Here is a 51,481-nt window from a genome sequence, read left to right on the forward strand (position 1 = left end):
CAAAGTCAGGCGTGTAGAACATGCCGTCAGCCAGGCGCAGCTTGATGCCCTCGAACTTGTGCCACTGGATCTCACCGACGGCCTCTAGCTGGCGCAACCGCTCCGCGTAGGCGGCCTCGGTCTTGTTCATCTGGCCGACCTTGAGCCGGCCAAGCGCCAACATGGCCTTGCCCTGCCCCGCCATCAGCGCGGGCTGCGGCGGCGGACCTGGGCTTTGGCCTTCGTGCTCTTGGGCAGCGGAGGAAGGCGGTCCTGCACTTCAATCAGAACCCCATTGATCGCGGCCAGCTGGCTGGTGAGCGAACTGATCTGCGAGCCGGCAGCGGAATCGACATCCTCGCCGTGCGCTTTGACCGCGGCGAGCTCGCTGCGCACAGCCTCACCTTCCACCTCGAGGGCGCGCAGGCGCTGTGCAAGCCGCTGGGTGAGAGTCGGCCACAGGGTGACGCCGAGTACTTTGATGGTTCGGGACATGGTGATCTCCAAGGATCAGGGGCGCTTGGCGCCGTTGATGGCCGTCTCGACGGCCCGGTATCGGTCTACGGTTTCGTCTCGCTCGGACTGGGCGAGCTCGCAGGCCCGTACAATTCCTGCCGCACCGAGCCGGCGTAGTCGGTCTTGTTCTGCAGCCGCTGCGGCAGCGGCGGCACCATCGGCCAGGCGGCTGGTTTCGCAACTGGCCCAGTGGCCCCGCAGCCGGCCAAGCTCACCATCGCGGCCAGCAACAGCAGCCGCGATGCGCTCTTGATAGTCAGCATTGATCTTTTCCTCTCGCTCGTCGGCGGTATCTCCCGCCAGCTGGACGCCTGCTACCTGCTCGCGATCGACAGACCGCGCCACCTGCTCCCCAGCCAAGGCCACCCGTCCGTCGGCCACCTCGGCCGTGGCCGCACTGAGAGCCGCGCGATCGCCGCGCCAGGACCAGCCTGCAGCGAACGACAGCACACAGCACGCGACCCATGCGATCAGCAGCCCAACGACCAAGTAGCCCCGGCTCATGGGGCAAGCTCGGCAACGCACTTGGCATGTCGTTCCAGCTGCCGATCCCACACGCCCCAACACACCTTGTTGGGCTTGCCGTTGATCAGCGTCGAGCAGTCGTAGCCGCTGGCACGCTTCCACAGCAGAAGGGCGTCACAGGCGGCGCGGTAGTTGCCCACTTGCAGCTGGCGACGCATAGACGATGACTGCCAGTTGCCTGTCCCGTACTGGTACGTGAAGTCCAGATAGAGGTCGTACTCACTCTGCGTGAGGTAGACGCCAGGGAGCGAGGCGCGGAATCGCTTCTCCTCGCCGGCGATGTGCGCCTGAGCGGTATGCAGGGCGCGATCCGGGGTGATTCGATCACCGAGCCGCACCGGCGTCCCGTCGGCGTGGAAGGTCGATCCGAAGCCGACCGTGGGGCGGTCGTTCTTGGTGGGGATGACGGCCGTATCGGTATAGCCCTCCCTGGATACGATCGCGACCAAGCCGGCAGCGCTCAGGACCAGAAGCGCCACGAGCGACCGACCTGGTGCGCCACCGGGCCGGCTCATGCCTTGGTCGCCTTGGTCGCCTTGGCAGCCTGCCGCCACTCGCGGACCCAGCGCCAAACCAGATGGGTGATCTGGCCGACCAGGTACACGACAGTCAGGATCACGACCAGACGGTCGAGGTTGACGCCGCCGGCGACGGCCCCGGCCACCGCGATCGGCGGCGTGACCTTTGCTGCAGCACTCGCCGCGGTGCTGATGATTTCGTCCCGCATGGTTGCCCCGTGGATTGTCCGGTTCGGCATATCGCCCCTCCCGGTTTGGTCAATAGGTGCCCGCCCCGCTGCCGGCTTGGCGCGAGGGTTAATCCGGTCTGGGAAGCGGGCAAAGAAAAAGCCCGCCATTGGCGGGCCGGTATTCAGCAGAGCGGTGCTCAGGCCAGCGAGACAGGCTGCAAAGTCAGGCCGTGCAGTTTGTACATTGCCACCATCGCATCACGTGCATCCTGCAGCTTGATCTGATCGGGGTGACATTTCGTCGCCCTGAATCTTATCGACAATCGCGTCTGATGAGATCTTGATTTCCTGTGACAGTAAGCATTTCTGATTTTGTACAGCCGATCGCACTCTGTCATCAGTTCGTCGGGCAAACCCTTCTGAACACATGTTTTTCGATCATCCCCCCAACATCCTGGAGAAGACTGCGCAATGTCGGCGGCAGTCTGCTCAAAGAACGCGCACGCAAGAATGAGCGCTGCTAGATACCTTCCGTAGATGAATGATACTCGCGCCTCTTCAAGCAAGGCCATGTTCTCCATTTCAGCCCAGACCATGCCATCAATGATGACGTGATCAGACAGCCATATGTGCCGCTCCACCTTACCCTTAGCCTGACGTTCGTCAGCGCGCCGGACCGCTTCGAGCACATCATTTTCCGTCCACGCAGCACCGTGTCCCATTGGCCTTGCCCCTATGCGCTGTCAAATCTGCGCCGAATATCTCACGCAAGGGTAGGACGAGAAAGCCCCGGCTTGGCCGGGGCTTGCGTCTGGATAGTGGCAAGAATGCCCCGGTTTCCGATGACCCTTCAAGTCATCGCTATGCAGCGCGCGAAAGCGCCTGACTGAGCTGTCGCGCAGCTTCGTTCTCTGCGGCTCGCATCTGGATGAGCATCCATTCGTACACTGGCTGCCAGAACCTGCTGTATGCCGAGCAATCGGCCCCGATGGCTGTTGCGCGCTTCCGGCCGCTCAATTGCTCCAGGCCACTGCCGTCGCATGCTTCGCACTCCACGACGCCGGCGCCCTCCGGTGCAGCCTGTGTGCGCAATCCCTCGCATCGCTTGCAGCAGCCGGCAGCGGCCATTTCACCGATCACCGCCACCGCCAGTCCGCCAAGCTGCTCCATGGTGCTGATGGGCCAACACAGCGCGCGCGTGGCCTCCAGCTTTGCCTCAGCGCGCGCAAATTCCCGGCGCTGCATGTCCGTAACCGTATTGCCCGCCCAGCCCATACAGGTTTTGGCGATGCCGTATTCCGTCCGCGCCAGGCTCAGCACCTGCTGGTGTCGGTTGTATTCCGGAGCCACCAGCGCGATGACGGCCTTTCGCAGATGGTCGATCCGACGGGCTGCACTCTCTGGCCACCACAGGGCCTCCAGCAGCTCACGACCGAGGCCGGCGGGCACCATTCCCAGCGCCGCGGCAATATCCTGCGTGGTCAGGTCCGGCGTGCCGCCACGGCCGGTGTCGAACTTCACGGTTGTCGGCCCCATCCTGCTGGACAGCAGCTCACGTACATTCCCCATGGCCTTTCCCCTTGTGCTCTCGTCGATTGATTTCACGGCGCAGCGCGCGTGCCCGGCGCAGTGCCTGCTCTGCCTCGCGGCGTACGGCTGGGGCGGTCCACGCCCTCGTCCATCGCATCGCGGCTATGTCTTGCTGGATGCTGCTCAGCAGCGCCAGCGCCTTGTCGTCGTAGCGGGTCAGGTCCATCCGTCCAGCCTCTTCCCAGTGCGTCGCACCGGTCGCGACGCGCCTACCTATTCACGCTGTTCCAAGAAGCAGGCAGGTACTCAACACGTCCGCCGCGCTTCCGATACTCCTCATATGTCTCGAACACCGGCGTGGCTGTTGGTGCCGCCCGTACAGGCTTGGGGATCATTGCGGCCCGCAGCCCGACCGTCGCGCCGCGCGCAGCCCTTGCCCTCTCCACGCGACGGCGGTTCTTTGCCTTGGTGCGCTCTGCCCTCTGCGATTCGGTCAGCCGGGGCCGAGTCATCGCCGCGCCACTCCTGCGGAACCTCGCGTCTTCACGCTCGCCAGTCCTGAGCAGGTAGCCCCGCGCGACCAGGTAGCGCAGCGTGCTGTTGATCCCATCCTTCGCTTTGTCCGTGTCCATGCCATCAGCTGCCAACTTCTCGTACAGCCCCGCATAGCTCAGCCCTTCTGTCGGGGCCTGCTCGAACGCCGCGCGAACGCGATCGGCGCATGTCTTCTTGCTCTCACTCACGCAGCTGCCCTCAGCTCGATGATGTAGGTCTGTTGTTCAATCAGTTCGTCGTCGCTGCCATACGTCTCGTGGAAGGTGCGCGAGCCGTCCATCAGGCTGGGCCCCCACGTCTCCCGCATCTCGGCGAAGGTCTTGCCCTGCATCGGATGGCGGCGGTGGTGCCACACGCACAGGGCGTACCCGAAGGCATGCCCGCGGCGCTTGTTCCCGCTCTTGGCGTGGTTGTAGTCGCAGCCGTAGAACACCTGGCTGCCCGACAGCAGGCGCATGGCGGCCAGCACCATGCAGGCCATGCACGGCCCCACCTTGGCGGCCTCAATGCGTGCCCCCTCTGCGGCTGTCGGCGGCGGCGCCTTGGACCACATCAGCGCGCGCCTCCCTTCTGGTCCTTGTCCGCCAACCGCCAGCCGTGCTGCCAGGCCAGTGCCTTGTCGTCCAGCGGCTGCACCTTGCGCGGTTCCAGCTCGTCCTGGGTGTGCACCCACACCATGTGCGGGTTCGTGCTCAGCCCTTCACCGTTCAATCGGGCCGAGTAACCGGCATTGATCTGGGCCGCGTAGGTGCTGCGGGTGCTGAAGGCGGTGAAATCCATCACGCCCGTGCCAGCTCGTGGTCGCGCGGGACCGTGAACCCTGCAGCGCGCGCGTGCCCGCCACCGCCGTACAGCTTGGCGACCTCGCTCACGTCCACGCCCTGATCGGTCGAGCGCAGGCTGAAGACCCGGCCGCCATCCTTGTCGTAGTAGCAGGCCGCGAACGGCTTGCCCTTCGCCATCAGATGGCCGGCGTCGCTGGCCAGGGTATACGGCAGGCTCGCCACCGGCACGTCGTAGTGCCCAATCACCATCTGGCGCTTCGCCACCTTCACCAGCTCGGCCACGTCCTTGTGGTGCTTGCGCTCGATCGCCACGCCCTGGGCGCGGAGGGTCTCCGCCGGCGTTTCCATCAGCAGGTCCCACACGTCGAACTCGTAGGGGTAGCTGAAGACCGCCGCCTGGATCTCGCGCGTGCCCGGCAGCGCGAAGCGCCACAGGTCCCGGTCTTCCACGTGGTCGATCAGCTCAGGCCGCGGCGCGCCGGGGTGGAAGAAGTCCCACGCGATGCCCGCGCCGCTGCGATCCATGTCGAACAGCGCGTAGATCATCGCCTTGCGGATGCCCTCGCACTTGTCCTGCTCAACCCACCCTTGGAAGTGGCGCCAGGTCGGGTCGGCATCGACGCCGAAGCCTTCAATGCGAACAACGGTCAGCTGGTCGTCAGCGGTCAAGGGATTGGCTGGCATATCCGCCTCGGCGCTCTTGTGGTGGTCCAGCACCAAGATCGACCGGGCGACCAGTTGCAGGTCCAGCATCACGCGCGGCGGATAGCAGAAGTCCACCAGCACGAGGTCGCGCCCTTCGGCCGGCGGCGGCGGTTCACCATGGACGGCGGCGTGGAAGTCGCATTCCATCGCCTGGCGGACGGCCCATGCCGCGGTGAACCCGTCTGCGCAGTTGGCGTGGTAGATAACCAGTGGTTTCATCGGGCTGTTGCTCCTTTGGATTTGCGGGTGCGGCGGCGGGCCGCGCGTTGTGCGTTGCGGGCGATGGCTTCAAGCCGTTCCGCCTCCGCGATGTAGTGGTCGTGCCGGTCCTGCCTCACCGAGGCACTGAACTGGTATTGCTTCAGCGCTTCGTCCGCAGACTCGCGGTAGAGCCTTGCCAGCTTCTTCCCGGCCAGGCGCGGGTCGTGCTCGAAGATGTCCAGCTGGTTGTTGTCCGAGCGCATCAGGCGGCCTCGGCAGCGCCGGCCATGTTCAGCTCGCGGGCGATCTCGGCCATGTGCTGCTGCACCTGCTCACGGCTGGCCGGGACCTGCACGCGGACCTCGTGCTCAATCTCGGCCACCGGCGCCTCCGGCAGTGCCCCGCCTCGCATCACGTGCTCGCGGGCTTGGTCGTACGCTTCCCGCAACAGGCGGTCGGCCATGTCCGAGCTCGCCAGCCGGTAGCGATGGCCATCGAGGTACTGCCAGACCAGCCGGGTGAAGCCGTCCCGCTTGCCAGCATCGGCACGCACCGCAGCGAAGGCCGGCACGCCCAGGCAACGCAGGCGAAATTCAGGGAGCGTCGGCGGCCAGGGATCCGCGCAGGTGATGCAGCCACCGATGCCAGCGGCCAGCTGCTCGCCGGTCAGCCCAGCCAAGCCCTTGGCCCAAGTCAGCGCCGCGCCCGTATTGGGGTTGTCGCCATAGCCAGCCGTCCACTTCGGGCCGTAGATCTCAGCCATGCGGACCCAGAGGGTGCGGGTCACCGTCGATGACAGGGCCGCGCTCGGCATCGGCGCGCTCGCCGTCGAGGGCAAGGCGCATGACGCGTTCGGCAGGAGATTCGCGACGGATTGCATGGGTGCCTCCAGTGGGACGGTTGGTGGTGGTCAGCTCGCGTTCGAGCCAGGCAGCTTCGAAGCCCTGCCAGCTGCGGTTGCAGCATTTGCGGAGGCAGTCATCAACGGTGAAGCCCAAGGCCTCGGCCAGATGCAGCTCGCGGCCGAAGCTGGCGAGCACGGTCGGGGTTACCGGGGCGCGGCGCTGGCGGCGAAGCTGCAGCCAGTCGGCCAGGACCTGGGGGGACGGCGGGGTTGGCCAGGTCGAGAAATCCAGATCTGCCGAGTGGGCGGTCGGCGCGCTTGCGCGCTTCTTTCTGCTCTTAGGTTCTCTTCCTGGTTCTATTCCTGGTTCCTGTGCACGTCGTTCACCACCCCCGTGAACGTCATTCACTACCCCGTGCACCTCGTTCACTACCGGGTGGTGAACGTCATTCACCACCAGATACGGATCGTGCTCGGGAACCTTCGGCTCAGCCTGGATGCCAAAGTGGAAGTTCAGCCGGTACTGATTCGGCAGCCGACGGTTGTCTTTTGCGCGCGGCAGGACGCTGATGTAACCGGCCTCGGCGAGCTTGCTGATCTGGTCGATCACCGAACGGCGGGTCAGGCCGCAATCGTCTGCCAGCGTGTCGTGGCTCGGCCTGCACTGCCCGGTGTCCTTGTTGTGGCGCTCGGCCAACATCAGCAGCACCAGCTTCTGTGTGCTGGTGACGCGCTGGCGAGCAGCCCATGCGAACGCTTCAAAGCTCATGTCAGACCGCCAGCACGAAGTTCTGGCCGAGGGCTACCGGCCACCAGGTGCATGCGCTGCGGCCACTTACCTCGCACGGCTTCTTCGGGCCGCGCCACACCAGCCCGGCTTCTTCCAGCTCGGGGAGACGGCGGGCCAGCATGTAGCGATCAAGCACCGTCCGCTGGGCCAGCTCGTTACTGGTGAGCCCAGGCGCTTGCTTGACCGCGGTAAGGGCAACAGCCTGCTGATCGAGTTGCACACCGCTCGCAACAATGTGGCGAGCAGCCTCGTGGCTGGTGCCTGGGTCGCATGCACGGGCCGGATGATTCATCGCGCTGCCCTCCCCTTTGCGGCAGCGCGGGCGATGTTGCGGATCAGGCGGTACGCCATCGTGATAATCGAACGTGCCTCACGGATCATGAGTTGCGCTTCATCGCTATCAATGCGGCGGTCGGCCATGGCCTTCACGGCGGTGCCAGCGAGGCGCCCCATGTAACTGTTGATCTCCAGCAGCTTTGTCTGGACTGCCCCAACCTCATCCGCCCAGCCACCTTCGGGCGCGGGCGGAACCACTTCCACCGCCAGATCAAAGCGTCCGGCGAATGCTTGCAACCAGTCCAGCGCGCGTTCCTTGCTCGCGGTCTGCTCTTGCATCCACTCAGTCAGCAGCTCGGCAATCTCGATGGTTACCGATTCGCCCTCTAGGCCGCGCAACTTCGCACGGAGCGTCTCCGGGTGCATCGATTTGCCGCGGCGCTGCGCGAGATACGCGGCAGCCGCCTGTACGCCGCCGGGCGTTTCGCGCACGGAGTTGTAGAGGACGTCGATCCAGTTGAGGGCGGAAGTACGGCAGGTCATGGTTCACCTTGGGATGACGGGTATTTCAAGGTTTCGGGCCGGGCCCGGCTGGCGCACGATCAGCGCCATGGATGAATTCAGTTCAAGGACGAAGGCCAAGGACGGCCAGTCAGGCGGCATGGACGCCGAGATCGATACGGTCTGCGTCGGGATCATCGGGCCGGGTGTCGAGGGGCGCAGGCACCTGCCCGAACAGCTGCAGAATCTGCGGGAGGGCTGGGACGCCCTGCTCGTCCGGCCAGGCCTGGACCTGGGCAATGGGAAGCTTCAGCACCTTGGCCAGATGTCCGTCATTGCCCAGCCCCAACTTCTCGCGCAGCGCGCGCTTGGTGATTGGGGCAACCAGCACCGCGGGTGCGACCAGAGCAGGCCCGGTCGCCGCGGCGACGCCGAAAAGATCGGGCCGCAGGTCGCTGGTGGTGACCGCGTTGTCAGTCGCGGTGGCAATGCGAACGGCGAGCTGGGCGCTAACCTGCTTGTGGCCTCGCGCGATCATGTACAGCGTGGCAGCACTGCACTTGGCTGCCGCGGCCGTGCTGGCCAGAATCGGGCAGCCCAGCTTTGCGGTGCCCCCCTTCGAAATGGCGTAGTCGGTAAGGTTCATGCCGCTTACATTACCGTTTTGGTTATGCCTCTGCAATACCGTTACGGTCATTTCCTGAAACGGTAATGGATAGGACCATTGCGGCCATGGATGCCAGCACCCTCAGAACGATCAACATGCGCGACCGCGTCACTGCGGCCGGTGGTCCAGCCGAGTGGGCTCGCCAGTTCGGCGGTTCGCGTTGGCAGCAGCCCCAAGTCAGCCAGTGGATATCGGAATCCAACCCGAAAGGGATAGGTCATCGCCTTGCGCGTGACTTGGAAGCCGCTATGGGCATTCCCAGCGGCACGTTAGATCGACCCGCCGGCGAATCTCACGCCTTGGGACTTGATGTCCCTACTCTCCGCTCTGCAATACGCTTGCTGCAGTTGGTATCGGAGATCCGCGGTGGCGGCCCCGTGCCAACCATCGATGCAGAGGCCTTGGCAGTCGCCTACGAAACGATCGTGGCGCAGGCTCGGTCGCTGGATGACAGCAACGTACTGGATTTCATGCGTGCGTTTGTTGAACGGTTGGAGCAAAAAGGGGGTAAGGATGGCGTTACGAGAGGACCAGTTGCAGGAACTGGCAAAGCGACTGGCTAAAGCGATGGATGGAGGTGGCGATCAACGGCCAGCCTCACCCCGGCTTCGATTGGTTACGAAACCCATGCGTCAGGCCATGGACAGCATCACGAGGGACTCGCACTACCGAATGATCCGGCACTACCGGCATCACTGGGGACCGTCGATGCAGCTATTGATTGACCAGGCGTGTTTTGGATTGGCTGGAATGGAAGAGCTCAGCGACGATCAACTGGTGTCACTGCACCGAGACCTGGAACGCGCCCTAGATTGCATCCGGGACGGCGTCACCTTCGAAGATGCCGGCCTCCTCCGGGCCAGGTACGGATAGGGCCCAGTCCAGGTAAAGACCCCGCCCCGCGGGGTCTTTTTTTGCCCCCGCGCCGAGCACTGAGACGCGCCGCCCCGATTGATTACCGTTTTGGTATTGACCGGCTATAACCGTTTCGGTAATGTACTTCCGTCGCCCCAGTAACAGCCCATCCGGGCCGGGGCACGGAGACTTCCATGCCGCACCTCATCGTCAGCGCCCGCGCACAAGCCGTCGTGGAAGCGCGCCCACGTAGCAAATCCGTCGCCATCAGGATTGGCGAGGCACTGATCTCGCTGGACGCTGGCGAGGCTGCCAAGCTCGGCGAAGACCTGATGGCAGCAGCTGCCCCGAGCTGCCTGGAAAGCATTTCCGGCCCGGTCACTGTGACCCCTGACCACGCCAACGAAGCCGTGGTGATCGCCGTCGCTGGCCGCACCCTACTGGAAATCTCCCCAAGCGCTTGGGCTTTGCTGGCGATGCAAGGCTCCAGCGCCGCGCTCGAACTGCGCGCCAACCACATCCGCACCGGCATGCGCATCGGCCCCCTGCAGCTCGGCAGCGCCCACCTGGTCGAGGCGCAGGCATGAGCGCCTCCCCTGCGATCCAGCAACTTCGCAGCAACCTCGCATGGTGGATTCGCCTGGAGCGAGGCGCATCACGCCGGGCGCGTCATTTCGAGCGCCGCGCGAACAACCCAGCAAACCCGAACCGCGCCGCCTCGGCACGCGTGGCAGCTGGCTACCAGATCGATGCCGCAAAGGACCGGCGCCGTATCGAGGAGCTGCGCAACACCCTGGCTCGACTCGAAGGCGGTGCCGCATGAGCGCCGTCATCCTCCAGTTCCCCACCAGCACCGCAGCGCGCGCCAACGGCGCCGGACTGGCCGTGGCGATCGCCGCCAAGCGCATGGGCTACCGCCCCCACCACATCGCCCGCGCCGCTGCCCTCGCCCGCCGCGAGGTGCTGGACGGCCACAAGAGCGCGGCTCGCGCCGTCGCCGACATGACGCGCGACCTGTCCTATGGCGTTCGCAACCACACCCCGGGTGCCGCATGAGCGGGATCGACTTCGCCTTCGGCCTGATAGTCGGCTTCGTCGCCGGTGCCCTCGTGGCCACCGCCTGGCTGCAGCGCCGCCAGGAAGAGCACTTCGCCGCGCTGATGGAGCAGATCCGATGCACGGGCTGATTCGCCACTGGCGTGCCGGCGGCCTGGTGCTGCTCGGCGCCCTGCTCGCGACCATCGCCTTCGCCATGGCCTCGCACGGCATGCAGGACACCGGCGTCTACCTGCTCATGGGCGCCCTGCTCTGCGCCACCCAGGTGCCCGACGCGTGGAGGCGCGGCCGCGATGGCTGATCCGACCGTGGCCTCCACCGTGCGCGAGATGCGCCGTGCAGGCGCCGCAGGTGAGCCGGTGCCGGCCGATAACGCAGCTGCATGGGCGAAGGTCTTCATGGAGCAGCTGTATGGGATGCAGAAGCCGGTCCGCTACGAGTGCCGGCGGCGCGGCAGCAGAGAGCCCTGGGAAGAGGCCGAGCCCGAGGACGTGACCAACCCGCGGCGCCGGAATCTGACCATCCGCGCGCTCTACCTGCACCCGCCGGTCGTAAAGCAGCAGCACCGCTGGCCGCCCGGAAGTACCGGTGACGGCAGGTGCCTGGACTGCGACGAAGCCGAGTGGCTCGCAGGGCCGGACTGCCGACCACACGCTCCGCTCCGCGACCACCGCTCATCCATGCCCTTCCGCATCACCTGGCTGATCGAACCGCTCGAAAAGCTCCAGTACCTGACCAAGTTCCTCAGCCCGCTCGAACGGACCAAGTGGCGCAACGAAACCACCTACCTCATTGACCGCATCAAAGACCACGAGAAGGGAAGCCAGTCATGACCACTGACAAACACCGCGCCGAAAGACCTCAGCGCGGTATTCGGAGACTCGTCCGGGCGGTAAGCATGCCTCTACTGATCACGGTCATCTATGTGAGCCCTTGCGTCAAAGCCATCCCCCGCCGTAGTGACACGCGTCAATTCCTGGGCGTGTGCTGGCACCAGTTCCTTAACGCGGGAAGCAACATCGCGAATTTCCTTCATAGCTGCGGCGTGGGTCGTTCTCAGCCAGGCAATGGCGTGCTCGGCGAACTCGTCAGGAAACTCTGGATCGGGCGACAGATCAAATGTTGCGATCGCCTGAGTCCACTTGGCCAATGCGTTTCTAAGCCGGCTGAGCGAGTTGACCAAAGGCAGGGTCTCCGGGGTCGCTTCAAGTGCGGGAACTGCCACGGTGTACCGAGAAAGCGCTCTGACAAGGGTGGACGCCAAATCGGGCTTCGTGGTCGGTTTGATCCAGTTAATTGTCAGGGCCGCCGTTCCGAGGTCGTCCCGCAGCTGGATGAGCTGCACAGCGAATTCTTCCATCGCAGCCGTCGCAATTGCTCGGTCAACAAGCTTTCTCCTTTCGATAGGAGCGACGACCGCGTAGTACGTAACGCCAGCGGCCAGCCAACTCCCAAGCCCTGCAAAGATCGCCGCCGCGACTGCCCAAGCCTCCCATCGTGGCGTGCATCCCTGCCCGGGCCACCAGCAAACGCCCATCGCATTCAGAAGCTCCATTTCCTAACCCCTCAGTCGGATGGCCAGCATTCTGCCATGCCCTCTAAGCCCCGCTCTGGATTCGCGACCCTGGCCACCGTCAAGCCGCCGCGTGACCTGCGCACCAGGCTGCGGGAGGACGTCTGATGGACAGAATGCCGAGCTGCCTACGCTACCTCCCACCGGGCTTTTCAACGGGGCTGGACTTCCCCATGTACTTCAACGACTGGGCGGCTCAAAAGAACGACACCCCGACTGCAGCTGATATCCAGCAGAGGTTCGGTTGCTGCCGGGCGTCCGCGTACCGGTGGCGGCGCTCCTACATCGATGCAGTCGCTCGCCGAGCGGCCCGGAGGGATGCTTGATGGACGCGATCCCCCAGCCCAAGCACACAGCGCGCGTGCTCATCGGTGAGGCGCGTGCCCGGCGGCTGGCGGGCCACGGCTTCTGGTGCATGTTCCGCATGGCCCAGTCCGCCCGCCTCCGCGCTGCTGCCCTTCCCCGCCCGGCGCCGCCGGCACTTCCCATCCAACCGGAGCTGTTCGCATGACACAGCGACACATCAGCCACCCCGAGCCGCTGCCGGACTGCGCCGCCGGTCACAGCGCGCGCCACATCCACGACCTGCGCAGCATCGCCGCCGGCGGCGGCCACTTCGTCGAGTGCCGGTGCCGGCATACCCGGAAGCATGCCGAGCCGGACGCCGCGCTCGCGGAATGGAGGCAGGTCAACCGCCCCGCGCGCGCGCGCCGGACGCCTGAGCCGGCCATCGTCGACAACGTGGTGCAGATGCGGCTGCCCGGCCTGGCCGCTGGCAACGCAGCGTGACCGCCATTTACCGAAACGAATCAGCCGCACGCCGCGGCGAAGGAGACCAGATGACCAGCACCGCCGAACGCCGAGCCCCCAACCTGCTGCGCCTGAAAGACGTCATCACCAAGACCGGGCTGTCCAAGAACACCATCTACGACCGGATCCGGAAAAAGGAGTTTCCTGCGCAAATCGACCTCGGGGGCAACTGCGTCGCCTGGTCGGAGGACGAGATCAACAGATGGATTCAGGCGAAAATGGATGCCCGTCAGGTCAATGAGGACGGTTTGCCGAAAGCCGCATGAAGCGGGGGCATATGTGGGGGCATCCGCCATCCAAGGGGTGGCCCCGCCCTACTGGCACAAGGGTCTACAGGCTAACCGGGATTCCCCTTGGCTCCACCACTATTCAAGACAACGCCCCGGAAACCAGGTTTCCGGGGCGTTGTTGTTTCTGCAGGTTGCGCGGGTTGCTTACGCGCCCTCGGGATTGTCCTTGCGCTCCGGCCGGCGCGTGCCTGCATCGTGGATCGCCTGATCGGTCTGCGCCGGCCGCTGCTTGGCGGTTTCGTCCTGCTTGCGGTCCTGCTGGCTCTCTTCGATGCCTTCCTGCTTGCCTTGTTCGCTGGGCTTGGTGTCTGCCATGGTTCTACTCACTGATGCGGGCACCGGGACGGCGCCTTCAAGGGCAGACTAACCAGCCGATCGTGATGCACGAATCACGATCGACACGGCCTCGCACACGTCGCGCTCACGCGCGATACGCCGGTCAATCCAGCTTGACCACCAGCTTGCCGAAGTTGCGCCCCTTGAGCAGCCCGAAGAACGCCTCGGGCGCGTTCTCCAGGCCCTCCACGATGTCTTCGCGATACTGCACGCGGCCGTCCTTCAACCACTGCCCCATCTCGCGCAGGAACGCCGGGAGGAAGGCGTGCAGGTCGGACTGGATGAAGCCGCGCACGGTCAGGCGCTGGCGCAGCACCTGGCTCATGAAACCCGGCAGCCGGTCCGGCCCGGGCAGCACCGCGCCGCGCGCGTTGTAGGTGGCGATGGTGCCGCACACGGGAATGCGCGCGAAATCGTTGAGCAGCGGCGCGACCGCATCGAACACATGCCCGCCGACGTTTTCGAAGTAGACATCGATGCCATCGGGCACCGCCGCGCGCAACTGCGCGGCGAAATCGTCGGCGCGGTGATCCAGCGCCACATCGAAGCCCAGTGTTTCCAGGTACGCGCGCTTCTGCTCGCCACCGGCAATGCCGACCGTGCGCGCCCCCTGCAGCTTGGCGATCTGCCCCACCGTTGCGCCCACCGGGCCACTGGCAGCCGCCACCACGAGGGTTTCGCCCGGCTGCGGCTTGCCGATTTCCTGCAGGCCCACGTACGCCGTGAATCCGGGCATGCCGTACACACCCAGTGCAGTGCTGATCGGCAGGTCGTTGTCCTCGAGCTTGCGGCTGAGCTGATCGCCATGGATGACCGCGTGCGTCTGCCAGTTGCCCGGTGCCAGCACATGCTCGCCGATGGCGAAACCGGGATGGTTGGAGGCGAGCACTTCAGCAACGGTGCGCCCTTCCATCACCGCATCCAGCGCAACCGGTGCGGCGTAGGACGGCCCCTCCTCCATGCGACCACGCATGTAGGGATCCAGCGACAGATAGCGATTGCGCAGCAGCACCTCGCCCGGGCCAGGCGCGGGCACCGGCACGTGCTCGATACGGAAGTTGGATGAGACGGGAGCACCGTTCGGGCGAGAGGCGAGCACGATGCGGGTGTTGGTAAGTGCGTTCATCAGCGGATCGCTCCGGGGAGACGGAAAAGGGATCCCGACAGTACGCCGTCCGGGCACGTGCGGGCGGGGGGTAAAACAGCGTTCCATCGGTGCAGGACGATGCGGCTGTGCAATCACCTTGTGCGACAGGGACCGACCATCCCGATGGCGTCACAGCATTCCATCCGTACGCTGCACCGCGCATGCGTTGCCCGCGCCGCCGGCCAGGGCGCATGATCGCGTCATGAACGTTCCCGCTTCCCGCCGACGCCGCTACCTGCTGCCGGGGTTGATGTCCGCCACCACCGTGTTCGGCCTGGCATGCTGGGCAATCCTGGCGACCGAGCCCGGTTGCCTGGCCGCGCAAGGCCACTGGTCGTCCGGTGCAGGCAAGTGCCACACGCGCCTGTGCCTGCTGCAGGGCGACTGCGGCGAGATGGCTTCACCCATCGTGGCATGCAACAAGGTGCAGGTCGGCGACAGCCGTGGCCGCGTGTACTTCCACCTGGGCAATCCCCTGCCCGGTGCAGGGGCCGACGCGGACTGGCCCGCAGGCAAAGCCGACAACGGCATGATCCGCGCACGCTTCGAGGATGACCGCCTGGTCAGCCTGGCCTGCCCGGTCACGCCGTAGGGCGTGCGCGCTTCCATTGCAGCGGGCTCATGCCCATCTCGATCCGGAACATGTAGTTGAACGCCGACGCCGAGGCATAGCCCAGCTCGTGCGCGATTACCGTGGGCGAACGCCCCTGCGCCAGCCACTCGATGGCGCGCAGCAGGCGCAGCCGCAACCGCCACTCACGCAGGCGCATGCCGGTCTCGCGTTCAAAGTGGCGCGCCAGGGTACGCGGCGATGCACCCAGCAAGGGCGCCCAGTCCTCCACGCTGCGGGTGTCGGCAGGTTGCTCGTACAGCGCCTGGCACCAGCGCTGCAGGCGCGCATCCTGCGGCCAGGGCAGGTGCCGGGTGTGCTGCCGCTGGCGCGGCAACTGCGCAGTGATCAGGGTACACAACGTGGCGTAGTAGGTGCGGTCGTGATCGGGCACGGTGCGATCGAGTTCAATGATCAGTTCGCGCAGCAGCGGTGACACATCGAGTACCGCGCAATGCGTGGGCATACCCAGTTCCGGCCCATCGGCCACGTAAAGATTGCGGAACGCCGAGGTGTTCAACGCGCCCGTGTGATGGAGCGTGCCGGTCGGCACCCACAGCGCCTGCTGCGGGGTGATCACGTGACGTGCCTGCCCGGCGCTGGCCTGCAGCACACCCGTGCTGGCATGGACCAGCTGGTTCCAGCCGTGCACGTGCGGCGGGAAGCGCTCGCCGGCCTCCAGTCGCTGGCTGCGCGCCACCACCGGCCAGGGCAGACGCCGCAGCGGCGGCACCGCGACTTCGCGCCAACCCGCCGCAGTGGGTTCAGCCATGGCCATGTGACGTCTCATCGACAGGATGGGTCATTCTATCGAAAGACGCGATCACCTCCGTCCACGACGATGGGCCCTCCCCGCTGCCCTCCCTACCCATGTCCCTCACGATCCCGCCTCCTCGCCACGCCTGGCAGGTCATCACGGCCGGCATCTGCGCGCTGGTACTCACGGTTGGCCTGGCGCGCTTTGCCTACACCCCGCTGCTGCCGGTGATGCGGCTCGACGCCGGGCTCACGGCCGCCGGCGGCGGCTGGCTGGCAACGTTCAACTATCTGGGCTACCTGGCCAGCACCGTGCTGGTCGCCCGGGTCGGCGACATGCAGCTGAAATTCCGCTTCTACCGCATCGGACTGGTCCTGGCAGTGGTATCCACCGGCCTGATGGGCACCACCACGGACATGGCCATCTGGGGCGTGCTGCGCTTCGTGGCCGGCCTGTCCAGCACCGCCGGCCTGCTGCTCGCCTCCGGGCTGGTGCTCAACTGGCTGCTCGCCCATCAGCGCCGCCCACAGCTCGGCCTGCACTTCGCCGGCCTCGGGGTGGGGATCGCGGTCTCGGGCCTGGCGGCTGCGGCGATGGCCGATCAACTGGTGTCCTCCCGGCAGTGGATCGCCCTGGGCACCCTGGCGGTGGTGTTCCTGATCCCGGCCTGGGCATGGATGCCGCCGCCGGCAGCGATCTCCAGCGCGACGGGTGCCAACGCTCCCCCGCCACCCGGGCGGCGCTGGCGCTGGCTGCTGATCGCCTCGTACTTCTGCGCGGGGGTCGGCTTCGTGGTCAGTGCGACCTTCATCGTCGCCATCCTGGTGCAGACCCCTGCCTTCGCCGGCCACGGCAGTGGGGTGTGGGTGCTGGTCGGCCTCACCGCCATCCCCTCGACGTTTGCCTGGGACCGGCTGTCTAACCGGCTGGGCCTGATCCGTGCATTGATGCTCGCGTATGCGTTGCAGGCCACGTCCTTCGTATTGCCCTTGCTGGATGGCGGGCTGTGGGCCGGCGCGGCCAGCGCGGTGCTGTTCGGCCTGACCTTCGCCGGCATCGTCAGCCTGACCCTGACCGTGGTCGGTCGCCACTACCCGCACAATCCTGCCAAGGCGATGGCGACGTTGACGCTGAGTTACGGCGTCGCCCAGATCATCGCCCCCGCGATCGCCGGCACGCTGGCGCGCGACAGCGGCAGCTACCAGGGCGCATTGGTGCTGGCGGCGATCATGATGGTGATCGGCATCGTGCTGTTGTGGTGCATGCCCAACGACGCACGATCCACCCCGGGCTGATCAACTGCACCGGCGCAACGCATCCGCCTGAACCGACGTTCATGCGCTTCGGTGATGTGCTCGAGCCCGGTGGATCAAGCACTTGGATGTGGGCGGACAAGGGTTTGGAAACAAATGTGAAATTTTTTTCGCGAAACGCTTGCCGAACCCCTCATACCTCCGTATTATTCGCGTCCTCGCCAGCGGCAACGCAGCGATGAAGTGGCCGGGTAGCTCAGTTGGTAGAGCAGGGGATTGAAAATCCCCGTGTCGGCGGTTCGATTCCGTCCCCGGCCACCACAATTTCAGATGACCTGCAGAAATGCAGGTCATTTTTTTTGTCTGGCGTTCGCCCAGGCCACATCGCGCATCGTTCAAGGAAGGCGCGTCTGCACATGGTTCGTGCGCATTGCAGAGCGGGCAAAGCGACCAGGGATGATGTCCTGCGTGACGCAATGGCATGCCTTGCCGTTCTTCGCCACGCGCTGGCATGCTCACCTGGCGGACAGGATCGTCTGCGGCCACGCTTGTTCGCACCTCATGGCCGCGCACACAGGGAGAAGTGAATGTCGAACGGCATCGACGTGCTGCAGGCGCAGATCGCGCAGCTGAAACGCAGTCAACGAAGACTCACGCTGGGCTACGCGGGGTTCGGCGTCCTGGCCGTGGCGGCGTTGATGATGGGGGCGACGTCGCAGCGCAGCGCCAGCTTCGACGTCATCGATGCCCAGCGCATCAACATCAAGGAACCTGATGGGACGTTGCGACTGGCGATCTCCAATCGCACGCTCTTTCCCGGGGTGCTCATCCACAACAAAGAGCAACCGCATCCGCGCCCGATGGCAGGCATGCTGTTCTTCAACGATGAAGGCACGGAAAACGGCGGGCTGATCTACAACGGCTCGCTCGACAAGAACGGCAAGCCCTCCAGCGGCATGAGCCTGACCTTTGATCGCTATCAGCAGGACCAGCAGATGCAGTTGCTGGGCGTGGACGAAGCAGGGACACACTCGGCAGGGCTGACCTTCAATGATGTTGCCGATGGCCTGGACCGTCCGTTCTTCTCCAAGCGGGACGAGGCACTTCATCGGAATGGCGTACCTGCGATCACCGAGCGCGTGTTCCTTGGCAAATCTGATGCGCGCGATGCCATGCTGACCCTGCGCGATGGTCAAGGAAAGCCGCGGCTCGAGCTGGTGGTCACGCCCGCGGGAGACGCCAAGGTGCGCTTCCTGGACGAGAACGGCAACGCCACGCGGGAACTCTCCGCTGACACTCGGTAGCGCGGGTGCCGCACGCTGCCAAGCGCACGCCAGCGACGTGGTGCGGCCACTGCATGACGGAATATTCACAATTTCCGTCCTGCCTGTGCCTAAGCTCGCTGCGTCTTGTGTGTGGAGTGTCGACAATGCGCAGCCGCTATCTGATCAGTGCCCTGCTCGCCCTCGCCGCCAGCGGGTCGGCCTGGGCGTCCGCGCCGGTGACCTCGGTGGAAGCGCTGGACATGGACCGCTACGCCGGCCAGTGGCATGAGATCGCGCACCTGCCGGTATCGTTCCAGAAGAAGTGCGTCGGCGACATCACCGCCACCTACAGCCTGCGCGCCGATGGCCGGATCAGCGTGCACAACGCATGCCGCCAGGCCGATGGCGATCGCGTCGCCGCCGATGGCGTGGCACGGCCCGTCGAGGGTCACCCTGGCAGGCTGCAGGTGCGCTTCGTGCCGGACTGGCTCTCCTGGGTCCCGCTGGTCTGGGCCGACTACTGGGTGATCGCCCTGGATCCGGGCTACCAGTGGGCGGTGGTCGGCGAGCCGGACCGCAGATACCTGTGGATCCTCTCACGTTCGCCGAGCATGGACACCGCGCTGTTCGAGCAGCTCAAGGCGCGTGCCGAGGCGATGGGCTATGACCTGGCCCCGTTGCGGGTGATGGCGCCGCTGGACTGACCTGGCGCGCCGGCCACGCGCCGCGCCGCCGCCCGGCCGTGCTCCCCAGACTAAAAGCACGTGGCCCGGTCATGCCGGTGCCCTACCCTTGCCCCCCTGCTCCCCTGGAGCAGCACGGACACCATACGCCGTAGTATGCTCATACCCATGCAGTATCCGCCCGAGGATTGCGCCATGTCCCACCGCTTCCGTTCCGCCCTGCCCATCGGCCTGATCGCCGTCGCCTGCCTGGCCCTTGCCGCCTGCAACAAGACGGTCAAACGCGTCTCCGAGCCGGCCGCCAGCGTGCAGGAACTGACGGTGCGTGCCGATGGCAGCTGGACGGTCGCGCTGCGCCTGCAGAACTTCAGCTCCATGCCCATGACCTTCGACAACGTGTCCCTGCAGCTCAAGGTGAGCGATCAGGACGCCGGTGCGCTGCAGCTGCAGCCGGCGCTGTCGATTGGTGGCGTGTCGGCCGATGTGGTCAACGTCGACCTCAAGCCGAGCTCGGGCGCGCGCCTGGTGATGGCCGACGCGCTGGCCGGCAACCGTACCCTGGCCTATTCGCTGAAGGGCTCGGTAAGCGCGACCCCGCAGGAAAAGAAGCAACGCACCTTCGAGATTGACAGCCGCAGCACGCTCAACCAGGCCCCTGGCCTGCCCGGCGTCCTGCGCTGACCGGCGGGCTGTCCGCCACCCTTCGCCACTGATCGAGACCGTCCCCGATGAGCAGCTACACCGCCCCGCTTTCCGATATCCGTTTCGCCCTGCATGACGTGCTCAAGGTCGAGCCGCTGTTCGCGCGCCTCGGCCTGGTCGATGCCACCGCCGATGTGGTGGATGCCGTACTGGAAGAAGCCGGCCGTTTCAGTGCCAGCGTGCTGGCGCCGTTGAACAGCGTGGGCGATGAGATCGGCTGTGCACTGGACCAGAGCACCGGCGAGGTCACCACCCCGCCTGGCTTCAAGCAGGCGTACACGCAGTTTGTCGAGGGCGGCTGGACCGGCCTGACCGCTGCGCCGGAGCTGGGTGGCCAGGGTCTGCCGCACACGCTGGGCGTGCCGCTCAACGAAATGATCAATGCCGCCAACCTGGCGTGGGGCAACTTCCCGCTGCTCTCCCACGGCGCCATCGAGGCGCTCAAGCAGCACGGTGAAGCGTGGCAGCAGGAGGCCTTCCTCAAGCCGCTGATCGAAGGCCGCTGGACCGGCACCATGTGCCTGACCGAACCGCATTGCGGCACCGACCTGGGCCTGCTCAAGACCAAGGCCGAACCCAACGCGGACGGCAGCTACGCCATCACCGGCACCAAGATCTTCATCACCGCCGGCGAGCACGACCTGACCGACAACATCGTGCACCTGGTGCTGGCCAAGCTGCCGGATGCACCGGCCGGCGCCAAGGGCATCTCGCTGTTCGTCACCCCGAAGTTCAAGGTGGACCGCGAGGGCAAGATGGGCGAGCGCAATGCGCTGCGCTGCGGCTCGATCGAGCACAAGATGGGCATCAAGGGTTCGGTCACCTGCGTGATGAATTTCGACGGCGCCGAAGGGTATCTGGTGGGCCAGCCGCACAAGGGCCTGCAGGCGATGTTCACCATGATGAACACCGCACGCCTGGGCGTTGGCCTGCAGGGCATCGGCCTGTCCGAACGCGCCTACCAGAACGCCCTGAAGTACGCCCGCGAGCGCCTGCAGTCGCGTTCGCTGAGCGGCCCGAAAAACCCGGAAAAGCCGGCCGACCCGATCCTGGTCCACCCGGATGTGCGGCGCATGCTGCTGACCATCAAATCGCTGGTGGAAGGCAGCCGCCTGCTGGCCCTGCACGCGGCCACCCTGATCGACGTCGCCCACCATGCGCAGGATGCCGGCGAACGCGAACGCGCCGACACCCTGGTGAGCTTCCTCACCCCGATCTCCAAGGCCTGCCAGACCGAATGGGGCATCGAGAACACCTACAACGCGCTGCAGTGCTTCGGTGGCCACGGCTATATCCGCGAGCACGGCATGGAACAGCTGGCGCGCGATGCCCGCATCACCACGCTGTATGAAGGCACCACCGGCATCCAGGCGCTGGACCTGATCGGTCGCAAGACCGCCTCCAGCCAGGGCGCCGGCCTGAAACTGATGCTGGCCGAGATCGAGGCCTTCGCCAAGGCCAATGAAGGCAACCCGGCGCTGGCCGAGTTCATCGCCCCGCTGCGCGCCAAGGCGGACGAATGGGGCAAGCTGACCCTGGCGACGCTGCAGCGCGCGGCCACCAACCCGGACGAACTGGGCGCGGCCAGCTTCGATTACCTGTTCTATTCGGGCTATGTGGTGCTGGCCTACTGGTGGGCACGCAGCGTCGCCGCCGCCGATGCCTCCGCGCAGAGCGCTGCGTTCAAGCAGGCCAAGCGCGAGACCGCCCGCTTCTACTTCGCCCGCGTGCTGCCGCGCACGCTCAGCCACGCCGCCGCGATCCAGGCCGGCGCCGAACCGCTGATGGCGATGACCGACGCGCATTTCGGCGAAGGTTGATCGGTCGCCGGACCACCGACGCCGGATCGTCGGTAGGTGCCGACCGCCAGTCGGAGCACCGATACCTGATCGTCGGTAGGTGCCGACCGTTGGTCGGCACCCCGATACACGTTCTGGAGAAAAGCCCCCTTGATGTTCAAGGGGGCGCGCCAACGGCGCGGGGATAAGGTGGAATGCCCGGGGCCGAATCGTTACCAAATGGGTAGGCGCTTGCCGCCTATACCCATTTGGTAACGATTCGGGTATAAGCTGTTTTCCCGATGGAGACAGACACTACACGCTTGGGTCTGATCGATACCGGAGCCTCGTCCGCCCCGGTCGCCGAGGTATCGCCGATCGTTACGCTGCATCGGCCCGGCTCGGTACGGTTATTGGCCCTGGACGCCCACGGGCGCGTGCTCGACTGGATCAATTGGCAGGACGCGTCCTGCCTCTACGCACGCGGTGCGGTCGCCTGGACCCTCGGTGACCCCTGCCTGCACATCCGTGGCGGCATCTGCCGCACCACCGGCCTGCAGAGCGGCCTGGACCTGCACCCGATCATCGCCGCCCGCGGGCATGCCCGTTCCCGTGCGATCGACCCCACCCCGAATCTCTCCAATCCGGCCCTGTTCGCGCGCGATGCGCATCTGTGCCTGTACTGCGGGCAACAGTTCAACCGCCCGCAACTGACCCGCGACCACGTCATGCCGATCTCCAAGGGCGGCCTGGACGTGTGGGAGAACGTGGTCAGTGCGTGCTTCCACTGCAACTCGCGCAAGAGCAACCGGACCCCGCAGCAGGCCGGCATGCCGCTGCTGGCCGTGCCTTACCGGCCCAGCTGGATCGAACACATGATCCTGTCCAACCGCAACATCCTGGCCGACCAGATGGCGTTCCTGAAGGCGCAGCTGCCCAAGCGGTCCAAGCTCTGCGCCTGAGTGCGCTGCGACGTTCTGTCGCAGCTGCCGTCACCGTTTACTCACTGAAAAGGCGGTTTGCTTGCCCCACCCCCATTTGGGGGGGAAAATAGGCGCTCAGAAGAAGCGCGATAAACATGATCGACTCCGCCCGCTATCCCCGCCTTGCGCGCATCCAGTCACCGGATGACCTGCGCAGGTTCGATGAATCCGAACTGCCCGCGATCGCGGATGAACTGCGTGCCTACCTGATTGAGTCGGTAGGCAAGAGCGGCGGCCATTTCGGCGCCGGCCTGGGCGTGATCGAACTGACCGTCGCCCTGCACTACCTCTATCAGACGCCCGTGGATCAGCTGGTCTGGGACGTGGGCCACCAGACCTACCCGCACAAGATCCTGACCGGCCGCCGCGACGAGATCCACACGGTCAAGCAGAAGGACGGCGTCGCGCCGTTCCCCAAGCGCGAGGAAAGCGAGTACGACACCTTCGGCGTCGGCCATTCCTCGACCTCGATCTCCGCGGCGCTGGGCATGGCGATCGCACGCCAGGCCGAAGGCGATGACCGCAAGGTCGTGGCCGTGATCGGCGATGGCGCGATGACCGCCGGCATGGCTTACGAGGCCCTCAACCACGCCGGCGGCATGGAGCAGGAACCGAACCTGCTGGTGATCCTCAACGACAACAACATGTCGATCTCCGAGGCCGTCGGCGGGCTGACCAAGATGCTCGGCCGGGCCACCGGCAGCCGCACGCTCAACGCGCTGCGCGAAGGCGGCAAGAAGATCCTCGGCGACAAGAAGCACAACCCGACCGCGCGCTTCGTCAAGCGCTGGGAAGAACACTGGAAGGGCATGTTCGTGCCGTCCACGTTCTTCGAGGAAATGGGCTTCCATTACACCGGGCCGATCGACGGCCACGACGTGCCGGCGCTGGTCGCCACGCTGAAAACGCTCAAGAGCCTGAAAGGCCTGAAGCTGCTGCACGTGATGACCACCAAGGGCAAGGGTTACGAGCGCGCCGAAGGTGACCAGATCGGTTACCACGCGGTTGGCCCGTTCGATCCGGACAAGGGCCTGGTCGCCAAGGGCGGGGCCAAGAAGCCCACCTATACCGACGTCTTCAGCGACTGGCTGTGCGATGCCGCCGCAGCCGAACCGAAGCTGATGGGCATCACCCCGGCGATGCGCGAGGGCTCTGGCCTGGTGCGTTTCAGCAAGGAATACCCGGACCGCTACTTCGATGTGGCCATCGCCGAACAGCACGCCGTGACCCTGGCGGCGGGCATGGCCACCCAGGGCGCCAAGCCGGTGGTGGCGATCTACTCGACCTTCCTGCAGCGCGCCTACGACCAGCTGGTCCACGACGTGGCCGTGCAGGAGCTGGATGTGCTGTTCGCGATCGACCGCGCCGGTGTGGTCGGCCCGGATGGCGCGACCCATGCCGGCAACCTGGACCTGAGCTTCCTGCGCTGCGTTCCGCACATGGTGGTCATGGCCCCCTCCGATGAGGCCGAGTGCCGCCAGATGCTGACCACCGGCCTGCGTCATGTCGGCCCGGCAGCGGTGCGCTACCCGCGCGGCAGCGGCACCGGCGTTGCGGCCGGCACCGACCTTTCCACGCTGGAAATCGGCAAGGCCGAGTTGCGCCTGCCGGGCAGCCGCATCGCCCTGCTCGCCTTCGGCAGCACCGTGACCGCCGCCGAACAGGTGGGCCGCGAGCTGGGCCTGACCGTGGTCAACATGCGCTTCATCAAACCGCTGGACCGTGCCCTGCTGCTGGACCTTGCGCAGCGCCACGAAGGCTTCGTCACCATCGAAGACAACGTGGTCGCCGGCGGTGCCGGCTCCGGCGTGGCCGAGCTGCTCAACGCCGAGAACGTGCTCAAGCCGTTCCTGCACCTGGGCCTGCCGGACAGCTTCCAGCACCATGCCAGCCGCGAAGACCTGCTGGCCGAAGCCGGCATCGATGCCGGCGGGATCCGCCAGGCCGTGCTCAAGCGCTGGCCGATGCTGGTCAACAGCGGCCAGGCGCTCAGCGCAGCGGGCTGACGCACTGTCGGCCACCGTCGGGTGGGCTCGCCGCAGAAACACCGAGGCCGCGTCTGATCGACGCGGCCTCGTTCGTTTCAGCCTGCATCACGCACCCTGGCGCTGTGCAGCGGCCCTCAGTAAATCTGGAACTGTGCCCGGCAGCCGCCGTCCACCCAGACCCCGGTACGGTCCCAGCCCCAGGTGCGGCCTTCGATGCAGGCGTTGCGCGAGGTCTGGCGGATCAGCCGCGCCTCGCGGCGCACATTGGCCACGCAGCGCTGACGGCGATGGTCTTTGGAATCGCAGGTCAGGATCTGGCCCCGGCCACTGTTGCCGCCGCCGTTGTGCCCCCAGCCACCGCCGCCATTCCAGCGGCCGCCGCGGCCACCTTCGGCGATGAACTCGGCCCGGCAACCCTGCGTCACCCATACGCCGTTGCGGGCCTGGCCCCAGGTCTGCCCTTCCACGCAGGGCGAGCCGGAGATCTGCCGCACCAGACGGGCACGGCCCGGCAAAGCGCATTGCTGCGTGCGGTTCTTGATCGACTCGCAACGCACCGGGCCGCCGCTGTATCCATCGTCGTAGTAGCGGTCGTAGTTCTGCGCCTGGGCGGCACCGGCCAGCGCCATCAGGGCCGGCACCACGGCCCAGCGCAATCGTCTGGCTGCCTGGGAAGGGCGGTTGTTGGACATGGGGGACCTCGATGCTGTGTGGGGAGGCGCACAGGATCGGTGATCGTCCGGCCGGGCGACATAGGCCAGAAGTCGCTGATTTCATGCCCTATTTAGGTACCCGACGCGAGGCTGACTGGGCCGACCGAAGCCGGTCACATCCGTTCTGGTGGCTGCTTCACCGCCGCTCAGCCGTAGCGCACGGCGTCCACGTAGGTTTCCAGCACCTGCACCCGGACGGCGCTGCTGTTGCCGGTTTCGGCAAAATGCTCGCGCGCCAGGGCATCGGCGAAGTCAAAGGCGGTAGCACCGTTGCGGAATGCGATCGGCGCGGATTTGGCCGGATGCACGACGTGCCAGCGGCGTTCGATATGTTGCAGTTTGATCACCATGCGGATCGTTCCTTTGCGGCATGCCTGGGCGAGAAGCTCACGACGGGAGGGATCCGTCCCTCAGCAGGAACGATAGAGCAGGCCGCAGCCTACGGGTATCGGATTAGTCTGATTTTGCTCAACTATCGGTACCAAGGAACCGGAAAGGTTCGGCCGGCTGGAATCGGGGCAGCGCGTCGCCGGCGAACACATTGCGCTGGTCCGGCCCCAGGTCGAGTTTCAGCACCGGCGCACCGCGCGAGAAATCGGCCTTGTTGAGATCCACCCAGAAGGTATTGGGGGTCATCGCCGATTCGAAGAAATACAGCTTGCGCTTGTGATCGGCGACGGTTCGCCAGCGGGTGGAAGAAATGTTCGGCTCCCCCGGCGTGGTGATTCCATAGGGCACCGACACATTGCGGATCACACTGAACACGCTCGCCAGCGCCACCACCGGATCTTCGCTTTTGGGAATGGCGTTGATGTAGAACTTCGCGCGTGCGAACCGATCGGCCGAGCGGTTGGTGCCGGGCAGCATCACGGTGCCACCAATTTCCTGCCAATACGCGTTCAGCGCCAACTGCTGGTCGAACACGGGCGAGTTGGTCATCACCTGGTAAGCGCGATCGTGATGGATCACCTGCCTGCCGTTGATGTATTCGACGATGGCGCTGTCGCCGCTGGCGTCGGACAAGGACAGGTGCAGCGTGGCCAGTCGCGATTCGCCCGGCACCTTGTCGGTCACGATGGAAAACGGCTCGCGTTCCAGCGCGGCGACGGCCTCGGCAACGGTGGCGAAATTGTCGAGCGCGTACTGCGCCCACAACGAAATCGCCAACCCGGGTTTGCTGCCACGCTGCTGTGGGTACTCCGATTCGGCCAACCACAGCAGATTGGCTGACAGTCCCGCTTCGTTGAGGCCGTCGGTGGTGGAGATGTCGTAGCCGGTGGCGACGACGCTGCCGTAGCGCGACGTCCAGCGGATCGAGCGCGGCCCGGCCTGGCCATCGCGGCTGATGCCTTTGGGCAACACCCATAGATTGGTGGCGACATCGCTTTTCCAATCCATCGAGCGGGCGGTGATCACGTCCTGGTTGTCGCCCAGGTACACCACGCGCGTGCAGGCATCGGCCTGGGCGCAGACACAGGTGAGTGCCGCAGCAAGCGCAATGTGACGCATCGAAAACAGCAGTTTCATGGGGTGCCTCCTGGCCGTGGCGCTGACAAGCTGGCGTCGAACCTGATACAGGCGATATCCACGCAGACTCGTCGCAAGCATCCTGCTTCAACGCATCATCGCTTCCACGGCGCTGGTCATGCACTACAACGCAGCATCGGCGGAACCGTTCCTCGTCATATCAGCCCACGCCAAGTGATGGAGGAGTGAACCCGGCATCCTGCACGTGGCATCGACGGACCCGGCGCGAGACTGCCTGCGACCTCAAGCGCCCATGGAGGGTCCATGTCCATTCGAGCCGCCCTGCTTGCCCTGCTCGCCGCCCTCACCGCCTGCGCCCATCCTGCACCGCCACCCTCACCCACTGCGGGCGTACCGGGCGCAGACCGCGATGCGCACGGGTGCATCGGCTCGGCAGGCTACCGCTGGTGCGAACGCACACAGCAGTGCGAACGTCCTTGGGAGCTGGCGAAGGCCAAGGGGCTGGAGAATACCGCCGAGGTCATCACCGCCTACTGCGCTGAGCCGCCGGCCGGGCCGGCGAAACGCTGATCCCACACGGGATCAGCCGTCCTTGTTCTTGCCGCCGAAATCGAGCGGCTTGCTGTCGCCGCCGCGACCATCATTGAACCGGATGTTCAACTCATTGCAGCGGCTTTCCCGGCGGGCGACCTGCGCCGGCAGGTCCTTCACCTGCGGCGAATCCTCGCACTGCGGGCGCGAGGCGACATCGTCATAGGTGGCGCACCCGGACAGGCCAGACAGGGCCAGGCCGGACGTCACCATCACACCGAACAGCGAATGTACGCGCATCGAACCGGCACCTGAAAGGGGGGCCTGTCCGTTGTCCCACGATGCCTCTGCCCGATCACCTGCCATTGGTCATGCCGGGGTCGCTGCCAGCACCGGCCGCGGATCCACCGGCAGCACCACCAGGAACCGCGCGCCACCACCGGGGGCGCTGTCCACGGCGATGGTGCCGGCATGCCGCAGCACGATCTCACGCGCGAGATGCAGGCCCAGCCCACTGCCGCTGCCGCTGGGCCGCAACCGATGGAACGGCTCGAACACGGACAGCCGCTCGGCCTCGGGCACACCAGGGCCTTCATCGCTGACCGACAGGCTGCCGTCATCGTGCAGCGCCACCGCGATCATGCCGCGGCCACCGCCGTGCGCGATGGCGTTCTGCAGGAGGCTGGCGATGACACGGTGCAGTGCATGTGGATCGCCGCGGACCCAGATCGGCTGGTCGGGGGCGTCCACCGAGAAGCCGTAACCGGCATCCACGACCAGCGGCGCCACGTCGGCGGCTACCTCACGGGTCAGTGCGGAGAGGTCGATGCGCTGCGACTGGCTGCCGTGGCGGTCCAGCCGCTGCAGATCCAGCAGCTGCTCGGCGATGTTGCTCAGGCGGCTCAGGTCCAGCTGCAGGCGCGAGCGTGCCTCGCCGGGCGGCAGATCGGCCAGCCGCGTGGCCAGGATCGCGATCGGCATGCGCAGCTCATGCGCAGCGCCGGCGAGGAAGCGGTCCTGGGCGTCGTAGCTTTCACCGATGCGGCGCACCGCCGCGTTGAACGCATCCACCAGCGGGTAGATCTCCAGCGGTACCGCACGCGTATCCAGGCCACTGCCACGCTCGTTGACCTGGATCGCGGCCGCCTGCGCTGCCACGCGGTTGACCCCGCGCAGCGCGCGGTGGATCACCCACGGCGCCACCACCAGCGTGATCACCAGCACCGGCAATGCGATCCAGCCCCCCAGATAGCGGAAGATCAACAGCAGCTGCCGCACGATGCTGCGTTCGGGAATGCCGCCCACCGCCACGTGCAATCGCCCTTCGGGCCGATCCACGACGACCACGCGCACGGCAAGCGCATCGGCATTGATGCGGGTGCGGATATCGGTCTGCTCGATGTGATCCAGCCGCGCGACCAACGGGCGGTACTGCACGGGCACCTCGCCATGCACCAGCCGCCGGCCGCGTTCGTCGGCGGCGGCGAACCAGAACGTGGCCGGCGGGCGCGGCACGGCCAGGGCGACCTTGGGTGGATCCGCCTCCAGCCCCTGAGCGCCAACGGAGATCGCCGATGCGATCTGGTCACTGGTCTTCCAGTCGATGTAGGCCGAGCGACGGTCGCCGTAGGTCAACACCATCGCACTCAACGCCAGCGCGATGGTCGCCGCCTGGATCAGGCACACCTTCCAGACCAGGTTGAAGGCCAGGGAATCGGGTTTGAGCAGTCTCACGGCGTGTCCTTGAGCAGGTATCCGATGCCGCGCATGACATGGATCTCCACGCCGGCATCGGCTTCCAGCAGCGCCTTGCGCAGCTTGGAGACATGCGCATCCAGCGCGTTGGACTGGATCGCATCGTCAAAGCCGTACACGGCCTCCAGCAACGAAGCGCGGCCCACCGTGCGCCCCTGGCGCAGCGCCAGCGCTTCGAGCACCAGCAGCTGCCGCCGCGGCAATGCCAGCAGCACATCGCAAACGCGTGCCTCGCGCGCCACGAAATCGAACTGCAGCCGGCCCAGTGACAACACCGGCAGGGTGATCTGCGAGGGGCGCCGGGAGATCGCGCGGATCCGTGCGAGCAGTTCTTCCACGGCGAAGGGCTTGGTCAGGTAATCATCGGCACCGACATCCAGCCCGGTGACCCGGTCGGCCACCGAAGCGCGCGCGGTCAGCATGATCACCGGCAGGTTCGGCACCCGCTCACGGGCGACCTGGACGAAACTGGCGCCATCGCCATCGGGGAGCTGGCGGTCCAGCAGGAGGATCTGGTGTACGCCGGCCTTGAGCGCTTCATCGGCCTGGGCCATCGAGCCGACCACGTCGACCACCATGCCATGGCGCGCCAGGCTGACCTGGATCGCGCTGGCCATTTCCGGATCATCTTCCAGGAGAAGAAGGCGCATGGGAGCGGTGCCTGCGGGGTACGAAGGAGGCGATGGTACCGCGCAGGCCGACGTAACGTTCCGACAATGTAGGGCGCCCACCATGAGGCTCCGGTTGTTCCCCTTCGGCAGGTCCATGCACGTCCGTTTCCGTTTTTCGCGTCCTTCTTCCGCTCTGCTTGGCCTGGCCCTGGGCACTGCGTTGACCGCCACCGGCGCCCAGGCCGCCGATGCCCCCGAAGCGGGCAGGAAAGGAAGCGTCGGCATCGCTGTTGTCGCCCTCAAGGCCCCGTACGCCGGCTATGACACCGATCGTCTGGCCGCCCCGATCGTCAGCTGGGAAGGCCGCTCGTTCTTCTTCCGCGGTGGCAGCGTGGGCTATCGCCTGCACCAGACCGCGCAGTCCGAACTGGCACTCACCGCCTCGCCGTACGTGATGCGCTTCAAACGCCGCGACAGTCATGACCCGCAGCTGCGCCAGCTGGACAACCGCAGCCTGTCCGGGATGCTGGGCGTGTCCTGGCGCCACCAGGCCGACTGGGGCGTGCTGCAGGCCAACGCGCAGGCCGAAGTGACCGGGCACGGGGGCGGCTTCTCGGCCGATGCCCGATACGCCTACCCGGTTCCCGCCGGCCGCGTGACCTTCATGCCTGCGGTGGGGGTGACCTACACCAGCGCCGATCTCAACGACTACTACTTCGGCGTCAGCCAACGCGAAGCGGCCCGTAGTGGCCTGGCCCATTACTCGGCCGGCAGTGGCGTGTCGCCGTACATGGACATTGCCGCGGTGATGCCGCTGGGACGGCGCTGGACCGCGACCGCATCGATCCGTCGCACGTCGCTGGCCGATGCCGTGCGCGACAGCCCGATGACCCGTGGCGATCACATGGACACCGCCGCCCTCTCCCTCAGTTACGGATTCTGATCATGCGTCAGGGAATCGTACGTCGTGTCGCGGATCTGGCCTTGCAGATCGAACCGGACCGCGCCGCCGTTCTTGAATGGATTCTGCATTCCCCCCTGCCCGCGCTCGACGGGCAGACCACGTTCGAACTGGCCTGCCAAGGCCAGGGCGAACGCGTCGTCGCGCTGCTGGACACCCTGCTGCGGCAGGGCGGTCCGGCGCTGCCACGCGGCTGAACCCACGTTTTTCCCCCACCGGTGTCCTGGAGGCGCGAATGCACAACGCAACCGATACCCTGCTGCTGCGAGCAGCCAATGACGACCTGGCCGCGCATGCGATCGTGGCCAATCTCCACCGCGCGATCCAGCAGCGCATGGACCGTGACAGCCAGGCCCATGGCCGGTTCTCGCGTGCCTACATCGCCGAGCTGTTCGATATCGGGCGCACCATCAGTGCGCAGTGCCGGCCGCACCACGTCGACAGCGACTGGATCACCGCACGGCGTGCGTGGCTCGATGCGGTCCTGCGCGAACATCCGCTGGACCGTGGTGATGCGCAGCTGACCGCCGCACGGCATGCCGCCGATGGCTTCCTGCTCCGCGCCTGCGTGCTCGGCTGTGACGCCACGCCGGACGCGGCGACCGAGCGCGTGCGTGATGCCCTCATCGCCATGACCCGGCCGGCGCGCTGAGCGACATCGCACACCGCCCTGCGGGCGGGTGTCGCCGACACCTGCACATGACCGCCGAAATCACCGTGCTACATTCCGGCCAAGGGGCAGGCTGACTGCGCCTGATGCCGGTATCGGCCGGCCTGGAGCGTGCGCATGCGGTGTTCGGCCCTGCTGGTTTCCCTGCTGTTCTCCGGTGCGGTGCACGCGCAGCAGGACGCGCCGCCGGACCTGGCCTTCGATCGCCCCGGCATCGGCTTTGCCGCTTCGACCCTGCCACGCGGTGGCGTGGCGCTCGAGGCGGGGCTGCCCGGTTTCAGCCGCGACCGCGACGACGCGGGCGTGCTGAGCACGCAGTACAGTGCCGACATCAACCTTCGTATCGGATTGGCCAGCCATGTGGAACTGCAGGCCTTCACCTCGCCCTGGAACCAGCTGCGCGTGGCACCGCGCAATGCCCCCGCCGAGCGCAGCAGCGGTGCCGGTGATGTGGGCGTCGGCCTGAAGTTCGCCCTGCCCCTGCCCTCGGACACGCACGCCGTGGCGCTGTTGGCCAGCACCACCTTCGCCACCGGCTCGCGCGACTTCAGCGAAGGCGCCACGCAGTACGCGCTGGGTGCGAGCTACGAGTACGCGTTCAACGATCACTGGACCGGCGCGCTGTACGCCAATGTCACCCGCGGTGGCAGCGAGGACAGCGTGACCTGGGCACCCAGCCTGAGCTTTGCCGCCACCGATACCATCAGCACCTATCTGGAGGCCGGCTTCACCGATACCGACGGTGAGCCTTCGACCGGAATAGCGGGGGCTGGCATCACCTGGATGGTGACCCCGACAGTCCAGCTGGATGCCTCGTTCGACGTGGGCCTGGATGAGGACAGCCCGGACACGCAGGCCGGGCTGGGGGTATCGGTGTATTTCCAGTGAGCTGCGTGTGCTGGAACGAGAGCCACCAATGAAAAGGCCTGCGCGAAACCGCGCAGGCCTTCGTTCCTGACCGTTGGCGCAGGCGCGCGCCGGGTCAGGTGACCTTCTTGGCGACGGTCATGCCCAGTACGAACAGCACGACGGCGATGATGATGCCCGCCCAGAAGAGGAACTTGGCAATGCCGATGGCGGCGCCACCGATGCCCGCAAAACCGAGGGCGCCGGCGATCAGGCCGATGACAGCAAAAATGATGGCCCACTTGATCATGATGATCCTTTCCCCGAATCGGGTTGAATGACAGGACTCCACGGTAGCCACTGGGCTGTCTCACCTTCGTGAACGCGTCGGCTGAACGGTGTGAAGTCAGGGGCGGGCCATGAGCTGCATGTTCATCGGCTGATACCGCAGGCCGGAGGATTCGGCCGCCTCGCCTGCGCACGCAAAGCCATAGCGCTCATACGCCGGCACCGACGACAGCGAAGCGCTGACACTCAGCACGTCCACGCGTGCGTGATCGATCATGGCGGCCATCAGCGCCTTGCCGATGCCCTGCTGCTGAGCGGCAGGGTCCACGAACAACATCGCCACGTGGCGGCCCTCCTTGAGCTCGGCCACACCGACGATACGGTCCTGCTGTTCGAACACCAGCATGAGGTTGTCGTGCGACATCCGCGTACGGAATCCTTCCACCGAAGCGATGCGGGAAAACGTCTCGATACCAACTGGGGTCAGTGAATCGGCCACCGATCCCATGAAGGCCGCCATGCAGATGCGGCTGGCCTGTTCCAGATCCGCCGCTACCAAGGTGCGCACCGCCATCTTTTTCTCTTTCCTCGTCCATGGGGTTGAGCAGTCACTCTACCCCGATGGCCCCTACCCGCCCATCCTTCGTCGCATGCGCGGGGCAGGCGAGGAATCCTCATCCGGCACATCGGGCAGGGGCGAGCGCTCGGCGGTACTGCTGCCCCGGCCCAATCGCCAGCCCCGAACACCCGCGTGCGCATGCTTGGCCCCTGCGCATCGCCCTGCGCGCCACGATCATCTCCAGATGATCCAGCGCCGGATGCTGGCCGGCGGCATTGGGCGCCGTGGGCACGCGCCTCAGGCGATACGCCTGTCGATCAGAACGTGTGTTCCGGGCCGGGGAACGTGCCTGCCCCCACCTCTGCCGCGAACTCACGCGCCGCCTTCTGCAGCAGCCCGTGCATGTCTGCGTACTGCTTCACGAAGCGCGGCAGCTTGCCGGTGCGCAGCCCGGCCATGTCCTGCCAGACCAGCACCTGTGCATCGCACTCGCTGCCCGCCCCGATGCCGACGGTGGGGATCTTCAGCGCCGCGGTGATCTGGGCGGCAACCGCGCCGGGCACCATCTCCATCAGCACGGCGAACGCACCTGCCGCCTCCAGCGCACGCGCCTCCTCGATCAGGCGGGCGCCATCGTCGCCCCGCCCCTGCACGCGGAAGCCACCCAGCTGATGCTCCGACTGCGGCGTGAAGCCAATGTGCGCCATCACCGGAATGCCACAGCTGACCAGTTTGCGCACCTGGGGCACCATCTCGATGCCGCCCTCCAGCTTGACCGCATGCGCCCCGCCTTCCTTCATGGAAACGCACGGCGGTATGGAAGCACTGCTCCGGCGAGGCCTGGTAGGAACCGAACGGCAGATCGGCGATCACCAGCGGCCGTCGCGTGCAGCGGCTCACCGCGCGCACCAGCGGCATCAGCTCATCGACCGTGACCGGCAGCAGCGAGTCGTTGCCGAACACGTTGTTGGACGCCGAATCGCCGATCAGCAGCACCGGAATGCCGGCGTCTTCGAAGATCGCCGCGGTATACATGTCGTAGGCGGTGAGCATCGCCCACTTCTCGCCGCGCTCCTTCATCTGCTGCAGATGCGGGATACGCATGCGCGGGGCCGGGACCGGGGCACTGCCCGGGGTCGCGTAGGGATGGAGCTGTTCGGTCATGCGAAGGATCCTGGTGGGGGAACAACGTGGGGTCAGAGTGTGCCGGTTCCGCTCAGCAAGAGCACCGCGATCAGGATCATCGCGGCGCCCGAGATGCGGCCGACCACGCGTGATGCACGCGGGCGGGTACGCAGCACGGCACCGGCGCCATACCCCACGGCCAGATAGACCGCCGCGCAGCTGACCAGATGCACCATGCCCAGCGCGAGGATCTGCACAGGCATCGCCCATGCCGCGCTGGCGGAAATGAACTGGGGCAGCAGCGCCAGGAACAGCAACAGCACCTTGGGATTGAGCCCGCTCACGCAGGCGCCCTTGACCGCCCAGTGGCGCCAGCCCGCCACGGCCTGCCCCGCTTCGGCGGCGGCGACCGGCGGATGGCGCAGCAGCCCGATGCCCAGCCACAGCAGATACAGCGCGCCCAGGACGGTCAGTACGTGCAGCGCGACCGGTGCCTGGGCGAACAGCGCGCCGACGCCCGCAGCGACCAGCCCGATCGCCAGCAGGTGACCGGACAACAACCCGGCCACCGCCGGCACTACCGCGCGCCCGCGCAGGCCGGCAGCGATCGCGTGCGCCCAATCCGCGCCGGGGGTGAGCACGAAGAGGATCGAGACCGCCCAGAAGGCGGCAATGACGCTGGGTTGCATGGGGGTCCAAAGGGCGGTCTTGCCGCGATCCGTGTGCCAGACAGAAGAATATTCCCGCTCCTTTGGAATGTGCTTCCAAATACTTGCCCGGCACGGCCACTCAGGAGGAAACTCTCGCGCATGGACATCACCGACCAGCGGATTCTTGCCGAGCTGCAGAAAGACGGCCGCCTCACCGTGACCGAACTGGCCGAGCGCATCGGCCTGAGCGTCTCGCCCTGCCACCGTCGCGTGCGGGCGCTGGAACAGTCCGGCGCGATCCGGGGCTACCGCGCCGAGCTCGATCCCGCCGCGCTGGGCCTGAAGTTCTCGGCGCTGGTGTTCATCACCCTGCGCGACGGCGACCGCCACGCCGTGGACGCTTTCGAGCAGGCCGTCGCCGAGGTGCCCCAGGTGCTGCAGGCGCAGCGCCTGTTCGGCGATCCGGACTACCTGCTGCACGTCATCACCCGCGACCTGGCCGCGTTCCGGCAGCTTTACGACGAACACCTTTCCGCCTTGCCCGGCGTGCAGCGGCTGACCTCGACCCTGGTGATGAAGGACGTGGTGATCGACCGGCCATTGCCGTTGCACGGGCATTGAGGTAGCCGCACTGAAGCGTCCCCCGCGCGGTGGCTCAGCGCTCGCCGAGGAAGCTTCTGACCTCGGTCCACAACGCGACACGGCGCGGCTGCAGGTGCAGCCAATGGTTGCCCCCGGAAATCTTGACGTCGCGTTTGTCGCTGGCACCGCGCAGTGCATCGAAGAGACGTCGCGCGTCCTCATCGGTGGTGACGTGATCCCATTCGCCGCGCACGATCAGCACGGGAATCTGGATCAGCGCACTGTCAATCAGGGACTGTCCGCCCCATGACGCGGTGACATCGGCTGATGGGCCATTCGGAATGCGTACCGACGGGGGTGTTCGTTGTGATGCCGTTGCGTCGCTGGCCAGGTAAGCCGCACACCATCGATCCAGTTCGGCCTCATCGACCGGCGTGGGCAGATCCTCAGGCATGCCGGTACGTTGGCGGGGCCGCTGCGCTGCTTCGTCAATCAATGCCCAGGTCTCGGTGGGACTCCCCATCGGAGTGCCATCGCGGGGCACGAGCGGGCCGAACAGCACCAGCCGCGACACCCTGTCGGGGTACTGGATCACCGCGCGCTGCGCGGGCAAGGTGCCCCAGGAGTGTGCGATCAGATGGATGCGGGCCTCTGGCCTGACCCTGCGGATGTACTGCAGCGCCACACCGATCTGTTCGGCAGCCGCGTCGTATCGACCGAAGGGTGAGCCAGCGTTCGTCTCCGCGGAAAATGCCCTTGGCCGCTGCGCGTCGCCGTAGCCGGCGAAATCCAGTGCCCAGGCATCAAATCCGGCCTGCTGCAGATCATCCATCCAGGACACACCCTGCATCCTCCACCCCACCGCCAACGCACTGGGAAACGTGGCGCCGTGCACGTACAGGACCACATCACCGTCCGCGGGCTGGCGATGGAGGGCAAGCTTGAGCGATTCGCCAGCATGCTGCCATGGCAACGTGTATGACTGGGTAGGAGGCAACCGGGATGGACCTCGCCCGCCAACGGGAAACACACTCGCACCCAAGGCGAGTCCAGGAAGTTTCAGCATCGCTCTGCGCTTCATGGGATCAGTCATGTGAAGATGCGCGCAGTATCCTGCGCGCCCCGCCCTCAACGCTTCGGCGAGTATCGAACCATGACCACCCTGCCCCCTATCGCCCGGATTGCGAGCCTGATCGGTGATCCGGCACGTGCGCGGATGCTCTCGGCCCTGATGGATGGCCGCAGCAGAACCGCTGGCGAACTGGCACGGGAAGCGACGATCGCACCACAGACGGCCAGCAGTCATCTCGCGAAACTGGTCGAAGGCGACTTGCTTGTCATCGAGAAACAGGGGCGACATCGGTATCACCGATTGGCCAGCGCCGAGGTGGCGCATGCGCTGGAAGCGATGCTCGTCGTGTCGGCTGCGACCCAGCCCCGCCATCGGGTGGGGCCTGCGGACACCGGGCTTCGGCGCGCGCGTGTCTGCTACGACCACATGGCCGGTGAGATCGCCGTACAGCTGACCGAGCACTGGCTTCAGCGGGGCTGGTTCGTCATCAACGGCGACACGTGGCAGCTGACCGCATCGGGCCGCGAGGGCCTTCAGGCGATGGGGGTTGTCCTTCCCGCCGGGCAACGAAGGCCAACGTTACGCGGCTGCATGGACTGGAGCGAACGCCGTTGTCACATGGCAGGCCAACTCGGCATGGCCCTGCTGCAGGTGATGCTGGCGCAGGACCTTGTGAGGCAGCGACCAGGATCGCGCGTGTTGAATCTCACCGCTCACGGCGAGCGTGAGTTGGCCCGCTGGCTCAGGTAACGCGTGAAACGCCGCAGGTACCGAGCAGCCAAAAAGAAAAAAGGCCTGCGCATCGCTGCACAAGCCTTTGATCGAATCACCAACATTGGTCGGGACGGCCGGATTTGAACCGACGACCCTCTGCCCCCCAGGCAGATGCGCTACCAGGCTGCGCTACGCCCCGATGATGCTGGCAATGTCCCCGCCTCTCAGCGGGCCGACGAGTATAACGGGTTTGGGTGAAAAATGGTTCAGCGGCGCAGCAATTGCAGCACTTCTTCCAGTTCCATCCGCGTCTGCTTGATGATCTGGTTGCTCAGCGCCGATTCCTCGCGCGCATCGGCACCTTCCAGGCGCAGGCGCGCACCGCCGATGGTGTAGCCCTGCTCGTAGAGCAGGCCGCGGATCTGGCGGACCATCAGCACGTCGTGGCGCTGGTAGTAGCGGCGATTGCCCCGGCGCTTGGCCGGCTCCAGGCTGGGGAACTCGGTTTCCCAGTAGCGCAGCACGTGCGGCTTGACGTCGCACAGTTCGCTGACCTCACCGATGGTGAAGTAGCGCTTGGCCGGTATCGGCGGAAGTTCTCGGTTACTGCCCGGATCCAGCATATGCCTCTACCCTTTCCTTGAGCTTCTGGCCCGGACGGAAGGTGACCACCGTACGGGCGGAAATCGGAATTTCCTCACCGGTCTTCGGGTTGCGACCCGGGCGCTGGTTCTTGCGCCGCAGGTCGAAATTCCCGAAGCCGGACAGCTTCACCTGACGTCCCTGTTCCAATGCTTCACGCAGCACATCGAAGAACGCGTCGACAAATTCCTTGGCTTCGCGCTTGTTCAGACCGACTTCGTCGAACAGCTTCTCGGCCATCTCCGCCTTGGTCAATGCCATTGCCTGCTATCCCCCATGCTTCCCGCTCAACCGCGGATCCGGGCGTGATGTTCACGCTCCATGGCAGAGACCGCCTCGGCCACCACCGCATCCACGTCGCGGTCCGTCAGAGTGCGCGACTTGTCCTGCAAAATCAAGCCCATAGCGAGACTCTTGAAGCCCGGCTCGACCCCCTGGCCGACGTACCGGTCGAACAGCGTGACCTCGCGCAGCAGCGGGCCGGCAGCCCGGCGCAGGGTGGCTTCCAGGTCGGCCCAGGCGGCGGCCTCGGGCACCAGGAAGGCCAGATCGCGGCGCATCGACGGGAAGCGCGACAGCTCGGTGGCGCGCGGCAGGGCGCGGGCGGCCAGCGGGGCCAGGTCCAGCTCGAAGGCGACCACGTCCACGTCGATATCCATGGCCTTGGCCAGGCGCGGGTGGATCTGGCCGATCCAGCCCAGGCTCACGCCGTCACGGTAGACCTCGGCCGAGCGTGCCGGGTGGCCGTACGGACGCTGCGAGGGCCTGAACTCGAGCTCGGCGCCGCTGGCAGCGGCCAGCGATTCCAGGTCGCCCTTGAGGTCATGGAAGTCGACCTTGCGGGTCGGCAGGCCCCATTGCTGGGTGTCGGTATCGCCACAGATCGCGGCAGCCACGCGCTGGGTTTCCAGCGGCGCGGGCTGGCCCTCGCCAGCCTGCTGGTGAAACACGCGCCCCAGTTCGAACAGGCGCACGCGGCCCAGCTGGCGGGCGGCGTTGCGGCCCAGGGTGGCGACCAGGCCCGGCAGCAGCGACGGGCGCATCACCGCCAGTTCGGCCGACAGCGGGTTGGCCAGCGCGACCAGCCCCTCGCTCAGCTGCCACTGTGCGAGCAGCGCGGCATCGACGAAGGCGTAATTGATGGTTTCCTGCAGGTCACGGGCCACCAGCTGGCGGCGCACGCTCAGGTCGTCCAGGCGGGTCTCGGTCGGCATGGCGATGCGCGAGGCACCGCCCGGCAACGTGGTCGGGATCTGCTCATAGCCGTGGATACGGGCCAGCTCTTCGATCAGGTCTTCTTCGATGGCGATATCGAAACGGCGGCTCGGCGCGGTGACCTGCCATCCATCGGCGGTCGCGGCCACGTCCATGCCCAGCGCACGCAGGATGCGCTCCACATCGGCATCGGCGATCTGGATGCCCAGCACGCGCGCGATACGGGCGCGGCGCAGGCCGATGGTGGCGGTCGCCGGCAGATCGGCGTCGCGCACGGCCTCGGTGACCGGCGCCGGCGTGCCGCCAGCCAGGTCCAGGATCAGGCGCGTGGCGTACTCGATCGCCGCGCGCGGCAGCACCGGGTCGACGCCACGCTCGAAGCGGTGGCCGGCATCGGTGTGCAGGCCCAGCTTGCGGCCACGGCCCATGATTGCGGCGGGCGCGAAGTGCGCGGCCTCCAGGAACACGTTGGTGGTGTCGTCGGTGACGCGCGTATCGAAGCCGCCCATCAGGCCGGCCAGCGCGATCGGGCGGTCGGCATCGGTGACCAGCAGGAAGCTGTCGTCCAGCGCGGCGTCGCGACCATCGAGCAGCTTCAGGGTCTCACCGGCACGCGAACGACGCACGCCGATGCTGCCCTGCAGGGTGCCCAGATCGAAGGCATGCATCGGCTGGCCGAGTTCCAGCATGACGTACTGGGTGACGTCCACCAGCAGCGACACCGGGCGCACGCCACTGCGGCGCAGGCGCTCGGCCATCCACAGCGGGGTCGCGGCACGGGCGTTGACGCCCTCGATCACGCGACCAACGTAACGCGGCGCTTCGGCGCCAGCGTCCAGCTGGATGGACAGTTCACGCGTGCCCACGGCGGCCACCGGCGCAGCGTCGAACGGCACCACTTCACTGGCGCACGCAGCGGCCACGTCGAAGGCGATGCCGCGGATGCTGAAGCAGTCGGCGCGGTTCGGGGTCAGCTTGATCTCGATGCTGGCGTCGGGCAGGCCGAGGTACTCGACCAGGGTCTGGCCAACGGGGGCATCGTCGGGCAGTTCGAACAGGCCGGACGCATCGGTGTCCAGGCCCAGCTCCTTGGCCGAGCACAGCATGCCGTTGGATTCCACGCCGCGCAGCTTGGCCGGCTTGATCTTCAGATCGCCGACCTGGGCGCCCACCATTGCCAGCGGTGCGACCAGGCCCGGGCGCGCGTTCGGCGCACCGCACACGATCTGCAGGTGCTCGCCCTGCCCCGCATCGACCTGGCAGATCTGCAGGCGGTCGGCTTCGGGATGGCGTTCGGCGGAAATGATCTTCGCCACGACCACATGCTGCAGGCCATCGCCCAGCGCATCGACCTCTTCCACTTCCAGACCGATCGCGGTCAGCACCGCGCTGAGTTCATCGCGCGAGACGGTGGTCGGGACGTGGCTGCGCAGCCAGTTTTCAGAGAATTTCATGGTGTCACCCTGGTGGGCCCGGCGCAGGCGCCTGGGCCGTGATGAATGGTGGTGCGACGTAGCGCCGGGGGCTGCCCGGCGGTTCCGCTGTTACGCGAACTGCTTCAGGAACCGCACGTCGTTTTCGAAGAACGCGCGCAGGTCGTTGACGCCGTAACGCAGCATCGCAAAGCGCTCCACGCCCAGGCCGAAGGCGAAGCCGGTGTAGCGCTCCGGATCGATGCCGACGCTGCGCAGCACGTTCGGGTGGACCATGCCGCAGCCAAGCACTTCCAGCCAGCGGGTGCTGCCGTCAGGCTGCTGCCAGGCGATGTCCACTTCCGCGCCGGGTTCGACGAAGGGGAAGTAGCTGGGACGGAAACGCATCTCGAAATCGCGCTCGAAGAACGCGCGCACGAACTCGGACAGCGTGCCCTTCAGATCGGCGAACGTGGAGTGCTCGTCGACCAGCAGGCCTTCGACCTGGTGGAACATCGGCGAATGGGTCTGGTCGCTGTCGCTGCGGTACACCTTGCCGGCCGCGATCATGCGCAGCGGCGGAGCGTGCTCGCCCATGTAGCGCACCTGCACACCGGAGGTATGCGTGCGCAGCAGGCGGCCATCGCCGAAATAGAAAGTGTCGTGCATCGCGCGCGCCGGGTGGTGCGGCGGGAAGTTCAGCGCTTCGAAGTTGTGCCAGTCATCTTCGATTTCCGGGCCTTCGGAGAGCTCGTAACCCAGGCGGCCGAAGATCTCGGTGATGCGCTCCAGGGTACGGGTCACCGGGTGCAGGCCACCGCGCTCTTCGCGACGGCCCGGCAGGGTGATGTCGATCGCTTCGGCGGCCAGGCGCGCGTCCAGCGCAGCGTCTTCCAGCACGGTCTTGCGATCACCCAGCGCGCTGGTCAGCGCGTCACGGGCACGGTTGATGGCTTCGCCGGCGGCTTTGCGCTCATCGGCCGGCAGGCCACCAAGCTGCTTGAGCTGGGCGGTGATGCTGCCGTTCTTGCCCAGCAGGGCCACGCGCAGGGCTTCCAGCGCGTCGGGGCTCTGGGCAGCGGCCACGTCGGCCAGTGCCTGCGTGGTCAGGGATTGGATGTCACTCATGGATAGCCGGAGCCTCGCGTCGGTATGCCATCGCGATGCGCGTCGGGCCGACCCCCGTCGCCAGCGCTGTCGATCGATGGCACCGGGAGGGCCACCGCCAACACAAAAAAGAATGGGGAAGGACTTGCGCCCTTCCCCATGCATTTGCCTTACCCACAGCCGTTGCGCGTGAACGGCAACGGCAGGGGAATGGACTTATGCCGCCAGTGCGCCCTTGGCCTTTTCGGCCAGTGCAGCAAAACCAGCTGCGTCGTGCACGGCGATGTCAGCCAGAACCTTACGGTCCAGGGTGATGCCGGACTTGAGCAGGCCGTTCATGAAACGGCTGTAGCTCAGGCCGTTGATGCGGGCAGCCGCGTTGATGCGGGTGATCCACAGCGAACGGAAATTGCGCTTCTTCTGCTTACGGCCGATGTAGGCGTACTGCTGTGCCTTGATCACGGCCTGCTTGGCAACGCGGAAGACCTTGCGGCGAGCGTTGTAGTAACCCTTCGCCAGGGTCAGAATTTTCTTGTGGCGGCGACGCGCCTGTACGCCACGCTTTACTCGTGCCATGGGTCAGTCCTCAGAGGTAGGGAAGCATACGGTTCAAACGGCCTGCGTCTTCTGCACGAACATGGTTCGTCTGACGCAGATTGCGCTTCCGCTTGGTCGACTTCTTCGTGAGGATGTGGCTGCGGTTGGCGTGGCCAGCCTTGAACTTGCCGGAGGCGGTCTTGCGGAAACGCTTGGCCGCCGCCCGGTTGGTCTTGATCTTGGGCATTGCTATGTCCTTGATGATGTTTTGTCACTGACCAGGGCGGTGGCATTGCCACACTTTCCGTCCGTGCCCTTGCCTGCTTGTAAGCCCGGGATCCCCGATGGGAACCAGGCCGGTCCTGTTTGCCGCTGGAACAGCGTGCCTTTGTGGGGCGGGAAACCGTTCAAAACAGCACCCCCGCAAAACGGGGCCGCCCATTATGCCCGTGTATACGGACAGTTGCAAACGCTTGATTGGGCGGGTGTTTACCGCGGCGCGGCCGAACCTGAACGGAACGGGCGCGAGCCCGGGCGTGACGCCAGCCCGGGCGTGACGCCAGGTCGCGCGCGGGAAACGACAGAAGGCGCCGATGGGCGCCCGCTGCGTGGTGCACGAAGAGGTGCGGCCGGAGCCGGGCAGCCGACCGACGGTCGGCTCTACCTCCCGCCGGTTCGGGCAAGGCCCGATGGCCGGTTACTTCTTCTTCGGCGCGATCATCATCACCATCTGCCGGCCTTCAAGGCGCGGACGGGACTCGATCACGATGTCTTCGCCCAGATCACCTTCGATCCGGCTGGCCATCTCGCGACCCAGTTCCTGATGGCTCATTTCACGGCCACGGAAGCGGATGTTGACCTTGATCTTGTCGCCCTCTTCCAGGAACCCGCGCATCTTGCGCAGCTTGATCTGGTAATCACCTTCATCGGTGACCGGGCGGAACTTCACTTCCTTGATCTCGACCTGCTTGGTCTTCTTCTTGGCCTCGTTGGCCTTCTTCTGCGCTTCGAACTTGAACTTGCCGAAGTCCATGATCTTGCACACCGGCGGATCAGCCTGCGGCTGAATCTCGACCAGGTCCAGACCTTCGTCTTCGGCCATCGACAGCGCTTCGTCACGCGTCAACACACCAATCATTTCTCCGTCGCTGCCGATCACGCGGACGCGCGGCACCCGGATTTCCTGATTCTTGCGGTTCTGTTTGTTGTCAGGGGTACTGATATTGCAATCTCCCAGAGGAATCAAACCGGCCCATCGCGGAGCATCCGCAGGGCCGGGACTTTCTTACACGGACTGTTCTGCCTGCAACCGCTCGATGAAGGCCTGGACGGACATGCTGCCCAGATCTTCGCCAGAGCGCGTACGCACGGCCACGGCGCCATTTTCCTTCTCACGGTCGCCAACCACCAGCAGGTACGGGACCCGCTGCAGCGTATGCTCGCGAATCTTATATCCGATCTTCTCGTTGCGCAAATCGGCGTTCACGCGGAACCCTTGATCTGCAAGGGTTTTCCTGACTTCACTGACGTATTCAGCCTGAGCGTCGGTGATATTGGCCACCACCACCTGGGTCGGGGCCAGCCAAGCCGGGAACTGGCCGGCATGGTGCTCGATCAGGATGCCCAGGAAACGCTCCATGGACCCGACGATCGCGCGGTGCAGCATGACCGGATGCTTCTTCTGACTGTTTTCGTCCACATACTCGGCGCCAAGGCGGCCGGGCATCATGAAATCGACCTGCATCGTGCCCAGCTGCCAGGTGCGGCCGATGGCATCCTTGAGGTGGTACTCGATCTTCGGGCCGTAGAAGGCGCCCTCGCCCGGCAGCTCCTGCCATTCCACCCCGCAGCTGGACAGGGCCGAGCGCAATGCGCCCTCCGCCTTGTCCCACGTGCTGTCATCGCCCAGGCGCGATTCGGGCCGCAGCGCGATCTTGACCTGGATCTCCTCGAAGCCGAAGTGCTGGTACACCGCCAGCGCCTGCTGGTGGAACGCGGTCACTTCCGCCTCGACCTGGTCTTCGGTGCAGAACACGTGGCCGTCGTCCTGGGTAAAGCCACGCACGCGCAGGATGCCGTGCAGCGCGCCGGAGGGCTCGTTGCGGTGGCAGGCACCAAACTCACCGTAGCGGATCGGCAGATCGCGGTAGCTGTGCAGCCCCTGGTTGAACACCTGCACGTGGCCCGGGCAGTTCATCGGCTTGAGCGCGTAGGTACGCTTCTCCGACTCGGTGAAGAACATCGCGTCCTGGTAGTTGTCCCAATGGCCGGACTTCTGCCACAGCGACACGTCCAGGATCTGCGGGCAGCGCACTTCGCCGTAGCCGGTATTGCGGTACACCTTGCGCATGTACTGCTCGACCACCTGCCACAGCGCCCAGCCCTTCGGGTGCCAGAACACAAGGCCCGGGGCCTCTTCCTGCAGGTGGAACAGGTCCTGCTGCTTGCCGATGCGACGGTGGTCGCGCATCTCCGCCTCTTCGATGCGCTTGATGTACGCATCGAGCTGCTTCTTGTCGGCCCAGGCGGTGCCGTAGACGCGCTGCAGCTGCTCGTTCTGCGCGTCGCCGCGCCAATAGGCGCCGGAAATGCGGGTCAGCTTGAACGCCTTCAGGAAGCGCGTGTTGGGCACGTGCGGGCCGCGGCACATGTCCACGTATTCCTGGTGGTAGTACATGCCCATCGCCTGGATGTCAGGCGACATGTCCTCGATCAGGCGCAGCTTGTAGTCCTCCCCACGGGCCTTGAAGATCTCGATGACCTCGGCACGCGGAGTGACCTTCTTGATCACGTCGTAGTCCTGCGCGATCAGCTCGCCCATGCGCTTTTCGATGGCGGCCATGTCCTCGGGCGTGAACGGACGCTCGGAGTAGATGTCGTAGTAGAAGCCTTCGGCGATGACCGGGCCGATCACCATCTTGACGTCCGGGTACAGCTGCTTGACCGCATGGCCGACCAGATGGGCGGCGGAGTGGCGGATGATCTCCACGCCCTCCTCGTCCTTGGCGGTGATGATGCGCAGGCTGGCATCGTGGTCGATGACGTCACTGGCATCGACCAGCACGCCATCCACCGAACCGGCGATGGTGGCCTTGGCCAGGCCGGCGCCGATCGACTGGGCGACGTCCATGACACTGACGGGATGTTCGAATTCACGGCGGCTGCCGTCGGGGAGCGTGATCGCGATCATGAGAGTGCTTTGGTCTGGTGGCCCGCAGGGGGCCTGGAGAATCCGGGGGCGAGGCAATAAAAAAGCGCCACGAAGGCGCCTGCGTCAGGGGCTGTCGGGGGCGTTCAGCGGTGGGCGGTGGTAGTGCTCATGTCACACGCTAGACCGGCGCAGGGCGCGGGCCACCTTGTTGCCTCGATAGAGATGCCCTGATCTTAAACCAATCTGCCGATGAATGCGCCGCCGCGCGCCGGCATGCCCCTGCCCAGGCGCCTGAATGTGTACGTGTGGCGCCCATAAACGGCAATGATTACCATGCGCGGGTTACTGTCCTGACCAGGACAGGGTTGCCGATTGGATTCCCCCATGCCCTGCCCCGCTTCCTTCCCGGCCTGCCGCGCCCTGCCGCGTGCGCTGGCGGCCACCCGATGATCACGGTCGCCCTGACCTCGCTTGGCTTCTGCAGCCTGGCGCTGGCCGGCTCGGCGTTCTCGGCGCTGGCGCTGTATGCCGCCTCGCCGCACTGCCGCTGGCCGCGCCTGCGCCGGGCCGGCCGCCTGGGTCGGCAGATCAGCCTGGTCGCCGCGGTGGCGGCGCTCTGGCTGTGGATCGCCAATCTGGGCATCGCCACCGGCGTGGTGGTGATGCTGTGCAGCTGGATGCTGGTGGCGATCGCGCTGCCCCTGCTCGCCGCCTGGCACCGCCCGGCGCAGGTGACACGCTGATGTGGGCACGGGCCGGCGCCGGCGTCCTGGCGGGGTTCTTCGTGGCCGCCGCGGCGACCGGGCTGATCGCTTGGCTGCCACCGGGACCGTGGCAGAACGCGCTGGTACCCAGCCTGATCGCGTTCATCCCGCTGTGGATGCTGGCCGCGATCTGGGCCTTCAGCTTCCGCACCGGGCTGCGGGCGTGGGCCGTGATGAGTGCCGCCGCCGTGGCCGGGTTCGGCCTGCTGTGGCTGCTGCGCCTGACCGGCGCGGTGCAATGAGAGCGATGCGATGAAGTTCAGTTCCCAGACCCTGCGTACCTTCACCACCGTGCACACGTGGGTCGGCCTGGTCGCCGGCTTCGCGCTGTTCGTCGCGTTCTACGCCGGCGCGCTGACCCTGTTCCACCACGACCTGCCGCTGTGGCAGACCCCGCATGCGGTGGACACGCCGGCCGCGAGCCTGGACGACGCGCAACGCCTGCTCGATGGCGTGCTCGAACGCCACCCGGCCGCGCGTGCCCACGTCGGCATGACCTTCCCCGGTGGCGATCACCCGCAGCCGATCGCGTATTGGCAGGATGCCAAGGGCACCTGGCTGTACGCGTGGCTGGACCATTACGACGGCAGTGTCACGCCGCCGCAGACCGGGCTGGCGGAGCTGGTCAACGAACTGCATTACAGCCTCGGCCTGCCGGTCGCGGGCACCTACCTGATGGGCATCGTCAGCCTGCTGTATGGCGTGGCCCTGCTCAGCGGGCTGGTCATCCACCTGCCCAGACTGCTGGGCGATCTGTTCGCGCTGCGCCCGGGCCGCAATCTCAAGCAGATGTGGCAGGACGCGCACAACGTGATCGGCGTACTCAGCCTGCCCTTCCACCTGATGTTCGCGGTGACCGGCGCACTGCTCTGCCTGGTCTTCCTGCAGATGGCGGCGCTCAATCCGCTGATCTTCGACGGCAAGCTGCTGCAGGCGGTGCCGGCAGCGATGGACACCGCGCCGATACGCGAGCCCAGCGGCCAGCCAGGCGATGACACCAACCTGCGCATGCTGCATGCCCGCGCCATCGAGGTGGCCCGGGCGCAGGGCGTGGCTGATTTCGAGCCGGCCTTCCTCAAGCTCGCCCATGCCGGCGATGCCAACGCCACGATCGAGATCACCGGCGAATCCGGCGGCACCCTGGGGCCGCTCGGCGCGGTCGGCCTGGATGCGGCCAGCGGCCGCCTGCTGAGCAGCCAGTTGCCTGGCCAGCGCGATGCCAACCACGCCACCCTGAGTGCCGCCTATGCGCTGCATTTCGGTGAATTCGGCAATGGCGTGGTGGTGTGGCTGTACTTCCTGCTCGGCCTGGGCGGCGCCTTCCTGTTCTACTCCGGCAACCTGCTGTGGATCGAATCGCGGCGCAAGCGACGCCAGGTCGAACAAGGCCGCGCGCAGATCAACATGGCCCGCGCGACCGTGGGGGTATGCATCGGGTTGTGCGTGGCGATCTCGGCCAGCTTCGTCGGCGCACAGATCCTGGAGCAGGTCGCGCCGCAGGCGGTGGACCACGGCATCCGCTGGATCTGTTTCGTCACCTGGGGCGTCTGCGCCCTGTGGGCGGCGCTGCGTCGCCCCGACCAGGCGGCCCGTGAGCTGCTGTGGGCGGCCGCGATCAGCACCGCGCTGGTAGCGGTCATGCATGGCGCCCTGACCGGCTTCTGGCCGTGGGCGAGCGCGGCACGGGGCTACTGGCCGCTGTTCTGGGTGGACGCGGTGGCGCTGGCACTGGCCTTTGGTTTTGCCACCCTGGCGCGTGCGAGCCTGCGCCGGGCACGGCATGGTGATCCGAACAGCGTCTGGAGTGCACCGCGCTGATCGCCTCGAAGGCTTGCGGCGGCGGGCCTTCAGAATTCTTCAGCCGGGTTTCCAGCACTTCAGACCGCCCGATGGCGTAGTCGGCCCTCATCTCGAGGAGCCTTGCCCATGCACCCCTGTCGCCCCCGTTTTTCCGCCGCGCTGATCTTCGCCCTGGCGGTGGCCCTGCCACCGACCGCACTGGCCGGGCCCACCAAGTTGGACGCAGCCCGGATCACCGCGCTGGAGTCGGCGATCGCCAGCCAGGACATCAAGCAGGTCACCAGCATCGTGCTGCTGGTGGACGGCCAGGTGGCGTACGAGGGCTACTTCAACGGCGGCACGGCCGACACCCTCAACGACGTGCGCTCGGCCAGCAAGAGTGTCACCGCGATGCTGGTCGGCGCGGCGATCGGCGACGGCTCCCTGCCCGGCGTGCAGGCCCGCGTGTACGACTACTTCCCGGCGTTCACGGCCCACCATCCGATCGACCCGCGACTGCGCGCCACCACCGTGGAAGACCTGCTCACCATGAGCACGCTGTGGGAATGTAATGACGAAAACGCGTTCTCGGCCGGCCACGAGGAACGCATGTACGTGACCGAGCACTGGCTGGATTTCGTGCTGTCGCTGCCGGTCAAGGGCTTCGCACCGTGGATGACGCGCCCGGAAGACAGCCCGCACGGTCGCGCGCATGCCTACTGCACGGCCAATTCCTTCGTGCTCGGCGCGGTACTGGAACAGGCCACCAAGCAGCCCTTGGCCGATTATGCCGCGCAGGCGCTGGAACGACCGCTGGGGATCACGACGAGCAGATGGAACCGCTCCCCGGAAGGCATCGGCATGGGCGGCGGCGGGACGCGCTACCGCAGCCGGGACCTCGCGCGGCTGGGCGAGCTGGTGCTCGCCGAGGGGCGCTGGCAGGGCAAGCAGCTGATCCCGGCCCGCTATGTCCGCGCGATGGTCAGCGCCCAGGCCACCACCGGTGATGGCAGCGACTACGGCTATCAGTGGTGGGGGCTGAAGCTTCCGGTCGATGGGCACCAGACCACGGTCTGGTCGATGTCCGGCAACGGCGGCAACTACGTGTTCGTGATGCCCGGCAAGAAGCTGGTCGCGGTGATCACCAGCCAGGCTTACAACCGCAGCTACGCCCACCCGCAGTCGCGCCGCATCCTTACCGAGTTCCTGCTGCCCGCGCTGCGCTGAGGCCATCGAGGTCTGTTGGCCGCCATGGGGCGGCCAACACCCGGGCGCGCTGGGCGGATATGTCTGTCTCGATCGTGTCGAGCAGTTCCTGCCAGCCGGCCGCACCGTGCAGCGGCGCAAACAAAGGGGTGGCGCGCAACCACGCCGCGTCGCGGAAGCCAGCGTTCACCGCGTGATGCAGGGCCACCAGCGCAGCGGCCTCATCGCCCTGGGCCTGCAGCAACATCGCACGCTCCAGTGCGGTGTCGGACCAGCCATCATCGCCTTGCCCTTCCAGCATCTGCAGGCGCTCGGCGATCCAGGTCGGGGCAGGCGCCGGATCGTCATAGAGGCCGGCCAGGGTCTGCCCCATCGACTGCTGCGGGCGCAATGCCCGGCTCTGCTCGAAGGCTTCGGCGGCGCCCTTCCGGTTCCCGCTCAACAGCAGCATCTCGCCCTGCAGGCGCAGCAACTGCGGATGTGGCGTCCCGCGAGCCAGTGCCTGATCCAGCGCCTGCTGTGCCTTGGCCGACTCCCCCATTGCCAACAGGCTGTGCGGCCAGGCGATGTTGGCGAAGACATTGTCCGGATAAAGCTGGAAGTTGTGCGCGTGCCGGCGAGCGGCCGCATCGGTGAACCCCAACAGCTCCAGCTCGCGTGCGACCTGCACATCGCGGAACCGAACCCGCTCGGGCGCGCGCAGCGCCAGGTTGTCCTGCAGGGCCTGCGCGAGGTCGCCTTTTTCCTGCTGCAGATAGGCCAGCGATGCGCGCGTGCGCTCGTCACCCGGGTCGCGCCGCAGTGCCTGCCGGTAGTCCGCCATGGCGCGCGACATCGCACCGAGGCAGTCGTGGGCATAGCCGCGTGCGGCCCAGCCGGCGGCATCTTCCGGCGCCTTGAGCACCAGCTGGCTGCTCAACACCAGCGCCTCCTGCGCACGCTCGCGCGCGCCGTTGAACAAGCAGGCATCGGCCGCCAGCGCCCGGGCGAGTCCACGCCGTGCGATAAGCGATTCAGGGTCGATCTGCAGCGCCTGGCGGTACAACGCGATCGCCCGTTCGTTGTTGCTGGTCTGGCCGATACCCGCGTAATAGGCGGCGCGCTGCAGCACCGCCTCCGCTGGCGACGCCGGTGCGCTGGCGGGACGTACGAAGGTAAACACGACGGCAGCAGCGGCGACCGTTACCCCAGCCAGCCAGACCCACCGTGCGGGTGCGCGCGCGCCGGGTGCGACGGGAGCGCCCTCCGTGCTGGCGCTGGCAACGGCATCACGCATCACCGGCTGCGGCGAGGCGCACAACTGGTAGCCACGGCCACGGACCGAGCGGATGTAGCGCGGCCGGCGACCGTCATCGCCCAGCGCCTGCCGGAGCAGCTTCACCCGCTGGCTGATCGCATCCTCGCCGACCACCGCCGGTGCCCAGACCTGATCGGCAAGCGTGTCGAAATCGACGACGGCGTTGCCGTGGGCCAGCAGGCAGTCCAGCAGCCGCCAACTCAACCCGGCGACCGGCAATACCTGATCCCCTCGCCGCACCTGCTGGGCAGGGCGGTCGATGTGCAGATCCAGCAGGCGGGCAGTCTCCATGGCGGCAAGCATAGGGCACGCCGCGTGCGTGGCGGCGGCGTTCGGCGCGCTTACTTCGCAGGTTCCCGGAACGGCGCCACCATGGCCTTGAGCAGGCTGCCCTGCGCGTCGTCACCGGTCAGCTCCCACATGAAGACGCCGCGCAGACCGCTGTCCTTGGCGAAGCTGGCGCGCAGACCGATCGAGGTGGGATCCTCATAGCTGACGAAGAGCTTCCCGGTGGCGTTGTACAACCACGGCGTCTGCGCGACCGGGTGCCAGTGCCGCTCCCAGCCGGGCTGGCCGAGCATGCTGGCCTGGATCTGCCGCCAGTCGCCGGCCGGATGCGGCGCGCTGTAGTGCTGGTAGAGGCCCTGGTTGGCATCGCTTTCCAGCTGGAAGCCACGGCCGTAGAACGGCACGCCGAGCACCAGCTTGTCTTTCGGCACACCGTGCTGCTCGTAGTAGGCCACCGCCCCGGCCACGCTGTTCCAGCGTTTCAATTCCGGCGCCAGCGGATCTTCCGGCACCGCGTGCAGCGGCGCGTTGAAGGTGGACACCGCCGAGAAGCCGGTGCCCATGTCGTAGCTCATCAGGTTGATGAAATCGAGCGTGCGGCCGAGCTCCTTGAGTTCATAGCTGCGGGCCGGATCATACGGGCCATCGGTCTGCACGCGCCCGGCGGGCAGCGCAGCGGTGACCAGCCGGTGCTGGCCGTCTTTCTTGTCCAGCGCATCGAGCTGGCGGCGGAACTCGCGCACCAGGAGGGTCATGTTGCGGCGATCTTCCGGGCGGTCGGTGATCTGGGTCGGGCCGCCATATACCGGGAACTCCCAATCGATGTCCACGCCATCGAAGCTGCCGCGATGGCGCTCGAAGAACATCGCC

Annotated in this window: 71 protein-coding genes, 2 tRNA genes and 1 pseudogene (2 of these 74 cut by a window edge); 29 read left to right on the forward strand and 45 right to left on the reverse strand. The window is 66.4% G+C overall.

All coding sequences use genetic code 11. The features are described 5' to 3' along the window. The 18 genes from OC373_RS03240 to OC373_RS03325 all read right to left on the reverse strand — a co-directional run. On the reverse strand, positions 1-130 hold the 5' end (the start) of the coding sequence (locus tag OC373_RS03240; RefSeq protein ID WP_261997054.1) for a DUF1064 domain-containing protein. Its footprint begins 170 nt before the window's first position; only the first 130 of its 300 coding nucleotides appear in the window; its start codon is at positions 128-130; its stop codon lies beyond the left edge, outside the window. Positions 131-183: 53 nt separating this feature from the next. Continuing rightward, positions 184-474, reverse strand: coding sequence for a hypothetical protein (locus OC373_RS03245; RefSeq protein WP_261997055.1), 291 nt, complete (start codon positions 472-474; stop codon positions 184-186). Between the two features lie 15 nt (positions 475-489). Next, positions 490-999, reverse strand: coding sequence for a hypothetical protein (locus OC373_RS03250; RefSeq protein ID WP_261997056.1), 510 nt, complete (start codon positions 997-999; stop codon positions 490-492). Continuing rightward, positions 996-1,535: a lysozyme gene (locus OC373_RS03255; RefSeq protein ID WP_261997057.1), complete on the reverse strand. Its 540-nt coding sequence runs from the start codon at positions 1,533-1,535 to the stop codon at positions 996-998. The genes OC373_RS03250 and OC373_RS03255 overlap by 4 nt, the downstream gene beginning before the upstream one ends. Then, complete coding sequence (locus OC373_RS03260) at positions 1,532-1,747, reverse strand: hypothetical protein (protein ID WP_261997058.1); 216 nt, start codon at positions 1,745-1,747, stop codon at positions 1,532-1,534. Before OC373_RS03260 ends, OC373_RS03255 begins: the two co-directional genes overlap by 4 nt. 158 nt (positions 1,748-1,905) lie before the next feature. Beyond that, entirely contained in the window at positions 1,906-2,397 is a 492-nt protein-coding gene (locus OC373_RS03265; RefSeq protein WP_261997059.1) for a hypothetical protein, read from the reverse strand. 172 nt (positions 2,398-2,569) lie between these two features. Next, positions 2,570-3,229 (reverse strand): hypothetical protein, encoded by a 660-nt coding sequence (locus OC373_RS03270; protein ID WP_315985447.1) that lies wholly within the window; start codon positions 3,227-3,229, stop codon positions 2,570-2,572. Between the two features lie 31 nt (positions 3,230-3,260). Beyond that, a complete protein-coding gene (locus OC373_RS03275) occupies positions 3,261-3,464 on the reverse strand; it encodes a hypothetical protein (protein ID WP_261997061.1) in 204 nt (67 codons plus the stop codon). A gap of 43 nt (positions 3,465-3,507) precedes the next feature. Continuing rightward, complete coding sequence (locus OC373_RS03280; protein ID WP_261997062.1) at positions 3,508-3,981, reverse strand: hypothetical protein; 474 nt, start codon at positions 3,979-3,981, stop codon at positions 3,508-3,510. Next, positions 3,978-4,346 carry a Ref family protein gene (locus OC373_RS03285; RefSeq protein ID WP_261997063.1) on the reverse strand — a complete coding sequence of 123 codons (369 nt, stop codon included), beginning with the start codon at positions 4,344-4,346 and terminating at the stop codon, positions 3,978-3,980. The genes OC373_RS03280 and OC373_RS03285 overlap by 4 nt, the downstream gene beginning before the upstream one ends. Beyond that, positions 4,346-4,573, reverse strand: coding sequence for a hypothetical protein (locus tag OC373_RS03290; protein ID WP_261997064.1), 228 nt, complete (start codon positions 4,571-4,573; stop codon positions 4,346-4,348). Before OC373_RS03290 ends, OC373_RS03285 begins: the two co-directional genes overlap by 1 nt. Beyond that, positions 4,573-5,502: a DHHA1 domain-containing protein gene (locus tag OC373_RS03295; protein WP_261997065.1), complete on the reverse strand. Its 930-nt coding sequence runs from the start codon at positions 5,500-5,502 to the stop codon at positions 4,573-4,575. The genes OC373_RS03290 and OC373_RS03295 overlap by 1 nt, the downstream gene beginning before the upstream one ends. Continuing rightward, positions 5,499-5,747, reverse strand: a complete 249-nt coding sequence (locus tag OC373_RS03300) for a hypothetical protein (protein WP_261997066.1) — start codon at positions 5,745-5,747, stop codon at positions 5,499-5,501. The genes OC373_RS03295 and OC373_RS03300 overlap by 4 nt, the downstream gene beginning before the upstream one ends. Further along, positions 5,747-6,247, reverse strand: a complete 501-nt coding sequence (locus tag OC373_RS03305) for a hypothetical protein (protein ID WP_261997067.1) — start codon at positions 6,245-6,247, stop codon at positions 5,747-5,749. The genes OC373_RS03300 and OC373_RS03305 overlap by 1 nt, the downstream gene beginning before the upstream one ends. Then, positions 6,240-7,097, reverse strand: coding sequence for a helix-turn-helix domain-containing protein (locus OC373_RS03310; protein ID WP_261997068.1), 858 nt, complete (start codon positions 7,095-7,097; stop codon positions 6,240-6,242). The genes OC373_RS03305 and OC373_RS03310 overlap by 8 nt, the downstream gene beginning before the upstream one ends. A gap of 1 nt (position 7,098) precedes the next feature. Next, a complete protein-coding gene (locus tag OC373_RS03315) occupies positions 7,099-7,410 on the reverse strand; it encodes a MarR family winged helix-turn-helix transcriptional regulator (protein WP_261997069.1) in 312 nt (103 codons plus the stop codon). Further along, entirely contained in the window at positions 7,407-7,937 is a 531-nt protein-coding gene (locus tag OC373_RS03320) for a phage regulatory CII family protein (RefSeq protein WP_261997070.1), read from the reverse strand. The genes OC373_RS03315 and OC373_RS03320 overlap by 4 nt, the downstream gene beginning before the upstream one ends. Before the next feature lie 109 nt (positions 7,938-8,046). Further along, positions 8,047-8,541 carry a helix-turn-helix domain-containing protein gene (locus tag OC373_RS03325; RefSeq protein ID WP_261997071.1) on the reverse strand — a complete coding sequence of 165 codons (495 nt, stop codon included), beginning with the start codon at positions 8,539-8,541 and terminating at the stop codon, positions 8,047-8,049. An 86-nt stretch (positions 8,542-8,627) separates the two neighbouring features. Here OC373_RS03325 and OC373_RS03330 point away from each other — a divergent pair, with 86 nt between their 5' ends. The 7 genes from OC373_RS03330 (at position 8,628) to OC373_RS03360 (ending at position 11,306) form a co-directional block, all read left to right on the forward strand. After that, positions 8,628-9,125, forward strand: coding sequence for a hypothetical protein (locus tag OC373_RS03330; RefSeq protein ID WP_261997072.1), 498 nt, complete (start codon positions 8,628-8,630; stop codon positions 9,123-9,125). A 486-nt stretch (positions 9,126-9,611) separates the two neighbouring features. Next, positions 9,612-10,004 carry a hypothetical protein gene (locus tag OC373_RS03335; RefSeq protein ID WP_261997073.1) on the forward strand — a complete coding sequence of 131 codons (393 nt, stop codon included), beginning with the start codon at positions 9,612-9,614 and terminating at the stop codon, positions 10,002-10,004. Beyond that, the gene (locus tag OC373_RS03340) at positions 10,001-10,240 is read left to right on the forward strand and encodes a hypothetical protein (protein WP_261997074.1); all 240 of its coding nucleotides are present in this window, start codon (positions 10,001-10,003) and stop codon (positions 10,238-10,240) included. Before OC373_RS03335 ends, OC373_RS03340 begins: the two co-directional genes overlap by 4 nt. Beyond that, positions 10,237-10,473, forward strand: a complete 237-nt coding sequence (locus tag OC373_RS03345) for a hypothetical protein (RefSeq protein WP_261997075.1) — start codon at positions 10,237-10,239, stop codon at positions 10,471-10,473. Before OC373_RS03340 ends, OC373_RS03345 begins: the two co-directional genes overlap by 4 nt. Continuing rightward, positions 10,470-10,604: a hypothetical protein gene (locus tag OC373_RS03350; protein ID WP_261997076.1), complete on the forward strand. Its 135-nt coding sequence runs from the start codon at positions 10,470-10,472 to the stop codon at positions 10,602-10,604. Before OC373_RS03345 ends, OC373_RS03350 begins: the two co-directional genes overlap by 4 nt. Continuing rightward, positions 10,592-10,774 (forward strand): hypothetical protein, encoded by a 183-nt coding sequence (locus OC373_RS03355; RefSeq protein WP_261997077.1) that lies wholly within the window; start codon positions 10,592-10,594, stop codon positions 10,772-10,774. The genes OC373_RS03350 and OC373_RS03355 overlap by 13 nt, the downstream gene beginning before the upstream one ends. Further along, positions 10,767-11,306, forward strand: coding sequence for a hypothetical protein (locus OC373_RS03360; RefSeq protein ID WP_261997078.1), 540 nt, complete (start codon positions 10,767-10,769; stop codon positions 11,304-11,306). Before OC373_RS03355 ends, OC373_RS03360 begins: the two co-directional genes overlap by 8 nt. A 71-nt stretch (positions 11,307-11,377) precedes the next feature. On the opposite strand, the gene OC373_RS03365 is transcribed toward OC373_RS03360, so the two are convergent. Then, on the reverse strand, positions 11,378-12,028 hold the full coding sequence (locus tag OC373_RS03365; RefSeq protein WP_261997079.1) for a hypothetical protein: 651 nt from the start codon (positions 12,026-12,028) through the stop codon (positions 11,378-11,380). 525 nt (positions 12,029-12,553) lie between these two features. Here OC373_RS03365 and OC373_RS03370 point away from each other — a divergent pair. Continuing rightward, the gene (locus OC373_RS03370) at positions 12,554-12,835 is read left to right on the forward strand and encodes a hypothetical protein (RefSeq protein ID WP_261997080.1); all 282 of its coding nucleotides are present in this window, start codon (positions 12,554-12,556) and stop codon (positions 12,833-12,835) included. A gap of 50 nt (positions 12,836-12,885) precedes the next feature. Then, positions 12,886-13,122 (forward strand): AlpA family transcriptional regulator, encoded by a 237-nt coding sequence (locus tag OC373_RS03375; protein ID WP_261997081.1) that lies wholly within the window; start codon positions 12,886-12,888, stop codon positions 13,120-13,122. A gap of 168 nt (positions 13,123-13,290) precedes the next feature. On the opposite strand, the gene OC373_RS03380 is transcribed toward OC373_RS03375, so the two are convergent. Next, the gene (locus OC373_RS03380) at positions 13,291-13,461 is read right to left on the reverse strand and encodes a hypothetical protein (RefSeq protein ID WP_019182797.1); all 171 of its coding nucleotides are present in this window, start codon (positions 13,459-13,461) and stop codon (positions 13,291-13,293) included. A gap of 124 nt (positions 13,462-13,585) precedes the next feature. After that, positions 13,586-14,608 carry an NADP-dependent oxidoreductase gene (locus OC373_RS03385; RefSeq protein ID WP_261997082.1) on the reverse strand — a complete coding sequence of 341 codons (1,023 nt, stop codon included), beginning with the start codon at positions 14,606-14,608 and terminating at the stop codon, positions 13,586-13,588. A 223-nt stretch (positions 14,609-14,831) separates the two neighbouring features. On the opposite strand from OC373_RS03385, the gene OC373_RS03390 reads away from it, so the two are divergent. Further along, positions 14,832-15,221, forward strand: a complete 390-nt coding sequence (locus OC373_RS03390) for a hypothetical protein (protein WP_261997083.1) — start codon at positions 14,832-14,834, stop codon at positions 15,219-15,221. On the opposite strand, the gene OC373_RS03395 is transcribed toward OC373_RS03390, so the two are convergent. After that, positions 15,211-16,017: a helix-turn-helix transcriptional regulator gene (locus OC373_RS03395; RefSeq protein WP_261997084.1), complete on the reverse strand. Its 807-nt coding sequence runs from the start codon at positions 16,015-16,017 to the stop codon at positions 15,211-15,213. The two genes, OC373_RS03390 and OC373_RS03395, sit on opposite strands and share 11 nt — an antisense overlap. A 92-nt stretch (positions 16,018-16,109) precedes the next feature. On the opposite strand from OC373_RS03395, the gene OC373_RS03400 reads away from it, so the two are divergent. The 8 genes from OC373_RS03400 to dxs all read left to right on the forward strand — a co-directional run bounded on the left by OC373_RS03400 (position 16,110) and on the right by dxs (position 24,666). After that, positions 16,110-17,291: a YbfB/YjiJ family MFS transporter gene (locus OC373_RS03400; protein ID WP_261997085.1), complete on the forward strand. Its 1,182-nt coding sequence runs from the start codon at positions 16,110-16,112 to the stop codon at positions 17,289-17,291. Between the two features lie 203 nt (positions 17,292-17,494). Then, a tRNA-Phe gene (locus OC373_RS03405) sits at positions 17,495-17,570 on the forward strand. Between the two features lie 266 nt (positions 17,571-17,836). Continuing rightward, positions 17,837-18,553: a hypothetical protein gene (locus tag OC373_RS03410; RefSeq protein ID WP_261997086.1), complete on the forward strand. Its 717-nt coding sequence runs from the start codon at positions 17,837-17,839 to the stop codon at positions 18,551-18,553. 125 nt (positions 18,554-18,678) lie between these two features. Then, positions 18,679-19,218: a lipocalin family protein gene (locus OC373_RS03415; protein ID WP_261997087.1), complete on the forward strand. Its 540-nt coding sequence runs from the start codon at positions 18,679-18,681 to the stop codon at positions 19,216-19,218. A 174-nt stretch (positions 19,219-19,392) separates the two neighbouring features. Further along, positions 19,393-19,878, forward strand: coding sequence for an LEA type 2 family protein (locus OC373_RS03420; RefSeq protein WP_026069713.1), 486 nt, complete (start codon positions 19,393-19,395; stop codon positions 19,876-19,878). Between the two features lie 47 nt (positions 19,879-19,925). Further along, entirely contained in the window at positions 19,926-21,719 is a 1,794-nt protein-coding gene (locus OC373_RS03425) for an acyl-CoA dehydrogenase C-terminal domain-containing protein (RefSeq protein ID WP_261997088.1), read from the forward strand. Positions 21,720-21,979: 260 nt separating this feature from the next. Further along, positions 21,980-22,639, forward strand: a complete 660-nt coding sequence (locus OC373_RS03430) for an HNH endonuclease (protein ID WP_019182787.1) — start codon at positions 21,980-21,982, stop codon at positions 22,637-22,639. A 116-nt stretch (positions 22,640-22,755) separates the two neighbouring features. Next, positions 22,756-24,666: a 1-deoxy-D-xylulose-5-phosphate synthase gene (gene dxs, locus OC373_RS03435; RefSeq protein WP_261997089.1), complete on the forward strand. Its 1,911-nt coding sequence runs from the start codon at positions 22,756-22,758 to the stop codon at positions 24,664-24,666. Positions 24,667-24,782: 116 nt separating this feature from the next. On the opposite strand, the gene OC373_RS03440 is transcribed toward dxs, so the two are convergent. From OC373_RS03440 to OC373_RS03450, 3 genes are all read right to left on the reverse strand, one after another. Continuing rightward, positions 24,783-25,340, reverse strand: coding sequence for a DUF3011 domain-containing protein (locus tag OC373_RS03440; protein WP_261997090.1), 558 nt, complete (start codon positions 25,338-25,340; stop codon positions 24,783-24,785). A 167-nt stretch (positions 25,341-25,507) separates the two neighbouring features. Then, positions 25,508-25,711 carry a hypothetical protein gene (locus tag OC373_RS03445; protein WP_019182784.1) on the reverse strand — a complete coding sequence of 68 codons (204 nt, stop codon included), beginning with the start codon at positions 25,709-25,711 and terminating at the stop codon, positions 25,508-25,510. 118 nt (positions 25,712-25,829) lie between these two features. Continuing rightward, entirely contained in the window at positions 25,830-26,870 is a 1,041-nt protein-coding gene (locus OC373_RS03450; protein ID WP_315985451.1) for a linear amide C-N hydrolase, read from the reverse strand. 282 nt (positions 26,871-27,152) lie between these two features. Here OC373_RS03450 and OC373_RS03455 point away from each other — a divergent pair, with 282 nt between their 5' ends. Further along, positions 27,153-27,419 carry a peptidase gene (locus tag OC373_RS03455; protein ID WP_172838030.1) on the forward strand — a complete coding sequence of 89 codons (267 nt, stop codon included), beginning with the start codon at positions 27,153-27,155 and terminating at the stop codon, positions 27,417-27,419. A gap of 12 nt (positions 27,420-27,431) precedes the next feature. On the opposite strand, the gene OC373_RS03460 is transcribed toward OC373_RS03455, so the two are convergent. The 3 genes from OC373_RS03460 to OC373_RS03470 all read right to left on the reverse strand — a co-directional run bounded on the left by OC373_RS03460 (position 27,432) and on the right by OC373_RS03470 (position 29,785). Continuing rightward, entirely contained in the window at positions 27,432-27,680 is a 249-nt protein-coding gene (locus OC373_RS03460) for a hypothetical protein (protein ID WP_070470887.1), read from the reverse strand. A gap of 69 nt (positions 27,681-27,749) precedes the next feature. Beyond that, positions 27,750-29,114 (reverse strand): HAMP domain-containing sensor histidine kinase, encoded by a 1,365-nt coding sequence (locus OC373_RS03465; protein ID WP_052727520.1) that lies wholly within the window; start codon positions 29,112-29,114, stop codon positions 27,750-27,752. Then, positions 29,111-29,785, reverse strand: coding sequence for a response regulator transcription factor (locus OC373_RS03470; RefSeq protein WP_019182779.1), 675 nt, complete (start codon positions 29,783-29,785; stop codon positions 29,111-29,113). Before OC373_RS03470 ends, OC373_RS03465 begins: the two co-directional genes overlap by 4 nt. 115 nt (positions 29,786-29,900) lie before the next feature. Here OC373_RS03470 and OC373_RS03475 point away from each other — a divergent pair, with 115 nt between their 5' ends. From OC373_RS03475 to OC373_RS03490, 4 genes are all read left to right on the forward strand, one after another. Next, a complete protein-coding gene (locus OC373_RS03475) occupies positions 29,901-30,689 on the forward strand; it encodes a MipA/OmpV family protein (protein ID WP_261997092.1) in 789 nt (262 codons plus the stop codon). A 2-nt stretch (positions 30,690-30,691) separates the two neighbouring features. Further along, entirely contained in the window at positions 30,692-30,904 is a 213-nt protein-coding gene (locus tag OC373_RS03480) for a hypothetical protein (protein WP_046273230.1), read from the forward strand. A 38-nt stretch (positions 30,905-30,942) separates the two neighbouring features. Beyond that, complete coding sequence (locus OC373_RS03485; protein WP_261997093.1) at positions 30,943-31,359, forward strand: hypothetical protein; 417 nt, start codon at positions 30,943-30,945, stop codon at positions 31,357-31,359. A gap of 135 nt (positions 31,360-31,494) precedes the next feature. Next, positions 31,495-32,265: a transporter gene (locus OC373_RS03490; protein WP_070425573.1), complete on the forward strand. Its 771-nt coding sequence runs from the start codon at positions 31,495-31,497 to the stop codon at positions 32,263-32,265. 94 nt (positions 32,266-32,359) lie between these two features. Here the strand turns inward: OC373_RS03490 and OC373_RS03495 are convergent, their stop codons facing one another. The 5 genes and pseudogenes from OC373_RS03495 to OC373_RS03510 all read right to left on the reverse strand — a co-directional run bounded on the left by OC373_RS03495 (position 32,360) and on the right by OC373_RS03510 (position 34,884). Continuing rightward, complete coding sequence (locus OC373_RS03495) at positions 32,360-32,533, reverse strand: DUF1328 family protein (protein ID WP_070425574.1); 174 nt, start codon at positions 32,531-32,533, stop codon at positions 32,360-32,362. 96 nt (positions 32,534-32,629) lie between these two features. After that, entirely contained in the window at positions 32,630-33,085 is a 456-nt protein-coding gene (locus OC373_RS03500; RefSeq protein WP_019182773.1) for a GNAT family N-acetyltransferase, read from the reverse strand. A gap of 302 nt (positions 33,086-33,387) precedes the next feature. Continuing rightward, a complete protein-coding gene (locus OC373_RS03505; RefSeq protein ID WP_261997094.1) occupies positions 33,388-33,870 on the reverse strand; it encodes a 3-methyl-2-oxobutanoate hydroxymethyltransferase in 483 nt (160 codons plus the stop codon). A 55-nt stretch (positions 33,871-33,925) separates the two neighbouring features. After that, positions 33,926-34,234: pseudogene (locus OC373_RS18920) on the reverse strand (3-methyl-2-oxobutanoate hydroxymethyltransferase); the annotation flags it as partial. 32 nt (positions 34,235-34,266) lie between these two features. After that, entirely contained in the window at positions 34,267-34,884 is a 618-nt protein-coding gene (locus OC373_RS03510; protein WP_019182770.1) for a LysE family translocator, read from the reverse strand. A gap of 120 nt (positions 34,885-35,004) precedes the next feature. On the opposite strand from OC373_RS03510, the gene OC373_RS03515 reads away from it, so the two are divergent. Next, a complete protein-coding gene (locus tag OC373_RS03515) occupies positions 35,005-35,466 on the forward strand; it encodes an Lrp/AsnC family transcriptional regulator (RefSeq protein ID WP_070425576.1) in 462 nt (153 codons plus the stop codon). Between the two features lie 34 nt (positions 35,467-35,500). Here the strand turns inward: OC373_RS03515 and OC373_RS03520 are convergent, their stop codons facing one another. Then, the gene (locus OC373_RS03520) at positions 35,501-36,520 is read right to left on the reverse strand and encodes an alpha/beta fold hydrolase (protein ID WP_083279780.1); all 1,020 of its coding nucleotides are present in this window, start codon (positions 36,518-36,520) and stop codon (positions 35,501-35,503) included. Positions 36,521-36,580: 60 nt separating this feature from the next. On the opposite strand from OC373_RS03520, the gene OC373_RS03525 reads away from it, so the two are divergent. Continuing rightward, complete coding sequence (locus OC373_RS03525; RefSeq protein ID WP_070425578.1) at positions 36,581-37,249, forward strand: winged helix-turn-helix domain-containing protein; 669 nt, start codon at positions 36,581-36,583, stop codon at positions 37,247-37,249. An 86-nt stretch (positions 37,250-37,335) separates the two neighbouring features. Here the strand turns inward: OC373_RS03525 and OC373_RS03530 are convergent. The 9 genes from OC373_RS03530 to thrS form a co-directional block, all read right to left on the reverse strand. Next, a tRNA-Pro gene (locus OC373_RS03530) sits at positions 37,336-37,412 on the reverse strand. A gap of 67 nt (positions 37,413-37,479) precedes the next feature. Continuing rightward, positions 37,480-37,836 (reverse strand): MerR family transcriptional regulator, encoded by a 357-nt coding sequence (locus OC373_RS03535; protein WP_019182707.1) that lies wholly within the window; start codon positions 37,834-37,836, stop codon positions 37,480-37,482. After that, positions 37,817-38,116 (reverse strand): integration host factor subunit alpha, encoded by a 300-nt coding sequence (locus OC373_RS03540; RefSeq protein ID WP_005410432.1) that lies wholly within the window; start codon positions 38,114-38,116, stop codon positions 37,817-37,819. Before OC373_RS03540 ends, OC373_RS03535 begins: the two co-directional genes overlap by 20 nt. 26 nt (positions 38,117-38,142) lie before the next feature. Next, on the reverse strand, positions 38,143-40,524 hold the full coding sequence (gene pheT, locus OC373_RS03545) for a phenylalanine--tRNA ligase subunit beta (RefSeq protein ID WP_261997095.1): 2,382 nt from the start codon (positions 40,522-40,524) through the stop codon (positions 38,143-38,145). Between the two features lie 90 nt (positions 40,525-40,614). Then, positions 40,615-41,610 (reverse strand): phenylalanine--tRNA ligase subunit alpha, encoded by a 996-nt coding sequence (locus OC373_RS03550; protein WP_019182705.1) that lies wholly within the window; start codon positions 41,608-41,610, stop codon positions 40,615-40,617. 195 nt (positions 41,611-41,805) lie between these two features. Next, complete coding sequence (rplT, locus tag OC373_RS03555; RefSeq protein ID WP_017355264.1) at positions 41,806-42,165, reverse strand: 50S ribosomal protein L20; 360 nt, start codon at positions 42,163-42,165, stop codon at positions 41,806-41,808. Between the two features lie 10 nt (positions 42,166-42,175). Continuing rightward, on the reverse strand, positions 42,176-42,373 hold the full coding sequence (gene rpmI / locus OC373_RS03560; RefSeq protein WP_017355265.1) for a 50S ribosomal protein L35: 198 nt from the start codon (positions 42,371-42,373) through the stop codon (positions 42,176-42,178). Positions 42,374-42,823: 450 nt separating this feature from the next. Further along, positions 42,824-43,363, reverse strand: a complete 540-nt coding sequence (infC, locus tag OC373_RS03565) for a translation initiation factor IF-3 (RefSeq protein WP_172838068.1) — start codon at positions 43,361-43,363, stop codon at positions 42,824-42,826. Positions 43,364-43,411: 48 nt separating this feature from the next. Next, the gene (gene thrS / locus OC373_RS03570; protein ID WP_070425580.1) at positions 43,412-45,316 is read right to left on the reverse strand and encodes a threonine--tRNA ligase; all 1,905 of its coding nucleotides are present in this window, start codon (positions 45,314-45,316) and stop codon (positions 43,412-43,414) included. A 407-nt stretch (positions 45,317-45,723) separates the two neighbouring features. On the opposite strand from thrS, the gene OC373_RS03575 reads away from it, so the two are divergent. From OC373_RS03575 to OC373_RS03590, 4 genes are all read left to right on the forward strand, one after another. Further along, on the forward strand, positions 45,724-46,020 hold the full coding sequence (locus tag OC373_RS03575; RefSeq protein ID WP_019182702.1) for a hypothetical protein: 297 nt from the start codon (positions 45,724-45,726) through the stop codon (positions 46,018-46,020). Continuing rightward, positions 46,020-46,283: a hypothetical protein gene (locus tag OC373_RS03580; protein WP_261997096.1), complete on the forward strand. Its 264-nt coding sequence runs from the start codon at positions 46,020-46,022 to the stop codon at positions 46,281-46,283. Before OC373_RS03575 ends, OC373_RS03580 begins: the two co-directional genes overlap by 1 nt. 10 nt (positions 46,284-46,293) lie before the next feature. Then, positions 46,294-47,859 carry a PepSY-associated TM helix domain-containing protein gene (locus OC373_RS03585; RefSeq protein ID WP_070425581.1) on the forward strand — a complete coding sequence of 522 codons (1,566 nt, stop codon included), beginning with the start codon at positions 46,294-46,296 and terminating at the stop codon, positions 47,857-47,859. Positions 47,860-47,967: 108 nt separating this feature from the next. Beyond that, positions 47,968-49,047: a serine hydrolase gene (locus tag OC373_RS03590; protein WP_261997097.1), complete on the forward strand. Its 1,080-nt coding sequence runs from the start codon at positions 47,968-47,970 to the stop codon at positions 49,045-49,047. Here OC373_RS03590 and OC373_RS03595 read toward each other — a convergent pair. Continuing rightward, positions 49,016-50,614: a winged helix-turn-helix transcriptional regulator gene (locus OC373_RS03595; RefSeq protein ID WP_261997098.1), complete on the reverse strand. Its 1,599-nt coding sequence runs from the start codon at positions 50,612-50,614 to the stop codon at positions 49,016-49,018. The two genes, OC373_RS03590 and OC373_RS03595, sit on opposite strands and share 32 nt — an antisense overlap. Positions 50,615-50,664: 50 nt before the next feature. After that, on the reverse strand, positions 50,665-51,481 hold the 3' portion of the coding sequence (locus OC373_RS03600) for a glycoside hydrolase family 18 protein (RefSeq protein ID WP_261997099.1). Its footprint extends 368 nt past the window's final position; 817 of the gene's 1,185 nt are visible here — the last part of the coding sequence; the start codon falls outside the window, past its right edge; it ends in the stop codon at positions 50,665-50,667.

The sequence above is a fragment of the Stenotrophomonas sp. Ste96 genome (assembly GCF_024519495.1).
GTDB classification, from domain to species: domain Bacteria; phylum Pseudomonadota; class Gammaproteobacteria; order Xanthomonadales; family Xanthomonadaceae; genus Stenotrophomonas; species Stenotrophomonas bentonitica_A.

Excerpts from the sequence above, each read along its gene's own strand:
- rplT (WP_017355264.1), bottom strand. The coding sequence starts at position 42,165 with ATGGCACGAGTAAAGCGTGGCGTACAGGCGCGTCGCCGCCACAAGAAA.
- OC373_RS03500 (WP_019182773.1), bottom strand. The coding sequence starts at position 33,085 with ATGGCGGTGCGCACCTTGGTAGCGGCGGATCTGGAACAGGCCAGCCGC.
- OC373_RS03455 (WP_172838030.1), top strand. The coding sequence starts at position 27,153 with ATGTCCATTCGAGCCGCCCTGCTTGCCCTGCTCGCCGCCCTCACCGCC.
- OC373_RS03315 (WP_261997069.1), bottom strand. The coding sequence starts at position 7,410 with ATGAATCATCCGGCCCGTGCATGCGACCCAGGCACCAGCCACGAGGCT.
- OC373_RS03360 (WP_261997078.1), top strand. The coding sequence starts at position 10,767 with ATGGCTGATCCGACCGTGGCCTCCACCGTGCGCGAGATGCGCCGTGCA.
- OC373_RS03415 (WP_261997087.1), top strand. The coding sequence starts at position 18,679 with ATGCGCAGCCGCTATCTGATCAGTGCCCTGCTCGCCCTCGCCGCCAGC.
- OC373_RS03580 (WP_261997096.1), top strand. The coding sequence starts at position 46,020 with ATGTGGGCACGGGCCGGCGCCGGCGTCCTGGCGGGGTTCTTCGTGGCC.
- OC373_RS03340 (WP_261997074.1), top strand. The coding sequence starts at position 10,001 with ATGAGCGCCTCCCCTGCGATCCAGCAACTTCGCAGCAACCTCGCATGG.
- OC373_RS03540 (WP_005410432.1), bottom strand. The coding sequence starts at position 38,116 with ATGGCATTGACCAAGGCGGAGATGGCCGAGAAGCTGTTCGACGAAGTC.
- OC373_RS03595 (WP_261997098.1), bottom strand. The coding sequence starts at position 50,614 with ATGGAGACTGCCCGCCTGCTGGATCTGCACATCGACCGCCCTGCCCAG.
- rpmI (WP_017355265.1), bottom strand. The coding sequence starts at position 42,373 with ATGCCCAAGATCAAGACCAACCGGGCGGCGGCCAAGCGTTTCCGCAAG.
- OC373_RS03495 (WP_070425574.1), bottom strand. The coding sequence starts at position 32,533 with ATGATCAAGTGGGCCATCATTTTTGCTGTCATCGGCCTGATCGCCGGC.
- OC373_RS03535 (WP_019182707.1), bottom strand. The coding sequence starts at position 37,836 with ATGCTGGATCCGGGCAGTAACCGAGAACTTCCGCCGATACCGGCCAAG.
- OC373_RS03575 (WP_019182702.1), top strand. The coding sequence starts at position 45,724 with ATGATCACGGTCGCCCTGACCTCGCTTGGCTTCTGCAGCCTGGCGCTG.
- OC373_RS03255 (WP_261997057.1), bottom strand. The coding sequence starts at position 1,535 with ATGAGCCGGCCCGGTGGCGCACCAGGTCGGTCGCTCGTGGCGCTTCTG.
- OC373_RS03420 (WP_026069713.1), top strand. The coding sequence starts at position 19,393 with ATGTCCCACCGCTTCCGTTCCGCCCTGCCCATCGGCCTGATCGCCGTC.
- thrS (WP_070425580.1), bottom strand. The coding sequence starts at position 45,316 with ATGATCGCGATCACGCTCCCCGACGGCAGCCGCCGTGAATTCGAACAT.
- OC373_RS03300 (WP_261997066.1), bottom strand. The coding sequence starts at position 5,747 with ATGCGCTCGGACAACAACCAGCTGGACATCTTCGAGCACGACCCGCGC.
- OC373_RS03475 (WP_261997092.1), top strand. The coding sequence starts at position 29,901 with ATGCACGTCCGTTTCCGTTTTTCGCGTCCTTCTTCCGCTCTGCTTGGC.
- OC373_RS03460 (WP_070470887.1), bottom strand. The coding sequence starts at position 27,680 with ATGCGCGTACATTCGCTGTTCGGTGTGATGGTGACGTCCGGCCTGGCC.
- OC373_RS03585 (WP_070425581.1), top strand. The coding sequence starts at position 46,294 with ATGAAGTTCAGTTCCCAGACCCTGCGTACCTTCACCACCGTGCACACG.
- OC373_RS03390 (WP_261997083.1), top strand. The coding sequence starts at position 14,832 with ATGAACGTTCCCGCTTCCCGCCGACGCCGCTACCTGCTGCCGGGGTTG.
- OC373_RS03250 (WP_261997056.1), bottom strand. The coding sequence starts at position 999 with ATGAGCCGGGGCTACTTGGTCGTTGGGCTGCTGATCGCATGGGTCGCG.
- OC373_RS03305 (WP_261997067.1), bottom strand. The coding sequence starts at position 6,247 with ATGGCTGAGATCTACGGCCCGAAGTGGACGGCTGGCTATGGCGACAAC.
- OC373_RS03380 (WP_019182797.1), bottom strand. The coding sequence starts at position 13,461 with ATGGCAGACACCAAGCCCAGCGAACAAGGCAAGCAGGAAGGCATCGAA.
- dxs (WP_261997089.1), top strand. The coding sequence starts at position 22,756 with ATGATCGACTCCGCCCGCTATCCCCGCCTTGCGCGCATCCAGTCACCG.
- OC373_RS03320 (WP_261997070.1), bottom strand. The coding sequence starts at position 7,937 with ATGACCTGCCGTACTTCCGCCCTCAACTGGATCGACGTCCTCTACAAC.
- OC373_RS03310 (WP_261997068.1), bottom strand. The coding sequence starts at position 7,097 with ATGAGCTTTGAAGCGTTCGCATGGGCTGCTCGCCAGCGCGTCACCAGC.
- OC373_RS03245 (WP_261997055.1), bottom strand. The coding sequence starts at position 474 with ATGTCCCGAACCATCAAAGTACTCGGCGTCACCCTGTGGCCGACTCTC.
- OC373_RS03430 (WP_019182787.1), top strand. The coding sequence starts at position 21,980 with ATGGAGACAGACACTACACGCTTGGGTCTGATCGATACCGGAGCCTCG.
- OC373_RS03515 (WP_070425576.1), top strand. The coding sequence starts at position 35,005 with ATGGACATCACCGACCAGCGGATTCTTGCCGAGCTGCAGAAAGACGGC.
- OC373_RS03285 (WP_261997063.1), bottom strand. The coding sequence starts at position 4,346 with ATGTGGTCCAAGGCGCCGCCGCCGACAGCCGCAGAGGGGGCACGCATT.
- OC373_RS03335 (WP_261997073.1), top strand. The coding sequence starts at position 9,612 with ATGCCGCACCTCATCGTCAGCGCCCGCGCACAAGCCGTCGTGGAAGCG.
- OC373_RS03445 (WP_019182784.1), bottom strand. The coding sequence starts at position 25,711 with ATGGTGATCAAACTGCAACATATCGAACGCCGCTGGCACGTCGTGCAT.
- OC373_RS03480 (WP_046273230.1), top strand. The coding sequence starts at position 30,692 with ATGCGTCAGGGAATCGTACGTCGTGTCGCGGATCTGGCCTTGCAGATC.
- OC373_RS03525 (WP_070425578.1), top strand. The coding sequence starts at position 36,581 with ATGACCACCCTGCCCCCTATCGCCCGGATTGCGAGCCTGATCGGTGAT.
- OC373_RS03485 (WP_261997093.1), top strand. The coding sequence starts at position 30,943 with ATGCACAACGCAACCGATACCCTGCTGCTGCGAGCAGCCAATGACGAC.
- pheT (WP_261997095.1), bottom strand. The coding sequence starts at position 40,524 with ATGAAATTCTCTGAAAACTGGCTGCGCAGCCACGTCCCGACCACCGTC.
- OC373_RS03330 (WP_261997072.1), top strand. The coding sequence starts at position 8,628 with ATGGATGCCAGCACCCTCAGAACGATCAACATGCGCGACCGCGTCACT.
- OC373_RS03365 (WP_261997079.1), bottom strand. The coding sequence starts at position 12,028 with ATGGAGCTTCTGAATGCGATGGGCGTTTGCTGGTGGCCCGGGCAGGGA.
- OC373_RS03385 (WP_261997082.1), bottom strand. The coding sequence starts at position 14,608 with ATGAACGCACTTACCAACACCCGCATCGTGCTCGCCTCTCGCCCGAAC.
- OC373_RS03550 (WP_019182705.1), bottom strand. The coding sequence starts at position 41,610 with ATGAGTGACATCCAATCCCTGACCACGCAGGCACTGGCCGACGTGGCC.
- OC373_RS03375 (WP_261997081.1), top strand. The coding sequence starts at position 12,886 with ATGACCAGCACCGCCGAACGCCGAGCCCCCAACCTGCTGCGCCTGAAA.
- OC373_RS03295 (WP_261997065.1), bottom strand. The coding sequence starts at position 5,502 with ATGAAACCACTGGTTATCTACCACGCCAACTGCGCAGACGGGTTCACC.
- OC373_RS03410 (WP_261997086.1), top strand. The coding sequence starts at position 17,837 with ATGTCGAACGGCATCGACGTGCTGCAGGCGCAGATCGCGCAGCTGAAA.
- OC373_RS03290 (WP_261997064.1), bottom strand. The coding sequence starts at position 4,573 with ATGGATTTCACCGCCTTCAGCACCCGCAGCACCTACGCGGCCCAGATC.
- OC373_RS03505 (WP_261997094.1), bottom strand. The coding sequence starts at position 33,870 with ATGAAGGAAGGCGGGGCGCATGCGGTCAAGCTGGAGGGCGGCATCGAG.
- OC373_RS03400 (WP_261997085.1), top strand. The coding sequence starts at position 16,110 with ATGTCCCTCACGATCCCGCCTCCTCGCCACGCCTGGCAGGTCATCACG.
- OC373_RS03520 (WP_083279780.1), bottom strand. The coding sequence starts at position 36,520 with ATGACTGATCCCATGAAGCGCAGAGCGATGCTGAAACTTCCTGGACTC.
- OC373_RS03275 (WP_261997061.1), bottom strand. The coding sequence starts at position 3,464 with ATGGACCTGACCCGCTACGACGACAAGGCGCTGGCGCTGCTGAGCAGC.
- OC373_RS03490 (WP_070425573.1), top strand. The coding sequence starts at position 31,495 with ATGCGGTGTTCGGCCCTGCTGGTTTCCCTGCTGTTCTCCGGTGCGGTG.
- OC373_RS03370 (WP_261997080.1), top strand. The coding sequence starts at position 12,554 with ATGACACAGCGACACATCAGCCACCCCGAGCCGCTGCCGGACTGCGCC.
- OC373_RS03345 (WP_261997075.1), top strand. The coding sequence starts at position 10,237 with ATGAGCGCCGTCATCCTCCAGTTCCCCACCAGCACCGCAGCGCGCGCC.
- OC373_RS03325 (WP_261997071.1), bottom strand. The coding sequence starts at position 8,541 with ATGAACCTTACCGACTACGCCATTTCGAAGGGGGGCACCGCAAAGCTG.
- OC373_RS03395 (WP_261997084.1), bottom strand. The coding sequence starts at position 16,017 with ATGGCCATGGCTGAACCCACTGCGGCGGGTTGGCGCGAAGTCGCGGTG.
- OC373_RS03440 (WP_261997090.1), bottom strand. The coding sequence starts at position 25,340 with ATGTCCAACAACCGCCCTTCCCAGGCAGCCAGACGATTGCGCTGGGCC.
- OC373_RS03350 (WP_261997076.1), top strand. The coding sequence starts at position 10,470 with ATGAGCGGGATCGACTTCGCCTTCGGCCTGATAGTCGGCTTCGTCGCC.
- OC373_RS03260 (WP_261997058.1), bottom strand. The coding sequence starts at position 1,747 with ATGCGGGACGAAATCATCAGCACCGCGGCGAGTGCTGCAGCAAAGGTC.
- OC373_RS03425 (WP_261997088.1), top strand. The coding sequence starts at position 19,926 with ATGAGCAGCTACACCGCCCCGCTTTCCGATATCCGTTTCGCCCTGCAT.
- OC373_RS03590 (WP_261997097.1), top strand. The coding sequence starts at position 47,968 with ATGCACCCCTGTCGCCCCCGTTTTTCCGCCGCGCTGATCTTCGCCCTG.
- OC373_RS03470 (WP_019182779.1), bottom strand. The coding sequence starts at position 29,785 with ATGCGCCTTCTTCTCCTGGAAGATGATCCGGAAATGGCCAGCGCGATC.
- OC373_RS03355 (WP_261997077.1), top strand. The coding sequence starts at position 10,592 with ATGCACGGGCTGATTCGCCACTGGCGTGCCGGCGGCCTGGTGCTGCTC.
- OC373_RS03510 (WP_019182770.1), bottom strand. The coding sequence starts at position 34,884 with ATGCAACCCAGCGTCATTGCCGCCTTCTGGGCGGTCTCGATCCTCTTC.
- OC373_RS03450 (WP_315985451.1), bottom strand. The coding sequence starts at position 26,870 with ATGCGTCACATTGCGCTTGCTGCGGCACTCACCTGTGTCTGCGCCCAG.